The following is a 57,671-nucleotide window of genomic DNA, read 5'->3' as shown; positions in this document are numbered from 1 at the left end:
TTCATGCTGGAATACGAGGACGTCGCCGAGCGACAGGCCGCGCTGTCGCGGCTGCGCGGCGTCGAACACCGGGTGTGGCTGGACGTCGAGGGCCACGCACGCGTGTTCGGCATCGCCGACGAGGATCTCGAGCGCGCCGACGAAGACAAGACCTCGGCGGTGCATTTCCTGAGGTTCCAGCTCGACGCCGCGACGATTGCCGCCTTCAGGCAGGGCGGGGCGGTCAAATTCGGCATCGACCATCCCGCCTACCAGTCGGAAGTGCTGCTGACAGCCGAGGTGCGCGCGACGCTGGCCGCCGATTTCGACTGACGGCCGGCCGGCGTTTCCCCGCGGCGTGGGGCTTTGGCATAATCGCGCCGGTTTTTCCTACGCCAACGTACGCGCCCCCGGCGCGATGGAATCCAGCTTTGAGCTCACGCTACGACGCCGCGGACATCGAAGTCCTGACCGGTCTTGAACCGGTACGCAAACGGCCGGGGATGTACACCGACACCTCGCGCCCCAATCACCTGGTCCAGGAAGTGGTCGACAACAGTGTCGACGAGGCGATTGCCGGCCACTGTTCGCAGATCGACGTCACCCTGCATGCAGACGGCGCGGTGACCATCACCGACAACGGTCGCGGCATGCCGGTCGACGAACACCCCGGTGAGAAGATCAGCGGCGTCGAAGTGGTGCTGACACGCCTGCATGCCGGCGGCAAGTTCTCGCGCAAGAACTACAAGTATTCCGGCGGCCTGCACGGCGTGGGCGTGTCGGTGGTGAACGCCTTGTCGAAAGAGCTCGAGGTCAGGGTGCGACGCGGCGGCCGCGAGTACATGATGTCGTTCCGCGGCGGTGAAACCCACTCCTCGCTGAAGGAGATCGGCACCGTCGGCGCGCGCAATACCGGCACCAGCATCCGCTTTCTGCCCGACGAAAAGTATTTCGACACGGTCAAGATTGCGCTGCCGCGCCTGAAGCACCTGCTGCGGGCCAAGGCCGTGCTGTGCCCCGGGCTGACCATCAAGTTCCACGATGAGGCGAGCAGCGAAAAGGTCGAATGGCATTTCGAACATGGCCTGACCAGCTACCTCGCCGAAGCGCTGCAGGGCGCCGACCTCGTGCCCAGCGAACCCTTCACCGGCGACATCGAAGGCCCGCACGAGCACGCGACCTGGGCCCTGCATTGGGTGGCCGATGAATTCGAACTCGTGACCGAGTCCTACGTGAACCTGGTGCCGACGGTGCAGGGCGGCACCCACGTCGCAGGCCTGCGCCAGGGCTTGCTCGAGGCGATGCGCGAATTCTGCGACAACCGCAACCTGCTGCCGCGCGGCGTCAAGCTGGCGCCCGAAGACGTGTTTGAACGCTGTACCTACATCCTGTCGGTCAAGCTCGAGGAGCCGCAGTTCTCCGGCCAGACCAAGGAGCGGCTGTCGTCGCGTGGTTGCGCGGCCTTCGTCACCGGCGTGGTACGCGACGCCTTCAGTCTATGGCTGCATCAGCACGTGGAAAGCGGTGAGCGCATCGCCGAGATTGCCATCAGCCGCGCACAGCGCCGCTTGAAGGCGGCCAAGGTGGTGCGCAAGCGCGTCACCGGCAACGGCCCGGCCTTGCCCGGCAAGCTCGCCGATTGCTCGGGGCAGGAGTTCGAGCGCACCGAGTTGTTCCTGGTCGAAGGCGATTCCGCCGGCGGCTCGGCCAAGCAGGCGCGCGATCGCGAGTTCCAGGCCATCCTGCCGCTGCGCGGCAAGATCCTGAACACCTGGGAAGTCGAGTCGGCGCAGGTCTTGGCCTCCAACGAAGTGCATGACATCGCCGTCGCGCTCGGCATCGATCCGGGCGCACCGGACCTGACCAACCTGCGTTACGGCAAGGTGTGCATCCTCGCCGACGCCGATTCCGACGGCCTGCATATCGCGACGCTCCTGTGCGCCTTGTTCGTCAGGCATTTCCGCGCGCTGGTCGAAGCGGGGCGGGTGTACGTGGCCATGCCGCCGCTGTTCCGCATCGATGTCGGCAAGGAAGTGTTCTATGCGCTCGACGAAGACGAGAAGGCCGCCGTGCTCGATCGCATCGTCGCGCAGAAGATCAAGGGCCGGGTCAACGTGCAGCGCTTCAAGGGCCTGGGCGAGATGAACCCCTTGCAGCTGCGCGAAACCACCATGGCCACCGCCACGCGGCGCCTGGTGCGCCTGAATATCGACAATCCCGAGGAATGCGTGGCCTTGATGGACATGCTGCTGGCCAAGAAGCGCTCCGGCGATCGCCGCGCGTGGCTGGAACGCAAGGGCAATCTTGCGAGCGTCAATTGAGGACCTGAAAGACCATGGCCAGCGGCGACGATTCATTCGATCTGGAGCAGATCCCCTTAAGCGAGTTCACCGAGCGCGCCTACCTCGATTATTCGATGTACGTGATCCTCGACCGCGCCCTGCCGCATATCGGCGACGGCCTGAAACCGGTGCAGCGGCGCATCATCTACGCGATGTCGGAACTCGGTCTCGATGCCACCGCCAAGTTCAAGAAATCGGCGCGCACCGTCGGCGACGTGATCGGCAAGTTCCATCCGCATGGCGATTCGGCCTGTTACGAAGCGATGGTGCTGATGGCGCAGCCCTTCAGTTATCGCTATCCCCTGGTCGACGGCCAGGGCAACTGGGGATCGACCGACGATCCGAAATCCTTCGCCGCCATGCGTTACACCGAGGCCAAGCTCACGCCCTATGCCGACGTGCTGCTCGGCGAACTGGCGCAGGGCACCGCCGACTGGGTGCCGAATTTCGACGGCACGCTGGAAGAGCCGGCGCTGCTGCCGGCGCGTCTGCCCAACGTGCTGCTGAACGGCACCACCGGTATCGCGGTCGGCATGGCGACCGACATTCCGCCGCACAACCTGCGCGAGGTGGCCGCCGCCTGCATCCATCTGCTCGATGAGCCCAAGGCCACGCTCGAGGACCTGTGCAACATCATTCCGGCGCCGGATTTCCCCGGCGGCGGCGAGATCATCACCTCCAAGGCGGATCTGCATGCGCTTTACGCGAGCGGCAACGGCACGGTGCGCCTGCGCGCCAAGTACACGGTGGAGGACGGCAACATTGTCGTCACGGCGCTGCCTTACCAGAGTTCCGGCTCCAAGATCCTCGAGCAGATTGCCGCGCAGATGCAGGCCAAGAAGCTGCCGCTCCTCGAGGACCTGCGCGACGAGTCGTCGCACGAGACGCCGGTGCGCCTGGTGCTGGTGCCGCGCTCGAACCGCGTCGATGTCGAGCCCTTGATGCAGCACCTGTTCGCGACCACCGATCTGGAACGCAATTACCGCGTCAATCTCAACGTGATCGGCGCCGACGGACTTCCCGCCGTCTACAACCTGCGCGACCTGCTCAATCATTGGCTGGAGTTCCGCATCGGCACGGTGCGGCGGCGCCTCGAGTTCCGCCTCGACAAGGTGATGGCGCGGCTGCACGTGTTGGAAGGCTACCTCGTCGCCTTTCTCAACATCGACGAAGTCATCCACATCATCCGCACCGAGGAGCATCCCAAGGCGGTGTTGATGGCGCGCTTCGGGCTGACCGACATCCAGGCCGACGCCATTCTCGACCTGCGCTTGCGCCATCTCGCGCGTCTCGAGGAGATGCGCATCCGCGGTGAGCAGGCGGAACTGGAAAAGGAGCGCAAGGGGCTCGAGCAGACTCTCGGCTCCAACAAGCGTCTGCGCAACCTGGTGCGTGACGAGATCCGCGCCGACATGGACAAGTTCGGCGACGCGCGACGCTGCGAAGTGGTCGAGCGCGAAGCGGCGCAGGCGCTGGCCGAGACCGATCTGGTCGCCGCCGAAGCGGTGACCGTGGTGCTGTCGACCAAGGGCTGGGTGCGCGCCGCCAAGGGCCATGATCTCAATCCGCGTGAATTGAATTTCCGCAGCGGCGACGAGTACCAGGCCGCGGCGCGCGGCAAGAGCAACCAGAACGCGGTGTTCTTCGATTCGACCGGGCGCGCCTACACCTTGCCGGCCCATGGTCTGCCGTCGGCGCGCGGGCTGGGCGAGCCCTTGTCGGGGCGCCTCACGCCACCCGAGGGCGCGACCTTTGCCGGCGTGGTGATGGCCGGCACGCGGCCGTGGGTGCTGATGGCGTCGGATCACGGCTACGGCTTCATTGCCGAGGTCGAAGAACTCACCACCAAGAACCGCGCCGGCAAGGCGGTGTTGAGCCTCGCGCCGGGCGCGCGCGTGCTGTCGCCGGTGGCCTTCGACAATCCCGATGAAGAGTGGGTGGCGTGCGCGACCAACAGCGGTCACCTGCTGGTGTTCCCGGTCGCCGAAATGCCGCGCATGGCGCGCGGCAAGGGTCAGAAGATCATGCAGATCCCGTCCAACAAGCTGCGCTCGCGCGAAGAGATCATGCAGGCCATCACAGTCTTGAAGCCGGGTCAGGAACTGCGCATCTACTCAGGCAATCGCCATCTCACGTTGAAGGACGCCGACCAGCAGCATTACGTCGCGGACCGGGCGCGACGCGGGCTCAAGCTGCCGCGCGGCTTTCAGCGTGTCGATCGTATCGAGGCGGTGGAATAGAGCAGAAAAAAAAAGCGGGCCGGCGCTTGCGCCGGCCCGCGAGGTTGAACGGACCAGGGAGGGTAGGGATGTTCCGTTCAGAACCCTGTATCGTCCCTGACGGCCCCGTGCTTTAGATTTTTTTTGCGACCTGTTGCGCTTTGCGCGCCACGCAGCGAATGCAGCGAGTCGAGCGCTTTTTCGCGTATTACAGCTCGGAAAGCGGCAGCTTGTTGTCGGCGCCCGGCACTTCGCGCACGAAGCGCGGCACCAGGTAGCCCGGCAGGCGCGCGCGCAGCGCCTGTTCGAGCGCCGCGGCGCGTTCGTCACCGGCATCGAAATGCGCCGTGCCGCGCACACGGTCCAGCACGTGCACGTAGTAGGGCAGCACGCCCGCGTCGAACAGGGCCTCGCTCAAGTGCGCGAGCGTCGTCACATCGTCATTCACGCCGCGCAACAGCACCGCCTGGTTGAGCACGCTGATGCCGGCGCGCTTCAGCGCCGCCAGCGCGTCACGCACTTGGTCGTCGAGTTCCTGGGCATGGTTGGCATGGATCACCAGCACCGGTGTGACGCGCGCCGCGGCCAGCATGTCGACCAGGCGCGGCGTGATGCGCGCCGGCAGCACCACCGGCAGGCGCGAATGGATGCGCAGGCGGCGCACATGGGGCAGGGCGTCGAGCCGCGCCACCACGGCGCCGAGCTGCGCGTCGTCGAGGACCAGCGGATCGCCGCCGCTCAAGATCACTTCGTGCAGCGACGTATCGTCGGCGAGCGCGGCAAGCGCGGCCGTGAGCGCTGCGTTGCCGACGCTCTCGCCGTAGGGAAATTCGCGGCGGAAACAGTAACGGCAGTGGATGGCGCAGGCGCCCGTCACCATCAGGAGGGCGCGGCCCTGGTATTTGCGCACCAGGGCGCCGTCGGCGTAGTGGCTGGTTTCGTGCAGCGGGTCGGCGCTGTAGCCGGCGACATCGCGGCCTTCCAGCGCCAGCGGCAAGACCTGGCGCAGCAGGGCATCGTCGATATCGCCAGGGCGCATGCGCGCGGCGAAGGCGCGGGTCACGCGGAACGGGAACGGGCTGTCGGGCGCGAGTTCGACGGCGGCGGGGTCGATGCCGAGGTCGGCCAACAGCCGCGCCGGCGAGCGATAGGCGTCGCGCAGTTGCGCGCGCCAGTCCGCCGTCTCCACCACCTGCTGGCTTCGCGCTATCATACCGGCCGCCGAAATTCTGGAAACACCAAGGTCTATGGCCACTTACAGCACGAACCAGTTCAAGCCCGGGCTCAAGCTCATGTTTGATGGGGATCCCTACACCATCATCGACAACGAATTCGTCAAACCCGGCAAGGGACAGGCGTTCAATCGTATCAAAATCCGCAATCTCAAGACCGGCCGCACCATCGAGAAGACCATGAAGTCCGGCGATACGGCCGAGGGCGCCGACGTGGTGGACCTGGAACTGCAGTTCCTCTACACCGACGGCGAGGAATACGTGTTCATGAATCCGCAGACCTTCGACCAGCTCATCGCGCCGGCCTCGGCCATGGCGGACGCGGCGAAGTGGCTGAAGGGCCAGGAGATGTGCCAGGTCACGCTGTGGAACGATGCGCCGCTCAGCGTGGCGCCGCCCAACTTCGTGGTGCTGAAAATCATCGAGACCGATCCGGGCCTGCGCGGCGACACCGCCACCGGCGGTACCAAGCCGGCCAAGATGGAGACCGGTGCGGTGGTCAAGGTGCCGCTGTTCATCGAACAGGGCGACCTGCTGCGCATCGACACCCGCACCGGCGAATACGTGTCGCGCGCCAAGGAATAGGCCACTGCCGTCCCCCGACACGCCCTGGCGGCCCAGCGCATCGTTGTCGACGATGCGCCGGCGCGCGACGGTGGTGACGGCGCTGCGCGCCTACTTCGACGCCGAGGGCGTGTGCGAGGTGGCGACGCCCCTGTTGTCACCGCAAGCCACCACCGAACCTACCCTGCGTAATCTCGCCGTCGCGCAGCCGTTCGCGGCAGGCCGCGAGTGGTACCTGCGCACTTCGCCCGAGGCAGCCATGAAGCGCCTGTTGGCGGCCGGCAGCGGCGACATCTACCAGCTCGGGCCGGTGTTCCGCGCCGACGAACGCGGCCGTCATCACCTCACCGAGTTCACGCTCCTTGAGTGGTACCGGGTCGGTTTCAGCCTCGATGCGCTGATGGACGACGTGGCGGCCGCGCTGGCAGCCGCCGGCTTCACTCGCACCATCGCGCGCGTCACCTATGACGAGCTCTTCGCCGCGCAATTCGGCGCCGCGCCCCACGTCCTCGACGCCGCGCAGCTGGCGGCGCTGGCTGCCGAGCGCGGTCTCCGCCTGGCGCCCGCCGACCGCCGGGATCGCTCGCTGCTGCTCGACGGCCTGTATGCCTGCGTGCTGGAACCGGCGCTCGCGACCATGGGCGCGGTGTTCGTGTACGCCTATCCGCCCGAGCTGCGCGCCTATGCGCGCCTGACGGGCAGTGCGCCGCCGCACGCGGCACGCTTCGAACTGGTGGTCGACGGACTCGAACTCGGCAATGGCTATCACGAGATCATCGATGCGGACGAGCAGGGTCGTTGCTTCGCCGCGGAGAACGCCACCCGCGCCGCGCGCGGCCTGCCGCAAGTAGTGCCGGACGAGGCGTGGCTCGCGGCGCTGGCCCATGGCATGCCCGCCGCGTCCGGCGTGGCGCTCGGCGTCGAACGCCTGTTGATGGTGCTGGGCTTGGGCGCCCGCATCGACGAGGTCAGCCTGTTTGCCCATGAACTGGACGAGCAGGGCGGCGGCGACTGTTCGAGTCTTACATGAGCTTGTCGATTCTGATTTTTTTGAATCAGTAACTTAAGTAAACTAGCTGAACCTGTACCTGATTGACGGACTGCACGCGGGACGATGGGCGTCTACCAGATCGACAAATTGATGGGCGAAGCGCGCCGACTCGCGGCCGAGTATCGCCGCGCGACCGGCAAGACGCTGGCCATCAGTGGCGAGATCGCCATCAGCGATGCCATCACCTTGCTCGGCCTCGAGCCGGCGCCCGCCGAGGCCGAAGGCTACGACGCGCTGCGCAGGGTCGAGGGCGCGACCGACAAGCTGCAGATCAAGGCGCGCGCCGTGTTCGACGACACGCGTCGGCCCCATCGCCTGGGGCAGCTCAAGCTCGACAAGGATTGGGACGCCGTGCTGCTGGTTTTGATGGATGAAAACTACGAGCCGGTCGAGATCCACGAGGCCCGCCGCGCGCCGCTGGAAGCAGCGCTGGCCGAGGCCACACCGAACAAGCGCGGCACCGTGTCGGTCGGCCGCTTCAAGATGATCGGTCGCTGCCTGTGGAGCCGGGAAGGCGCGCCCGATCCATTCAACCGTTGACTTCCTCACACCGCGCTGACGACCGCGCGCCGGCCACCAGCGCCGCCATGCTGCTCGGCGTCGGCGGGCCGTTCGAGCGCGAGCTCACCGGCTTCCAGCCGCGCGAGGTCCAGCAGGAAATGGCGAGCGTGGTCGCCACCACTCTCGAGCGTCGCGAAACCCTGGTCTGCGAGGCCGGCACCGGCACCGGCAAGACCTTCGCCTACCTGGTGCCGGTGCTGGTGTCGGGCCGGAAGACCATCATCTCGACCGCCACCAAGACCTTGCAGGACCAGCTCTTTCATCGCGACCTGCCGATCGTGAGCCGCGCGCTCGGCGCCGACAGCGACATCGCGCTTTTAAAGGGCCGTCAGAACTACGTGTGCCTGTATCGCCTGGAGCGCGCCGCGGTCAGCGCCGAGGTCGATGCGCGGCGGCTGCCGCTGCTGGCGACCATGCAACGCTGGGCCGAGAGCAGCGCCAGCGGCGACCTCGAGGAGCTGCGCGTGCTGGACGACGATCCGGCCCTGCGCGGCGTGGTGACCTCGACCACCGACAACTGCCTCGGCCAGGATTGTCCGCGTTACGACGACTGCTTCGTGGTACAGGCGCGGCGCGCGGCGGCGGCGGCCGACGTGGTGGTGGTCAATCATCACCTCCTGTTCGCCGACCTGATGCTGCGCGAAACCGGCTTCGCCGAACTGCTGCCCAACGCCGACGCCATCATTCTCGACGAGGCGCACAAGGTGCCGGAGATCGCCTCGACCTTCTTCAGCCACAGCCTGTCGGCGCAGCAGCTCGCGAGTCTCGCCCGTGACATACGCGTCGGCGCCGAGGACGAAGCGCCGGACATGCCGGCGCTCAAGGCGGCCTTGGCCACACTCGAACTGGCGCTGGCGATGGTGCGCCAGGCGTTGGGTACGCTGCCGCGGCGCGCGGACTGGTCGACGCTGCGCGAGTCGCGCGCGGTCAACGAGGCCACGCAAGGTCTGGGCGAGGCCCTGCTGGAACTCGACGCGACGCTGGAACTGGCGGCTGGGCGCGGCAATCTGCTCGCCAACTGCGCTGAGCGCCTGTCTGCGCTGCGCCAGCGCTGGGAAGGCTTCAGCGCCACGGCCGACGACGAACGGGTGCGCTGGGTCGACGTCAGCCAACGCAATTTCACGTTCTACGACACGCCGGTGTCGGTGGCTTCGGAGTTTGCCGGCCACCTCGCCAGCTCCGACGCCGCCTGGGTCATGACCTCGGCGACGCTGGCGGTCGAAGGACGCTTCGATCATTTCCTCAACGCACTCGGCATCCGCGAGGCACGTCAGGAACTGTGGGCGAGCCCCTTCGATTACGCCCGCCAGTCGCTGCTCTACGTTCCGCCGCTGAAGCGCGAGCCGCGCGACGCCGACTTCGAGCGCGAACTGGTCGATGCCGCGCTGCCGGTGTTGCGCGCCAGCGGCGGGCGCGCGTTCTTCCTGTTCACCAGCTACCGCTCGCTGGATCTGTGCGCGGCCATGCTGCGCGAGGAACTCGACTACCCCTTGCTCATCCAGGGCGAGGCGCCGCGCAGCGAACTGTTGCGTCGCTTCCAGAGCACGGACACCGGCGTGCTGCTCGGCACGGCGACGTTCTGGGAAGGGGTGGACGTGCGCGGCGAACGCCTGTCGCTGGTCATCATCGACAAGCTGCCTTTCGGCGTGCCGGACGATCCGGTGGCGCGCGCGCGCAGTGCGGCCGTCGCCGCCGCCGGCGACAATCCCTTCAAGCGCCTGACCTTGCCCGACGCCATCACGGCCTTGAAGCAGGGCGCCGGGCGGTTGATCCGCGACATCAGCGATCACGGCGTGCTGATGATTGGCGACGTGCGCCTGCGGCGCAAATCCTATGGCCGCGCCTTCCTCAATTCCCTGCCGCCCATGCCGCTCACCCAGCAGCTGGCCGACGTCGAGGCGTTTTTCGAAGGCCGCTGAGCGGTGCCGCCGCCGCCCGCTGCGGCTATACTCGGCGGCCAGTCCGGCCGCGAGTATTTCGCATGCAACAACGCGAAGCCATGATCGAGAAGACGCGCGTCATGCTCGCCATGCAGAACGACATGAACAGCCACGTCGATGCCGACTGGCTGCAGCGCGGGCGCGAGTGGCACCGCGCCATCTGGATCGAATGCGCCGAATTGATGGAGCACTACGGCGGCTGGAAGTGGTGGAAGCATTCGACGCCGGATTTCCCGCAGGTGGTGCTGGAAATCGTCGACATCTGGCATTTCGGCCTGAGCCTGCGCATCGACGACAGCGGCGACTATCACCGCATCGCCAGCGCCATCATCGACGACTGGTGCGACGCACCGACGCCGCTGCCGTTCCTGGAGGAAGTCGAACGCCTGGCTTTCGCCGCCGTCGGCGAGCAGCGCTTCGCGGTCGGCTCGGTGCGCAACCTGCTGGCCGCCTGCGAACGCGACTTCGATGACCTGTACCGCAGCTACGTGGCCAAGAACGTGTTGAACATGTTCCGCCAGGACCACGGCTACAAGCGCGGTGACTACATCAAGGTGTGGGACGGCCAGGAAGACAACGAAGTGCTGGCCGAGTTGATTACCAGCCTCGACAGCTCCAAGCCCGGTTTTCGCGACGCGGTCTACCAGGCCTTGAGCGAGCGCTATGGCGCGCTGGCGGGGCAAAGGGCCTGACCGGCGCCAGGTTTGTGGGTCAGACTTCAGTCTGACACTCAACGAAATGCGTGAGTTTCGCCTCGCCAATGTCAGACTGAAGTCTGACCCACAATAACCGCCGTTCGACCTTACTGCGCTTCCAGCCAGCGCTCGGCGTCGAGCGCCGCCTGGCAGCCCGCGCCGGCCGACGTGATGGCCTGGCGATAGACCGGGTCGGCGACGTCGCCGGCCGCGAACACCCCGGGCACGCTGGTCTGGGTCGCGAAGCCGTGGCCAGAACCGCCGCCCACCTTGATATAACCGCCGTCCATGTCGAGCTGGCCGCTGAAGATGCCGGTGTTGGGCTGGTGACCGATGGCGATGAAGGTGCCATGCACGGCCACGTCCTGCGTGGCGTTGCTGTTGACGTCGCGCACGCGCACGCCGGTCACGCCGCCGGCATCGCCCAACACTTCGTCGAGCACGCTGTTCCACAGGATCGACACGTTGCCGCCCTGGGTCTTGGCCTCGAGGCGGTTGCTCATGATCTTCTCGGCGCGGAAGCGATCGCGCCGGTGCACCACGGTCACATGGGACGCGATGTTCGACAGGTACAGCGCTTCCTCGACCGCGGTATTGCCGCCACCGATCACGGCCACCGGCTTGTTGCGATAGAAAAAGCCGTCGCAGGTTGCGCAGGCCGACACGCCCTTGCCCTTGAAGGCCTCTTCCGACGGCAGGCCGAGGTACTTGGCCGACGCGCCGGTGGCGATGATCAAGGCATCGCAGGTATAGGTGCCGCTGTCGCCGACGAGCGTGAAGGGGCGCGCGTCGAGCCTGGCGGTATGGATGTGATCGTGCACGAACCGCGTGCCGAAGCGCTCGGCATGCTTCTTCATGCGCTCCATGAGTTCCGGGCCGAGCACGCCCTGGTCGTCGCCCGGCCAGTTGTCGACGTCGGTGGTGGTCATCATCTGGCCGCCCACTTCGACGCCGGTGATGAGTACCGGTTCGAGCGCGGCGCGCGCGGCGTACACGGCGGCGGTGTAGCCGGCCGGGCCCGAACCGATGATGAGCAAGCGATGGTGTGTGGTGGTAGTCATGGCGCGCATGCTAGCACCGGCGCGCGCAGGCTGTGACCTCTCGCGCGGCGGAAATTTTTCATGGCGACGCGGCCCGCGATTTATACTCGCGCGTCCCGAACACCCGTGAAGAGAATTCGCCATGAGCCAAGCCCACGCCCTTCCTTCCGACATGCAGGCCGTGAGCGTCGCGCAGCCCGGCGGGCCCGAGGTATTGACGCCGGTGCGCATGGCGTTACCGACCCTGCGCGCGGGCGAAGTGCTGATCGAAGTGCATGCGGCCGGCGTCAATCGTCCGGACTGCCTGCAGCGCGCCGGCCATTACCCGGTGCCGCCGGATGCCAGCCCCTTGCCGGGTCTCGAAGTGGCGGGCGTGGTCGTGCAATGCGGCGCCGACGTGACGCGCTGGCAACGCGGCGATCGCGTGGTGGCCCTGACCCACGGCGGCGGCTATGCCGAGTACTGTGCGGCCAACGCCGCCCACTGCCTGCCGTGGCCGGCCGGACTCGACGCCGCCGCGGCCGCGACCCTGCCCGAGACGCTCTTCACGGTGCACCACAATCTCATCGAACGGGCGCGCCTCGCGCGCGGCGAGACGGTGCTCATCCACGGCGGCAGCAGCGGCATCGGCACCACCGCCATCCAGGTCGCCAAGGCCTGGGGCGCGACCGTCATCACCACCGCCGGCTCGGCCGAGAAGGTCGAATACTGCCAGCGCATGGGCGCCGATCACGCCATCAATTACCGCGACGGCGATTGGGAGGCGACGGTCAAGGACATCACCAAGCCGCGCGGCGTCGACGTGGTGCTGGACATGGTGGCCGGCCCCTATGTCATGAAGAACCTGCGCCTGCTCGGCAACGACGGCCGCTACGCCATGATCGCGTTCCTGATGGGCGCCACCACCGAGGTCAATTTCGCCTACCTGTTGCCGAAGCGCCTGACCATCACCGGCTCGACCCTGCGCCCGCAACCAGTCGAGCGCAAGGCCGCCATCGCGCGTGCCGTCGAACAGGACTTCTGGCCGCTGCTCGCCAGCGGCAAGCTCGGCACGCACATTCACGCCCATTTCCCGCTGACCGCCGCCGCCGACGCGCATCGCATGATGGAAGCGAGCGATCACATGGGTAAGTTGGTGCTGGATGTGCGCGGCTGAAAATTCCCTTCGGATGTTGTGGGTCCGACTTCAGTCGGACATTCGAGCTCCGCGATGGCTACCAGCAGCAAAGTCCGACTGAAGTCGGACCCACAATGAGGGGCATCGGTCCGTCATCCGCAACTTTCGCGGGTATGTTTAAGCGCCGTTGGCTCATATCATAGGGCGACCTTGTTTCTAGTCCGGATCACCCCGATGCCGCTATTCCTGCGCCGCGTGACCGTCGCGGCCCCGCTGCTGTGTGCGCTGCTGCTGACTGCCTGCCAACCGCCCGCACCGCCCAAGGCCGCCGCCGGGCCGGGCGGTGCACCGCCGGTCAGCGTGGCCGCCGCCTTGACCCAGGAGGTCAAGGACGCCGACGAATTCCCCGGCCGCATCGAAGCGATGCAGGCGGTCAAGGTGCGTGCGCGGGTCAACGGCTACCTGGAGAAAGTACTGTTCACGCCCGGCGCCGAGGTCAAGCAGGGCGAGGTCCTGTTCGAGATCGATCAACGTCCGTTCCGCGCCAAGGTCGCCGAGGCGGAGGCGGCGCTGGCGGCCACCGTCGCGCAGCTCGATCTCGCCCGACTCGAAGCCAAGCGCCAGCAGCAGATGCTCGAGACCCATGCCACCAGCCGCCGCGAATTCGATGCGGCGACGGCGCTGGTCAAAAGCCTGGAGGCCTCACGCGCCGCCAACCGCGCGACCTTGAGCAACGCCAGGCTCAACCTCGAATACACGCGCGTCACGGCGCCCATCAGCGGCCGCGCCGGCAAGGACGAAGTGACCGTTGGCAATCTCGTGCAGGGCGAGAACCCGGACTCGCCGGTGCTCACCACGCTGGCCTCGGTCGATCCGGTCTACGTGTCCTTCGAAGCCGACGAGCGCGCGTTCCTGAAGTACATCGCGCCCAACCGCGGTCAAGCGCTGCCGGTGGGCGTCGGTCTCATCGACGAGAGCGGCTTTCCGCACCAGGCGCGGCTCGAGTTCGTCGACAACAACGTCGATGCCAGCAGCGGCACGGTGCGCATGCGCGCCGTGCTCGACAACGCCGAGCGTCGATTCACGCCGGGCCTGTTCGCGCGCGTGCGCCTCGAATCGACTTCCGGTGCGCGCCAGGTGGTGCTGGTCGCGGACCGCGCCATCGGCACCGACCAGAGCAAGCGCTTCGTACTGGTGGTGGGCGAGGACAAGATTGCCGCATATCGCGAGGTGCACATCGGGCGCAAGGTCGGCGCGCTGCGCATCGTCGAGAGCGGGCTCGCCGCCGGCGAGACGGTCGTGGTCAACGGCCTGCAACGTGTGCGTCCCGGCACGCCGGTGACACCGACCACGGTGTCGATGGAGGAGACGGCCGACACGCCGGCTTCGCCGCCCTCGGGGTCTTGAGCGCATGAATGTCTCGCGCGCGTTCATCGACCGCCCGATCTTCGCGGGCGTGCTGTCGGTGCTGGTGTTTCTCGCCGGCCTGATTTCGATCTTCTTCCTGCCGGTGTCGGAATACCCGAACGTCGTGCCGCCGTCCATCATGGTCAGCGCGACCTATCCGGGCGCCAACCCGCGGGTCATCGCCGAGACCGTCGCCGCGCCGCTCGAGGAGCAGATCAACGGCGTCGAGAACATGCTCTACATGTCGTCGATGGCGACCGCCGACGGCGCGCTGCAGGTGCGCGTGACGTTCAAGGTCGGCACCGATCCGGACCTGGCGGAAAACCAGGTGCAGAATCGCGTGCAGCGCGCCTTGCCGCGCCTGCCCAACGAAGTGCGACAGATCGGCGTCACCACCCAGAAGCAGTCGCCGAACCTGACCATGGTCGTCAACCTGGTGTCGACCGACGGCAAGTACGACGAACTGTACCTGCGCAACTACGGCGTGCTGAATCTCAAGGACGACTTCCGGCGCCTGCCGGGCATGGGCGAGGTATTCGTGTTCGGCGCCGGCGACTACGCGATGCGCATCTGGCTGGACCCGGCCAAGCTCGCCGCGCGCAACCTGACCGCCGCCGACGTGGTGAGCGCCATCCGCGAACAGAACCAGCAGGTCGCGGCCGGCGTGGTCGGCGCGCCGCCGATTACCGAGCACACCGAGTTCCAGCTCTCGGTCAATACCCAGGGGCGCCTGACCACGGTGCAGGAATTCGGCGACATCATCGTCGCCACCGCCGCCGACGGCGGCCTGCTGCGCCTGCGCGACGTGGCGCGGGTCGAACTCGGCGCCGGCGAGTATTCGCTGCGCAGCCGCGCCAATAACCAGCCGTCGGTCGCCATCGCGGTGTTCCAGGCGCCGGGCTCCAATGCCATCGCCTTGTCGAACTCGGTGCGCGAGCTCATGCACAAGGCCAAGGCCAGTTTTCCGAGTGGCGTCGATTACCAAATCGTCTACGACCCGACGCGCTTCGTGCAGCAGTCCATCGAGGCGGTGGTCAAGACCCTGCTCGAAGCGGTGTTGATGGTGCTGATCGTCGTCATCCTGTTCCTCAAGACCTGGCGCGCGTCGATCATTCCGCTGATCGCGGTGCCGGTCTCGATCATCGGCACCTTCGGCGTGATGCTGGCGGCGGGCTTCTCGATCAACACCCTCACGCTGTTCGGCCTGGTGCTGTCCATCGGCATCGTGGTCGACGACGCCATCGTGGTGGTGGAGAACGTCGAGCGCAACATCGAGCTCGGCCTCGACGCCAAGGCCGCCACCCACCGCGCCATGGACGAAGTCAGCGGGCCCATCGTCACCATCGCCCTGACCCTGTGCGCGGTGTTCGTACCGATCGCCTTCATCAGCGGCCTGACCGGCCAGTTCTACCGCCAGTTCGCCCTCACCATCGCCATCTCGACGGTGATCTCGGCGTTCAATTCCCTGACCCTGTCGCCGGCGCTGGCGGCCACCCTGCTGCGCGGCCACAACGCGCCGCGCGATGGCCTGACGCGGGTGCTGGACGCCACGTTCGGCTGGCTGTTCCGGGGTTTCGACCGCCTGTTCCACCTCGCGGCGCGCGGCTACGTGCGCGGCGTGCGCGGCGTCGTCAAGGTCAAGTTCCTGGTGTTGCTGGTGTATGTCGGCCTGCTGGGCGTGACCTGGTATGGCTTCCACCTGATCCCGACCGGCTTCATCCCGACCTCCGACAAGCAGTACCTCATCGGCATGGTGCAACTGCCCGATGGCGCGTCGCTGGACCGCACCGACAAGGTGCTGGCGCGCGTCACCGAGATGTCGATGAAGAACGAAGGCCTGAACGCCAATAACGCGTTCCCGGGGCTGTCGATCAACGGCTTCACCAATGCCCCCAATGCCGGCCTGGTGTTCTTCAACCTCGCGCCCTTCCACGAGCGCCAACGGCCGGACTTGAGCGCCGGCGCCATCGCGCAGAAGCTCAACCAGCAGCTGGCCGTGATCGAGGATGCCTTCATCGCGGTGTTTCCGGCGCCGCCGGTCGACGGTCTCGGCGCCATCGGTGGCTTCAAGCTCGAACTCGAGGACCGCGCCGGCCTCGGCGACGAGCAGCTCTACCAGGCGACCCAGGCGGTGCTGATGAAAGCCTGGCAGGCGCCGGAACTGGCCGGCGTGTTTTCCAGCTTCCAGATCAACGTGCCGCAGCTCTACATCGACATCGATCGCGCCAAGGCCAAGCGCATGGGGGTCGATCTCAACGACGTGTTCGCGACCCTGCAGATCTATCTCGGCTCCTACTACGTCAACGACTTCAACCAGTTCGGCAAGACCTACCGGGTGGTGGTGCAGGCCGATGCGCCTTACCGCGCCAACGCCGAGAACATCGCCGCCCTGAAAACCCGCAACAAGGCCGGCGAAATGGTGCCGCTCGGCGCCTTGCTCGACATCAAGAACAGCTACGGGCCCGACCGTGCCATGCGCTACAACGCGTTTCCCGCGGCCGACATCAACGGCGCGGCGGCGCCGGGTTACAGCTCGGGCCAGGCGCAGGCGGCCATGGAACGCATCATTCGCGAGACCGTGCCGCGCGGCATCGACTTCGAGTGGACCGACTTGACCTACCAGGAGATCCTCGCCGGCAACACCGCCGCGATCGTGTTCCCGCTGTGCGCGCTGCTGGTGTTCCTGGTGCTGGCCGCGCAGTACGAGAGTTTCAAGCTGCCGCTGGCCATCATCCTGATCGTGCCGATGTGCCTGCTGTTCGCCATCGGCGGCGTGTGGTTCACCGGCGGCGACCGCAACATCTTCACCCAGATAGCGCTGTTCGTGCTGATGGGGCTGGCCTGCAAGAACGCCATCCTGCTGGTTGAGTTCGCGCGCGAACACGAATTGAAGCGGCCCACCGACGGTCCGCTGAAAGCGGTGCTGGAGGCGTGCCGCATGCGTCTGCGCCCGATCCTGATGACCTCCATCGCCTTCATCGCCGGCGTCACGCCGCTGGTGCTGTCGACCGGCGCCGGCGCCGAAATGCGTCGTGCCATGGGCACCGCGGTGGCTTCGGGCATGTTCGGCGTGACGCTGTTCGGCCTGTTCCTGACGCCGGTGTTCTACGTGTTGCTGCATCGTCACCCGCCCGCGCAGCCGGACGCGGTGACGGCCGCATCGGAGAGCGAGTGATGCGGCGCGCGTGGCTGGTGATGATGGTTGTCGGCCTGTCGGCCTGCTCGCTGGCGCCGGAATTTTCCACGCCCGAAGTGTCGGTGCCGGCCGCCTACAAGCAGGCGCCGTCGGCGCTGGCCGATCCCGGCAACGCCGAGTGGAAGCCGGCCGAGCCGCGCGACGGGGAAGCGCGCGGCGAATGGTGGACGCGCTTCGGCGACCCGCTGCTCGACGAGTACCAGCGGCGCGCGGCCGGCGCCAACCAGGATCTCGCCGCCGCCCTCGCGCGCCTCGAAGGCAGCCGGGCACTGGTGCGCCTCGCGCGCGCCGATCAGCTGCCGCGGCTCGACGCCGGCGCGGCCGCCGCGCGCACGCGTCCGAGCGCGAATCAACCGGGCAATCCGGTGCCGGGCAGCGATTCGTACAACAGTCTGCGCTTCGGCGTCAGCGCGCAATACGAACTGGATCTCTTCGGTCGCGTGCGTGACAGCGTGCGCGCGGCGCGTGCCGATGCGGCGGCCGACGAGTCGCTCTACCAGTCCTTGCTGTTGACGGTCGAAACCGACGTCGCCCAGCGCTACTTCGCGCTGCGCGCGCTGGACGCCGAACTCGCGGTGTTGAACGACACCGTCACCACCCGCGAGGCGGAAGTGGCCATCTTCGAGCAACGCTTCAAGGCCGGTGACATCGGCGAGTTCGATGTCGAACGGGCGCGCACCGAACTCGACACCGCGCGCGGCGAGGTACAGGCGGTGACGCGCCAGCGCGCGCAATACGAGCACGCGCTGGCCTTGTTGCTGGGCGAAGCGCCGGCCAATCTCGACGTCGCGCCGGCCGCGCTCGCGACCCATGTGCCGAGCATTCCGGCCGGAGTGCCGTCGGCCCTGCTCGAGCGGCGTCCCGATATCGCCGCCGCGCAACGGCGCATGATCGCTTCCAATGCCCGCATCGGCGTGGCGCGCGCGGCCTTCTACCCGATCCTCAATCTCAGCGCCGACGCCGGCTTCGCGGCCGATACACCCGGCGACCTGTTCAAATGGGCGAGCCGCACCTGGGCGCTCGGGCCCTTGGCGGGCGCCCTGATCGCGGCGCCGTTATTCGACGGTGGCCGCAACCAGGCCAACCTGGCCGGCGCCGAGGCCAGCCTCGATGCTGAAATCGCGACCTATCGCCAGACCGTGTTGAACGCCTTCCGCGAAGTCGAGGACGGTCTCGTGGCCTTGCGTACCCTGGAGGCGCAAAGCACCTCGACCAGCGCCGCCGCGCGCTCGGCCGCCCACGCCCTCGAGCTCGCCAACGCCCGTTTCCAGGCCGGCGCCACCGGCTATATCGATGTCCTCGACGCGCGCCGCACGCTCATCAGCGTGCGCCGTCAGCAGAAGCAGCTCGATGGCGCGCGCGCCACGGCGGCGGTAGGCCTGGTCAAAGCCCTGGGCGGCGGCTGGTGACGATGCCGCCATGAGGATGGCGCTACGTGCGGCGCCGCCTTTCTGGCATCCTGACAGCGCGTCCCACGGGGGCGCGCTTCATCCCCGGCGAGTCGTGCATGCTGCCATTCGACGCTGATCTTTCCCCGCGCCGCGCCGTACTTTGGGTGGCGGCGCTGATGCTGGGGTGGGCGGCCGCGGCCGGCGCCGCGCCCTTCGGCGCCACGCCGCTCGAGCGGCTCGACCATCGACGCATCAGCCACGCCGCCGAAATCGACGGCGACCTCGACGCGTTGGTGGCGGGCAGTCCGCTCGCGCGCAAGGTGGCGCTCGGCATGTCGGTCGAGCAGCGGCCCGTGTCGGCGCTGTTGCTGTCGACCGCCAAGGCCGGTCACGCGCATCCGCGTGTGCTGCTGGTCGGCTCGCAGCACGGCGCGGCCGAGCCGGCCGGCGGCGAGGCCATGTTGAGCCTCGCGCGACAGCTGCTGGGCGGCGATCTGCGGCCGCTCCTCGACGACCTCGACGTGGTGCTGATCCCCGACGCCAATCCCGATGGGCGCGACAGCGGCCATCGCTCCAACGCCGCTCGCGTCAACCTCAATACCGATTTCATCGGTCTAACCCAGCCCGAGAGCCAGGCGCTGGTGGCGGCGCTGGCGCGCTTCGCGCCGGTCGCGGTGCTGGACGTACACGAGTCGGCCGTGCTGAAGCGCAAGACCCTCGCGCGCGAAGGCTATCTGACCGATTTCGACGCGCAGTTCGAAGCCGCCAATCACCCGGCCATGCCGGCCGTGCTGCGCGAGTTCGGGCAACAGCGCCTGCTGCCGGCGCTGATCCGCGACGCGCGCGCCGAGGGCCTGCCGGCGCAGCGCTACATCGGCGAGATCACCAGCATCCACCAGGCGGTGACGAACGGCGGCCTCAGCCTGCGCAACTTTCGCAACCTCGCCGGCATGAGCGGCGCGCTGGCCATCCTGGTCGAGACCAAGCTCGACTCGCGCGACGACCCGTGGCCGACCTTTCGCAACATCGAGGCGCGCGTGGCGCGTTCGTTGACCTGCCAGCGCGTGTTCCTGCGCCGGGTGCATGCCGAGCGCGCGGCGCTCGGCACCGCGCTGGCAAGCGCCAAGGCGGCGGCGCAGAAGGAAGCGGTGACGCTGCGCGCGGTCTACGCGCTCGATCACGCGCATCCGCGCGTCGAACTCGCGTTACGCCGCATCGAGGATCGCAAGCTCGAAACGCTGAGCTTTGTCGATCACCGGCGCGTCAAGACCTCGGACGAGATCCCGATGCCGGCCACCTATGTCATCAGCCAGCCGAGCGACGCGCTGCGCGCGGCGCTGGAACGCCACGGCATCCATTACGAACGGCAATCGCAGGGCTACGAGCTGCCGGTGGTGGCGGAAAGTTTCACGCCGCCGAGGCGCGCCTACGGCCGCGCCAGGCTGGTGGCGAGCAGCGACAAGCTCATCACCACCGCGCCCGGCGCCTTGCTCATCGACCTCGTGCAGGCGCGTGGCCGACTGGTGCCGGTGCTGCTCGACCCGCGCTCGACCAGCAGTCTCATGCGCCTGCCGCAATTCTCCTCGATGCTCGAAGCCGGCAAGGAGTTCGGCATCTACCGGGTGCGCAAGGGCGTGGTGCGCGCGGCGGCGCCGTAACCTCAGGCAGGCCGCGCGATGCTGGCGACGCCGCTCGAAACCAACCAGTACGCACGACTGTCGCGGCCCGAGGAAATCGCGGCCTTTGTCGCCAGGCTCGCGCGTCGCACCCCGGTGCGTCGCTGTGGCCGCTGGGCCATTCGGCCGGCGGTCGTCCGCTCACCGCCCTGCACCTGCCGGCGCGCGCCGCCAGCGCCGCGCCGCTGCGCGTGCTGCTGGTCGGCTCGCAGCATGGCGCCTCGGAGGCGGCCGGCGGCGAGGCGCTGTTGGCGCTTGCGCGCGAACTGGCGGCGCTGCCGGCGCACGACAGCCGTGCCGCGCTCGAATTCGTCATCCATGCCGACGCCAATCCGGACGGTCGCGCGCTCGACTCCTCGCGCAATGCCGACGAGTTCAACATCAACCGCGACTTCGTGTTGCTGACCCAGCCCGAGAGCCGCGCGCTCGATGTCCTGCTGCGCGAGTTCCGCCCGGACGTGGTGCTGGACGCCCACGAGTCGGCCAGCCACAAGCCGGGCTCGCTCGGCCGCGAAGGCTACATGACGGCCTTCGAGACCCAGTTCGATTGCGCCAACAACCCCGGCATCCCGGCGGCCCTGCGCCGCTATGCCGAGCAGGACCTGTTGCCCGAACTGCTGGCGCGGGTGGCGGCGCAGGGCGGGCGCGCGCAGCGCTACATCCGCGAAATCCTGTCGCTGTCGCAGGCCGCCACCCATGGTGGGCTCACGGCGCGCAAGTTTCGCAACCGCGCGGGCCTGTCGGGCGCCTTGTCCTTCCTGCTCGAGACGCCCATGGATCCCAAGCACGGCCACTACCCGAGCTTTCGCAACATCGCGGTGCGAGTGGCGCGGCAGACTCTCGCGCAGCGCGCGTTCGTGGCGACCGTGGCGGCACGGCGCGCGGCGCTCACGGCCGTGCTCGCCGCGCATCGCCTGAGCGTCGAGCCGCTGGTGCTGGTCGCGCGCTATGCCGAGGCCGCGCCGGGCGCACGGCTGGCGCTGGCCATGCGCCGCATCGCCGACGGCGAAGTGCACGATGTCGCGTTCGCCGATCACCGCCAGGTGCGGGACGGCGCCGCCGTCGCACTGCCGGCCGCCTACTGGGTGACCGCGCACGAGGCGGGCATGGCGCGATTGCTCGACACCCATGGCTTCGACTACGAGGTGCTGGGCGCGGCGACCTCGCGCCAGCTGCGGGTGACGGGCGTGGGCGGCGAGTCCGCGCCGCGGCCGGTCGCGCTCGCGGCGGGCAACCTGCGCGTGCCGCTGCGCGGGCCACGCGCGCGCCTGTTGGCGCTGCTGCTGGAGTCCGAATCCAGCAGCAGCGTGTTCCGCTACCAGGCCTTCGCGCGCCTGCTCAAGGATGCGCGGGCGCCGTTCGTGGCGGCCGAGGCGGGCGGCGCGCATGAGCCGGCCTAGGCCGGCCGCCACGCCACGGCGCGATTTCACTTAAATGCCAAGCGCATGGGGCGGTTGCCGCCGGCTTGAGGCATAATGCGGCGGTTTTAACGAGCCGGCTGCAGCCGGGTCCTTCCAACATCCATCCGAAATGCTGAACGCAAGGAGACAGTGCGTGCGGTCTAGCTACCTTTTTACCAGTGAATCCGTGTCCGAAGGACACCCCGACAAGGTCTGCGATCGCATCTCCGATGCGGTGGTCGACGCCTATCTCGCCGCCGAGCCCCAGGCGCGCGTGGCCTGCGAAACCCTGTGCACCACCAACCGTATCGTCATCGCCGGTGAAGTGCGTGGACCGGCCAGCATCACCTCGGAATCGATCGAGTCCCTGGCGCGCGATGCGGTCAAGGCGATTGGTTACGAGCAGGACGGTTTTCATTGGAAGAACGCCGACGTCAGCGTCTACCTGCACAAGCAGTCGTCCGACATCGCGCAGGGCGTCGACAGCGCCGAGAGCAAGGACGAAGGCGCGGGCGACCAGGGCATCATGTTCGGCTACGCGTGCCGCGAAACCGACGTCTTGATGCCGGCGCCGCTGTACTACGCGCATCGCATTCTGCAGGACATGGCGACCGCCCGCCATGCCGACAAGAATTCCGGCTTGGGCCCCGACGCCAAGAGCCAGATCACGCTGCAATACGAAAACGGCAAGCCGGTGCGCGCCACCTCGGTGGTGGTCTCGACCCAGCATGCCGAGAAGCTCTCCCAGGCCGACGTGCGTGAAATCGTGCGTCCGTTCGTGCTGAAGGCGCTGCCGCAAGGCTGGATGTGCCCCGAGGCCGAGTTCTACGTCAACCCGACCGGCCGTTTCGTGATCGGCGGTCCCGATGGCGACGCCGGTCTCACCGGTCGCAAGATCATCGTCGACACCTACGGCGGCGCCGCGCCGCATGGCGGCGGTGCGTTCTCCGGCAAGGATCCGACCAAGGTCGACCGCTCCGCCGCCTATGCCGCGCGCTACCTCGCCAAGAACGTGGTGGCCGCCGGCTGCGCCGAGCGTTGCACCATCCAGCTGTCCTATGCCATCGGCGTGGCCAAGCCCCTGTCGCTGTATGTCGACCTGCATGGCACCGGCCAGGTCGACGAGGCGCGTCTCGAGAAGGCGCTGGCGGAAGTGATGGATCTTTCGCCGCGCGGCATACGCCAGCACCTGCAATTGAACCGTCCGATCTACGAGCGCACCGCGGCCTACGGCCATTTCGGTCGCGCTCCGGAAGCCGACGGCGGCTTCTCGTGGGAGAAGACCGATTTGATCGACGCGCTGAAGAAGGCGCTGGGCTAAGGGTGAGGAGGAGCGCGGCGTGACTGGTCTTGAACGTGCGAATGAATTCGCACCTGCAACAGACCGCCCGCCCATTTGGCGCCCTGTAGGTGCGAATTCATTCGCACACCCAGATCCGATTGCGCAATGGCGTCGTAGCAACAGACACATCTGATAGGCGGAGTATTTATGGCTCGAGGAAGCAGTAACGGCAGCGCGAGTAAAGGCGCCGCCAAGGGCAAGACGCGTGCTGGCGCGCAGGACTTTGTCGTCAAGGACCTGTCCCTGGCCGAATTCGGCCGCAAGGAAATCGAACTGGCCGAGCAGGAAATGCCGGGCCTGATGGCGATGCGCAGCGAGTTCGGCAAGTCCAAGCCGCTGAAGGGCGCGCGCATCACCGGCTCGCTGCACATGACCATCCAGACCGCGGTGCTGATCGAGACCCTGCAGCACCTCGGCGCGCAGGTGCGCTGGGCGAGCTGCAACATCTTCTCGACCCAGGACCACGCCGCCGCCGCGATCGCCAAGCAGGGCACGCCGGTGTTCGCGGTCAAGGGCGAGTCGATTGCCGACTACTGGGACTACACCGATCGCATTCTCGACTGGGGCAACGGCACCGGTCCGAACATGATCCTCGACGACGGCGGCGACGCGACGCTGTTCGTGCTGCTCGGTCACCAGGCCGAGGTCAATCCCAAGGTGCTGGACGTCAAGCCGTCCAGTGAAGAAGAAGCGATGCTGTACGCGGCCATCAAGCGCTCCATCAAGCGCGACCCGCAGCGCTTCCACCGCATGGTGCCGGGCATCCGTGGCGTGACCGAAGAGACCACCACCGGCGTGCACCGTCTCTACCAGTTGATGGAGAGGGGCCAGCTCCTGTTCCCGGCCATGAACGTCAACGACTCGGTGACCAAGTCCAAGTTCGACAACCTCTACGGTTGCCGCCATTCGCTGGTCGACGCCATCAACCGCGCGACCGACGTGATGCTGTCCGGCAAGGTCGCGGTGGTGGCGGGCTACGGCGACGTCGGCAAGGGTTCCTGCCAGTCGCTGCGCGGCCAGGGCGCGCGCGTCATCGTCACCGAGATCGACCCGATCTGCGCGCTGCAGGCGGCGATGGAAGGCTACGAAGTGATGCGCATGGATGACGCCTGCAAGATTGGCGACATCTTCGTCACCACCACCGGCTGCTGCGACGTCATCACCGAAGCGCACATGAAGCAGATGAAGGATCTCGCCATCGTCTGCAACATCGGCCACTTCGACAGCGAGATCCAGGTCGACAAGCTGCGCAAGTACAAGTGGACCGAGATCAAGCCGCAGGTGCACAAGATAGCGATGTCTTCCAAGAAGCACATCCTGCTGCTGGCCGAAGGCCGCCTGGTCAACCTCGGTTGCGCCACCGGCCATCCGAGCTTCGTGATGTCGAACAGCTTCACCAACCAGACCATCGCCCAGATCGAGATGTTCAACCATCGAGACAGCTACCCGGTCGGGGTCTACACCCTGCCCAAGGCGCTCGACGAGAAGGTCGCGCGCCTGCATCTGGGCAAGATCGGCGTGAAGCTCGACGTGCTGTCTAAGAAGCAGGCGGACTACCTCGGTCTGCCGGTGAGCGGGCCGTTCAAGCCCGATCATTACCGCTACTGAGCGCCTGTCGGCGCCGGCCCCGGGTCGGCGCCGATCGTTTCCGCATCGGCATCATCGGCTTCGGCGAGGGAGGGCGACCATCATGCGCATGACCAACAGCGACGAATCCTTCGGACTCGTCACCAAGCTCCTGCACTGGGTCACCGCGCTCCTCATCATCGGCCTCATCGGGCTCGGCTACTACATGGTCGGGCTCACCTATTACGACCCTTGGTATCACGACTCGCTCGAGGCCCATAAGGCCTTGGGCATGGCGGTGTTCGTGCTCGGGGTGCTGACGCTCGCGTGGCGTAAGGTCTCGCCGTCGCCGCCCTTGCACGACAGTCTCAAGCGCTGGGAGCGGATTGCCGCGACCGCCATGCATCACACCCTGTTCCTGCTGGTGTTCCTGATCCCGGTGACGGGCTTCGTGGTCTCGACCTCGGAAGGCCAGGCGGTGGCGTTCTTCTCGTGGTTCGAAGTGCCGGCGCTGGTGGTGGTGGGCGAGGGCATGCGCGATGCCGCCATCGCCGTGCATTTCTATTGCGCCTACGGCACGGCGGTGCTGGTGGCGCTGCACGCGGCGGCCGCCGTCAAGCACCAGCTGTTCGATCGCGACGGCACGCTGGCGCGCATGATCTGGCGCTGAGCGGGCGCCGCGCGAGGGGATTTATGCGGCCGCCTTGGGTATACTGCGCCGCTCTTTTTTGACCCCGCGGGGCCGCGACCTTGGCTCTCGAAATCTACAATTCGCTGACACGCCGCAAGGAACAATTCGTGCCCGCCGATCCGGCGCGGGTCACCATGTACGCCTGCGGACCGACCGTCTACAACCCGCCGCATATCGGCAATGCCCGCGCGGCGGTGGTCTACGACCTCCTGTACCGCGTGCTGAAGCGCCACTATCCGAACGTGGTCTACGCGCGCAACATCACCGACGTCGACGACAAGATCAACGCCGCGGCCGCCGACGAAGGCGTCGAGATCGGCGTCATCACCGACCGTTACACCGCTGTCTACCACGCCGACGTCGAGGCCCTGGGCACGCTGCCGCCGCCCATCGAGCCGCGCGCGACCGCGCACATCGGCGACATCATCGCCATGATCGAGGCCTTGATCGCGGCCGGCCATGCCTATGCCGCCGAAGGCCACGTGCTGTTCAACGTGCCGAGCTACGCCGCCTACGGCGCGCTGTCGGGCCGCTCGCAGGACGAGATGATCGCCGGCGCCCGCGTCGAAGTGGCGCCCTACAAGCGCGACCCCGCCGACTTCGTGCTGTGGAAGCCGTCGTCGCCGGAACTGCCGGGCTGGGACAGCCCCTGGGGACGCGGTCGCCCGGGCTGGCACATGGAGTGCTCGGCCATGATCGAGCATCACCTCGGCCGCACCATCGACATCCACGGCGGTGGCAACGATCTGAAATTTCCCCACCACGAGAACGAGATCGCGCAGAGCACCTGCGCCCACGGCGGCGCGCCGCTGGCGCGTTACTGGGTGCACAACGGTTTCGTGCAGATTGATTCGACCAAGATGTCGAAATCCATAGGCAACGTGCTGCTGGTGCGCGAGCTGCTGAAGCAGCACAACGGTGAAACGCTGCGCATGGCGCTGATCCGCGCCAAGTATCGCGAACCCTTGAACTGGAACGACGAGCTGGTCGAGCAGGCCAAGTCGCAGCTCGACCGCATGTACGGCACCCTGGAACGGCTCGCCGACATCCAGTTGACGGAAGACGAGCTGCGGTCATCGGCGGCTTTCAACGCGGCGATGGACGACGACCTCAATACGCCCAAGGCGGTGGCGGTGCTGATGGAAACGGTGACGCTCGCCAATCGCAGCGAGGATGCCGCGGAGCGGCGGCGCTGCAAGGCCGAACTCTTGGCCGGCGGACGCGAACTCGGCATCCTGCAGCACGACCCGGTGGCCTGGGCCAAGGGCCAAGCCCGCGTCGAGGGCGCCGATGATGCGGCCATCGACGCGCTGGTCGCCGAACGCGTCGCCGCGCGCGCGGCCAAGGACTGGAAGCGCGCCGACGAGGTGCGCGACCAGCTGCAGGCGCTCGGCATCCAGATCATGGACGGCGCCAACGGCACCCAGTGGCGGCGCGGATGAGCGCCTCCAACGCGCCCGGCGCGCTGGCCCCGGCCGACGAAATCGTCGCCGCCCAGCGCGACATCGTCGACACCTTCAAGCTGTTCGAAGACTGGACGGAACGCTACCAGTACATCATCGACCTCGGTCGCCAGGCGCCGCCCTTTCCCGAGGAATGGAAGACCGACAAGTACAAGCTGCACGGCTGCCAGTCGCAGGTGTGGATAGTCACGGAGAAACGCGGCGAGCGCCTGCATTACGCGGCGACCAGCGATTCGGCCATCGTCGCCGGGCTCATCGCGCTGCTGCTGCAGGTCTATTCCGATCGCCGTCCGGCCGACATCCTTGCCACGCCGCCGGACTTCCTCAAGGAAGTTGAGCTCGCCGAGCATCTCTCGCCGACCCGCAGCAACGGTCTGCACGCCATGGTCCAGCAAATTCGTCAGCACGCGGTGCAGGCGATGGTGGAGGCGGGGGCTGAGTGTCTTGGCTCGGTCGCAGCGTCCTTGTGGGTCAGACTTCAGTCTGACATTCATGGGCGGTGAGCACGGCAGCGCAATGTCAGACTGAAGTCTGACCCACAGAAGAAAGAGCAGCCGGCTTACTAGTCCTGCAACGACGTCCAGATCTGATCGAATTCCTGGTGGTAGTCGCTGAACAGGTGGATGAGCTTCGGATCGAAATGACCATGCGGGTCGATGCGCTCGTCGCCCTTGGTCAGGATGCGGACCGCCTGTTCGTGGGAGAACGACGGCTTGTAGGGGCGCTCGGAGCGTAGCGCGTCGTAGATGTCGGCGAGCTGCACGATGCGCGCCGACATCGGGATGTTCTCGCCGGCGACCTTGTTCGGATAGCCGGTGCCGTCCCACTTCTCGTGGTGGTAGAGCGCGATCTCGGCGCCGAGCTTCAAACGCGGCGAGGCGGTCAGGATCTGGTAGCCGTACTCGGTATGGCGGTTCATCTCCTCGCGCTCGTCCGCCGTCAACGGGCCCTTCTTCTTCAGCACCGCCGCATCGACGCTCATCTTGCCGACGTCATGCAGCTGCGCGCTGTAGCGCAGCTCTTCGCACCAGTCGTCGTCCAGTCCGAGCCGCTTGGCGATGGCGTAGCTGTATTCGTTGACGCGGATGATGTGGTTGCCGGTTTCCTCGTCGTGGATCTCGGCGGCGCGCGCGAGCAAGGTCACCGACACCTTGAAGGCCGCCTCGGTCTCTTCCTGCAGGGCGGCGATGCGCGCGCGCTGCTCGGCGAGCTGGCGGTTGCGGGTCGAGAGGGTTTTGTTCTTGGCGCGGATCTGGTCGAGCATCTCGGCGCGCTCGATGGAGTGACCGACCACGCGCGCGATGGGCGCCACCAGCTGTTCGACATCGCGGGGAAAGGCCGTCACCTTGCGACTCTTGCCGGCGCGGCGGTTGATGAGCTGTACCACGCCGATCACGTCGTTCTGCAGGTTGCGCAGCGGAAAGCAGAACATCGAATGGGTCTTGTAATTGCGCCGTTCGAATTTCGGATCGAACTGGTAGGGACTGCGCGGCGGAATGTTGTAGACGTCGTCGATGAGCACCGTGCGGCCCTTGTGGGCGACATAGCCGGCGATGGTGCCGGGCCCGATGGGCACGATGAAGTCCGCGCTTTTGACCTTGACGGCATCGTTCTGGATGCTGGCCGGTTCCAGCCAGCGAACGCGACCGCGTGAGCGGGCGATGAAGATGGTGCCGGCCTCGGCGCCGGTCATGAGCCGGCTCTTCTTCAGCACCTTGTCCAGCAGCTGGCTCGCCGACTGGTTCTTCTGACCCTCGACGAACTGCAGAAATTCGAGCACCTGGTCTGAACTCACGCGCAATCCTCGAGGTGAAGTTTGATCGGGCCTGGCCCTCGTCGCGGGGCGCACAAGACGATAGCACAAAGTGCACGGCGCCAAGAGCCACAAACGACCGCGCGCGAGGCGGCTTCGGCTATAATCCCGGCCGCCGGAATACCCCCATCATCATCACGAAGCCGACGCGGTTCATGACCACTTCCTTTCTCGAAATCAAGGCGCTCGACCTGCCACAGATGGAGCAGGCGATGCTCGACACCTGGGCCGTCGAGGACACCTTCGCCGCCAGCATCTCGTCACGTGCCGACGCCCCGTCCTTCACCTTCTACGAAGGACCGCCGACCGCCAACGGCCGGCCCGGCATACACCACGTGCTGGGGCGCACCATCAAGGACGTGTTCTGTCGCTACAAGACCCTGAAGGGCTACCGTGTCGAGCGCAAGGGCGGCTGGGACACCCACGGTCTGCCGGTCGAGATCGAAGTGGAGAAGGAACTCGGCCTGGACGGCCGAGCCGAAGTCGAGAAATACGGCATCGAGGCCTTCAATGCCGCCTGCCGCGCCAGCGTGCTGCGCTACAAGAAGGATTGGGACGAACTGACCCGCCGCATCGGCTACTGGGTCGACCTGGAAACGCCCTACGTCACCTTCCACAACGAGTACATCGAGTCGGTGTGGTGGTTGTTGAAGCAGATGTACGAGCGTGATCTCCTGTTCAAGGGCTACAAGATCCAGTGGTACAGCCCCGGCAGCGGCACGGTGCTGTCCTCGCACGAGGTGAGCCTCGGCTACGAGGAGGTGACCGACCCCAGCGTCTACGTGCGCTTCCGTGACGCAGAGGACCAGGGCTTGAGCTATCTCGCCTGGACCACCACGCCCTGGACCTTGCCGTCCAACGTCGCGCTGGTGGTGGGCGAGGAACTCGATTACGTGACGGTGCGGCAGGGCGACGAGCGCCTGGTGCTGGCGACCGCGCGCCTCGCGGCGCTGGAAGGGGAGTACACCATCCTCGAACATCATCGCGGCCGCGATCTGATGGGGCGCCGCTACCAGCCGCTGTACCGCGTCGAGGGCGTCGACTATCCGGCCGACTGCTGGCGTATCGCCAGCGCCGATTACGTGACGGTCGAGGACGGCACCGGCATGGTGCACATCGCGCCAGCCTTCGGCGCCGAGGATTACGAGGTCGGCCGCCGCGAGAACCTGCCGATGGTCAACCCGGTCGCGCCGGACGGCAAGTTCACCGCCGCCATGCCGCTGGTCGCGAACCTGTGGTTCAAGGACGCCGACAAACCGATCATGCGCGACCTGAAAGATCGCGGCCTGCTCTACAAGCGCGTCGACTACCTGCACAACTATCCCCATGACTGGCGCAAGGGCACGCCGCTCATGAGCTACCCGGTCGAGTCCTGGTTCGTGCGCACCACCGCCGAGAAGGAGCGCCTGGTCAATCTCAATCAGACCATCCACTGGCATCCGCCGGCCATTCGCGACGGGCGCTTCGGCAACTGGCTGGAGAACAACGTCGACTGGGCGCTGTCACGCAAGCGCTACTGGGGCACGCCGCTGCCGATCTGGGTGTCCGACGCGCCGGGCTCCGCGTATTTCGAAGTGATCGGCTCGATCGCCGAACTGCGCGAGAAGTGCGGCAAGGAGCTGCCGGAAGGCGACGCGCTCGATCTGCATCGGCCCTTCGTCGATGCCTATACCTGGCCGGCGCCGGATGGCGGCACCATGCGCCGCGTGCCTGACGTGCTCGACGTGTGGTTCGATTCGGGCGCCATGCCGTTCGCGCAATGGCATTACCCGTTCGAGAACAAGGACGCCTTCGAGCGCAATTTCCCGGCGGATTTCATCTGCGAGGGCGTCGACCAGACGCGCGGCTGGTTCTACACCCTGCACGCCATCGCCACGCTCGTGAAGCACGACGTCGCGTTCAAGAACGTGGTGGTGAACGGACTCATTCTCGACGAGAAAGGCGAGAAGATGTCCAAGTCCAAGGGCAACACCGTCAACCCCATGGAGGTCGTGGCCCGCTACGGCGCCGATGTCGTGCGCTGGTACATGATGAGCAACTCGCCGCCGTGGGACAACATGAAGTTCGCCGAGCGTGGGCTCATCGAAACCCGTGGCAAGTTCTTCGGCACGCTCGAGAACGTCTACCGGTTCATGGCGAGCTACGCCAACATCGACGGCTTCGTCGGCAGCGAGGCGCCGCTTCCCGCCGCTGAGCGCAGCGAGCTCGACCAGTGGATCTTGAGCCGCTTGAATTCCACCATCGCGCTCGCCGACCAGTCGCTCGAAAGCTACGACTGCACGCGTGCCGCGCGCGCCATGGAGCAGTTCGTCGAGGAGCTTTCCAACTGGTACATCCGCCGCTCGCGGCCGCGCTTCTGGGCGGCCAAGAAGGCCAGCGCCAGCACCGAGACGGTGTCCGCCCACGACAAGCTCTGCGCCTACCAGACCACCTTCGACTGCCTGTTCGGCCTGGCGGTGATGATGAGCCCGGTGGCGCCGTTCTTCGCCGACTGGCTGTATCGGCGCCTCAACGAAGTGACGAAGCGCGACGCCGCGCCGTCGGTGCATCTGGCGCGCTTCCCGCTCGCCGACCCGTCCGTCATCCAGCCCGGACTCGAAGCGCGCATGGAACTCGCGCGCACCGTCGTGCAACTGGTGCTGCTGCTGCGCAATCGCAGCCACATCAACGTGCGCCAGCCGCTGTCGCGCATGCTGCTGGTGATCGGCCACGCCGTCGACCAGGCCGAGGTCGAGCGCGTGCGCGACATCATCCTCGACGAGGTGAACGTGCGCGCCATCGAGTACATCGCCGATTCCAGCGGCGTGGTGAAGTGTTCGGCCAAGGCCGACTTCAAGAAGCTCGGCCCGCGCCTCGGCAAGCAGATGAAGGCGGTGGCGGCGCAGATTGCCGCGCTCGGCGACGCCGAGATCCGCGAGTTCCAGGCCGCCGGCAAGATAGACGTGACGGTCGATGGCACGCTCATCGAAGTGCGCGCCGACGAGGTCGATATCCTGTCCGAGGAGATCGGCGCCTGGACCGTGGCCCAGGACGGCGGCATCACCGTCGCGCTGGACGTGCACATCGACGACGAACTGCGCGCCCAGGGCCATGCCCGCGAAGTGGTGAACCGCATCCAGGGCATGCGCAAGAGCGCCGACCTGGATCTCACCGACCGCATCCTCGTTGAGTACCAGGCGTCGGCGGCCCTGGCGGCGTCGATCGCGGCCAACCGCGAATTCATCTGCCGCGAGACGCTGGCGGTGGAACTCGCGGAAGTCGCCGAACCAAAGGGCGAGTGGACGGAACGATTCGAGATTGGCGACGAATGGATCGTGGTCGCCATCAAGCGTTCTGCGGTATAAGTCGGTGACACAAGCGAGGATGCGCGACATGTGGCAGTCAATTGGAACCGTGCGCGCCGCGACCCGTGGGGTCGCAGCGGTCCTGCTGGTGCTGCTGATGGCGCCCGCCATGGCGGCCAGCACACCCACCGATACCGTCAAGGACGCCATCAACCAGGTCATCGCCGAGCTCAAGGGCCACAGCCTCGAGCGCGAACAGCGCTGGGCCAGCATCGGCCGCATCATCAACGACCGCTTCGATTTCCGCAGCATGTCGCAGAGCGTGCTGGCCACCAACTGGCAGGATGCGACAAGCGAAGAAAAGCGCCAGTTCGTCGAGTATTTCTCGCAGTACCTGGAAGACACCTACCGCACCAGGATCGAGTCCTACTCCGACCAGCGCGTCGAGTACCTGGCCGAGCAGGTGCGCAAGGACCGCGCCACCGTCGACACCGCCGTCGTCACCAGCGACAAGCGCATTCCCATCACCTACCGCCTCAAGCTCACCAAGGGTGAGTGGGTGGCCTACGACGTCGTCATCGAAGGCGTGAGCCTGGTCAACAACTACCGCAGCACCTTCAGCGCGATCGTGAAAGCCGGCGGCATGGACGGCCTTTTGACCGATCTCGAAAGTCGCATCTCGGATTACAAGGCCAAGCATGGCGGGTTGCCGCCCTGAAATCCGACGGCCGCGCGACGATTCCTTCATTTTGAATGTCAGGCTGAAGCCTGACCCACAGAGAGAGCGCTGCTTCTTATTGTGGGTCAGACTTCAGTCTGACATTCAGAGCGCAGCAACCACGCCTTCGGAACAAGTCAAATGAGCCGCAGCGAAGTAGACATCATCGAACAGGGCCGGCGCTGGCTGGCTGACGGCGAGCGCGTGGTGCTGGCGACGGTCGCGCATACCTGGGGCTCGTCGCCGCGCCAACCCGGCGCCGTGATGGTGATGAGCGCGAACGGGCGCATCGCGGGCTCGGTGTCCGGCGGCTGCATCGAGGAAGAATTGCTGACGCGCGTGCGCGAACGCTTTCCCGAGGGCTTCGAAACCATCGAGTACCAATCCGACACCACCCGCAGCCTGCCCTGCGGCGGGCGCCTGCTGTTGACGCTGGAACCACTGGCCGGTGTGCCGGATCTCGCGCCCATGCTCGACACCCTGCGTGACGGTGCGGCGGTGGTGAGGCAGCTCGATCTCGAGCAGCGCAGCGTGAGCTGGGCGCCGGCCGACGACGCGGCGCGCACCCAGCTCGAAGGTCAACTTCTGCGCGTGGTCTACGAGCCGGCCTGGCGGTTGCTGGTGGTGGGCGCGGGCGAACTGGCGGGCTGGGTATGCCGCTACGCGCAACTGCTCGACTATGCCATCGAGGTCTGCGAGCCGCGCATCGAATACCGCGACGGCTGGACACTCCACGATTTCGCCGTCAGCGGCGACTACCCGGATGACTTCATTGCAAGCCGGCAGTGCGACGCCCACACCGCCATCGTCGCGCTCACGCACGACCCCAAGGTCGACGACCTCGCGATGCTGGAGGGTTTGCGCAGCCAGGCCTTCTATCTCGGCGCCCTGGGCTCGAGCCGCACCACCGCCAATCGCGCGGCGCGCCTGGTGGAACACTTCGGCATGGGCGAGACGGACGTCAAACGCATACGCGGGCCCATCGGCATCGATCTCAAGACGCGCAAGCCGGCCGAGATCGCACTGGCGGTGATGACCGACATCACCGCCGCGCGCAACGGCGTGCGCATCACCACCGAGCGGCTCGCGCCCTGAACGAGCCGGCCTTTCCGCCCCTGACGGGCGTGCTGCTGGCGGGCGGCGCGGCGCGTCGTTTCGGTGGCAACAAGCTCCTGGCAAGACTCGCCGACGGCGAAGCGGTGGGCTTGCGCGCGGCGGCGCATCTCGCTGGCGCGGTCGAACGCATGGTGGTGGTGGTGCGCGCCGGCGATGTAGCCAACACCGCCGCCTTCACCGACGCCGGTTACGAGGTCGTGCCCTGCGTCGATGCCGAGCAGGGCATGGGCCACAGCCTCGCCTGCGGCGTGGCGGCGACCCGCGACAGCGCGGCGTGGATGGTGGCGCTGGCCGACATGCCGTCCATCGAGCCCGCCACCTTGCGCCTGCTCGCCGCCTGCTGGCGTCGGGAAGACAACATCATCGTGCCGCGTTGTGGCGCATCCGCCGGCCACCCGGTGATCTTCCCGGCGCGCTTTGGCGAGGAGCTGATGGCCTTGCACGGCGATCGCGGCGCACGGCGCGTGCTCGATGCGCACGAAAGCGAGATCTACGAATTCATCACCGAGGACCGGGGCGTGTTGTTCGACGTCGATACCCCGGCGGACCTTCGATCCTGAGAGGCAGGTGCGGTTATTGTGGGTCAGACTTCAGTCTGACTGGGACTGTGGGCTGTCTATCAAATGTCAGACTGAAGTCTGACCCACGAAGTCCGGGCCGGTCGAAGTGTGCAGCATCGCTATCGGCTCCGGCCGGCCCACCGCGTAGCCCTGCACGTAGTCCACGCCCAGCGTGCGCAGCAGGTCCATGGTCGCGCCGCTTTCCACGAACTCGGCGACGGTCTGCTTGCCGAGCAGGTGTCCGATGTCGTTGATGGAGCGCACCATCGCGTAGTCGATGGAGTCGCTGTCCATGTCGCGCACGAAGGCGCCGTCAATCTTCAGGTAATCGACCGGCAGCTGCTTGAGGTAGGCGAGCGACGAGAAGCCGCTGCCGAAATCGTCCAGCGCGAAGCGACAGCCGCATTGTTTCAGGCGTTCGATGAAGCGGATCGCGCCAACCATGTCGGCGATGGCGGCCGTTTCGGTGATCTCGAAGCAGATCTTCTCGGCCGGCACCGCGCCGCCGTGGAAGGCGGCGAGAATGAAGTCGAGCATGTCGCCATTGCCGATGGAGCGGCCCGACAGGTTGATGCTCACCTGGCCGACCGCGCGCAGCGCGGCGGGACGCGCCGTCAGCCAGTTGAAGACACTGTCGATCACCCAGCGGTCGATGCGGCACGAAAGGTTGTAGCGCTCGGCCGCCGGCAGGAATTCACCGGGCAGGATCAACGCGCCCTGTTCATCGCGCATGCGCAGCAGGATCTCGAAATGCGCGCCGTCCTGCGCGCCGGCTAGCGGCGCGATGCGCTGGCACACCAGCTCCAGGCGATTGTCGTTCATGGCCTGGTTGATGCGCGCCGCCCAGCGCATTTCGCCGTGACGCAGCTGCACCGGCAGGTTGTCCAGCTCGTAGGTGTGAACGCAGTTGCGCCCGGAATCCTTGGCCGCGTAGCAGGCGGTATCGGCCAGGCTCAGCACCTCGCCCGGCGTGTCGCTGGCGTCGTTCACCGGCACGATGCCGATGCTCGCCGACACCGAGTAGCTGCGGCCGTTCCAGCGGAATACGTGATGTTCGATGATGCGGCGCAGGTTCTCGGCGGAGTGCTGCGCAAGCCCGATGGCACAGTCCTCGAGGAGGATGGCGAATTCGTCGCTGCCGATGCGGGCGATGGTGTCGCGCTTGCGCGCGGCGTCCTTGATGAGATGCGCCACCTGGCGTAGCAGCTCGTCGCCGGCCGCCGAGCCGCAGCTGTCGTTGATGAGCTTGAACTGGTCCAAGTCGAGGATCGCGAGCGCGTGTTCGGTGTGCTCGCTGTGGGCGCTCTCGATGACCTGCAGCAGGCGCTGCTCGAGGGTTTTGCGATTGGCGAGGTGGGTGAGCTCGTCGTGACGGGTCTGGAAGCTCAGCATCTCGCTCAGGCGATAGGCGTCGTCGATGTCCTCGCAGGTCAGCAGCACGAGATCCAGGCCGCCGTCGCGCACCGCGCGCGCATTGTTGCGCATCCAGATCACGTCGCCGTTCTTCTTCACCTGGCGGATGTCCCAGCGGTGCACGCGGCCCGGCATGTCGCGCGCGGCGGCGAGATTCTCCGCGGCGACGGCGCGATCCTCGGGCACGTATAAATCCAGCATCGAGCGGCCGAGCAGGGCGCGCGCGTCGTAACCGAGATAGCGCGCGCCGAAATGGTTGGTATGCAGCACCACGCCATTCGGCGACAGCGCGAAGCAGGTCATGGGCGTGTGGTCGTGCAGCACGTTGAACGGCACGCCGCGCGGGCCGCCGACGGCGGCGCCCGGCAGGTGACTGCCGCGCTGGTTCAAGGCCTGGGTTTCGCGCAGCAGCGCGCTCTGGGTACGCAATTGCGCCACCGTGTCGCGCAGCGTCAGCTGGGTGTTGATGCGCGCCAGCAGGATCGGCAGGTCGCCGGGCTTGACGATGTAATCGTTGGCGCCGAGTTCCAGTGTGCGTTCGATGTCGGTGCGATCGTTGCTGGCCGCCAGCACGATGACCGGCAACTGCGTGGGGCTGTAGCGCTCGCGCAGGCGGCGCAGCACTTCCTCGCCGCGCATCTCGGGCATTTGCAGGTCGAGGATGATGAGATCGAACGGACGCCGCGCCACCATCGCCAGCGCCGAGGCGCCATCGGCGGCCGTGACCACGTCAAAGCCCTGCGCGCCGAGGCGCATGGAAATGGCCTTGCGTATGGTGGCGTTGTCATCAACGGCCAGGACGGCCGCGGCGGCGTTCATCCGACTTGTTCTCCCCGCGAGGCTGCCCGTGCGTGGCGGACTTGGCGATTTGCTGGTGCAGCGCGCGAGACGGCGGACCGCGAACCAAAGCAGTGGTTGGCCAGAGTGTAACGCCTGGGCGCGCGCGGGCGAGCAGAAATTGACCAGCTCTCACCCACTCGTTGGAGAGAGTGAGACGCGGTGGACGCAAAACATTGTGAAATTTTGTGGCGCGACCGCGGCTCGGTGGCGCTCAGCCGGCGCCGAGCTTGAACAAGCGGGGCAGGGCCGGCGCCGTGGCGGGCGCCGCCTTGGCTTGATGTGGATGGTCATGAAAAGCCTGCCACAGCGCCTGGCCTCGCCACGGTGTCTTGTCGACGCCGTAGAGATATTTTTCCAGCGCGCGGATGGCTGTCGCCAATTCGCCGCCGGTCTGATCCGCGAGTGCACGCAATGAGGTGGGCGCGGGCGCGGCGCCGGCCTGCGTACGCGCCCAGGCGAGCAGGGCATCGCGCGCGCCGCGCGCGTCGTCCGCCGCGCACGCGGCCTTGAGTTCATGATTGCCGCCCGTGCCGTGCGGCGCGGGCGCCGCGGCGTGATGCGAGGCCGGCGCCTGTGCGGCGTCGGCGCGGCCACGGCTGCGCCACCACAGCAGCACGGTCGTCAACCACGCCAGCGCCATCAGCAAGGCCACGCGCCGCCAGGTCTCGGCATCGTTGCCCACCGTCGGCGCCGCGTTCACCACCGGTGCCGCTGCCTCGGACGTGCTGGGCAGGGCCGCGACCGGCGCTGGCGGCGCCGCGCCCGCCGCCGGCGTGGCCGTCAGCTTGCGCGCCGGCAGCCGCGCGATTTCGAGCTGGTCGGTTTCGATGTTCCACCACGGCAGCGCCACTTCCTCGAACTCGGCGTCACCGGCCTGGTTGGCGACGATCGCGAACTTCTGTTGCGACACCGAGGTGTAGCCGTTGGCGGTGTCCTGGTCGTTGGTCTGGGCCTGGTCCGGGTAGAGCTTGATGCCGGCCGGCGTCGTGAATTTCACGCTCGGCAGTTGCCCGGACAACAGGCCATCGCTCCACAGGAACACCGTGCGCGTGAGCGGCGTGCCGACTTCCACGCTGCCGACATCCGGTTCCCATTCTTCATGCAGGCGCAGCCGCTTGGCCGGCAGCCAGGTGGCGCCCGGCGGGTAACTGGCCGGCACCGGCTTGACCTCGAGTTCGATGGCTTCCGACTCGATGCGCTTGGTGCTCAAGGACTGCGCGAACGGATCGAACACCGAGCGGCGGCCCACCACCACCTCGGTGGTGAGACTGAGCGGCGCGATACGCAGCGTGCCGCTCTTCTGCGGAAACACCACGTACTTCAGTTCGTAGCCGTCATAGGTGCGGCCGTTCAACTGTTCGGTGAACTGGCGGCCATTGGTCAGCGGCCTCACCACCGCGTCGTTGCTGGTGCTCGGTTCGGAAAAGCGCGGGTTGCTGAGATCCGACAGGTGCAGGAGCTTGATGGTGTACACCACCTGCTCCTGCACGTAGGGCGTGGTGGTGGAGGCCGAGACCTTGAGCAGGATGTCGGCATTGTCATCGCCGGCGGTGGACGGCGCCGGCACGTCCACCACTTCGAGGTCGCGCGCGGTGCTGGACTGGCGCCCGAAGCTGATGGCGGGAATGCTGATGCGCCCGACCGCGCGCGGCATGCAGTTGAGTTCCCAGGTGGTCGACTGCTCGCTGTTGCCGTTGATCCAACTCATGGTGGTCTGGCGGTTGCGAGAAAGGATCTCGAAGGATTTCTCCAGCGGCGAGAAATCCGGATCGGCATCCACGCCGCCGGTCACGCGAAAATTCAAGCGCACCGACTGGTTGGCGACCGCCGGCTCGGGATTGATGTCGAGCGTGACAGCGGCGTGCGCCGCCAGTTGCCACAGCAGGGCCAGGAGCCCGCCCGCGCGTGCCAGGAGTTTCACCATGGGTTGGTCTCGCTGCTCTTGCCGCCGTAGATCTGTTCGTACTGGTACTTGAACTTGCGCTTCAACAGCGTCGCCGGTTCATCGCGGATCTGGCCCAGCCATTGTTCCGTGGCCTGCTTGCGCTCGGCGTCATCGCCGGCCGGCTTGTCATCGGGCTTGGCGTGCGCGGCCTGGTCGTCGCCGTCTTTCTTGTCTTCGTCGTTCTGCATCTGCGCTCGGTCGGCCTGCTTGCGCGCCGAGCCGTTGGCGTTGGCGTCTTCGCTGCCCTGCTCGTTGTGGGTCTTGTCCTTGGAACGCTCGCCGCCGCCGGCGTTGGTGGCGGCGCTGCTGTCGGCCTCGGATTGACCGTCCTTCTCGCCGCCCGACTGCTGTTGCTCGCTCTTGTCGCCCTCGGACTGTTTGCTCTGCTTGTTCTGCTGGCCGTCCTGCTGTTGCTGCTGCTCTTGGTTCTGCTGTTCCAGGGCCTTGGCCACCAGCGCGCGATTGAACTTCGCGTCCTCGTCCTTGGGGGCGATTTTCAAGGCTGCGTCGTAGGCCGCCAGCGCGTCGGGCAATTGTCCCTGGCGGGCGAGCGCGTTGCCGCGATTGTAGTGGCCGAGCGCGGTGTCGCTGGTCTTGAGATCCTCGCTGGCGCCGGCGAAGTCGCCGGCGCGATAGCGCGCGGCGGCGCGCCACGTCGGGTCCTGGAAGGTGCGGGCGGCGTCGGCGTAGTCCTTGTGTTCGAAGGCGCGTTGGCCGGCCTGGTCGGGCGTGCGCCACCAGTCGGCGCGCGCCTCGCGCGGCACGGCGCCATTGGCGAGCACCGCCACCAGCAGCACCAGCACACCGCGTCGGAACGCCAGCGCCGCGAGCGGCAGCAAGGGCAACAGCAGCCACGGGCCGCGTTCGTTCCACTGGCTGGTGGCGAGTTTCTCCAGGCGCTCGGCATGGGCCGCGCGATCGTCGTCGAGGTAGCGTGACAGCGTGGTGACGTCGCCGTCATCGGCGCGCGAATCGAGGTAGATGCCGTTGCCGTCGCGCGCCAGCGTCTGCAAGGCCGGCGCATCGAGATGGCTCATGACCAGCGCGCCGTTGGCGCCCTTGATGAAATCGCCGTTGGCATCGGGCACCGGCGCGCCATCGGTGGTGCCCACGCCCAGCACGCTGACGTTGAAAGTGCCGGCGCGCGCGAGTTCGCGGGCGCGCGCCATGCCGGCTTCATCGGCGCCATCGGTCACCAGCAGCACGTGGCCATTGGGCAGGCCGCCTTGATTGAGCAGCTTGGCGGCGAGTTCGAGCGCGGCGGCCGGTTCGCTGCCCTGGCTCGGCATGATCGATGGCTCGAGCACCGACAGGTGCGCGAGCAGGGTCTGCACGTCATTGGTCAGCGGCGTGACCACGAAGGCCTGCGCGGCGAACACCAGCAGGGCGGTCTGGCCGGTCTTGCGCGCCTGCAGGATGTCGGCAATCTTGAAGCGCGCGCGCTCGAGGCGCGTGGGCTTGATGTCGGCGCTGTTCATCGAGGCCGACAGGTCGAGGGCGATGACCAGCGCGCCCTCGGTGCGAAACACCGGCACCGGTTGCCGGTCCCACACCGGCCCGGCGAGGGCAATCACCGCCAGCGCGCCGGCGCCGGCCAGCACGCCGCCGGCGCGGCTTTTCAAGTCGACCGCGCCGCCTTCGACGATGAACGGCAGCAGGGCCGCATCCACCACTCGCGACCACACGCCGCCGCGCCCGAGTGCGCATCGCACACCACACCAGCACCAACAGCAGCGGCAACACCAGGAACCATGCCGGTCGCAGGAAATGGAAGTCGGCCATCATGCGAGCTCCGCCGCGCTTTGACGCGGCACCCACGCCAGGAGGCCCAGGTAGATGGCGAGCGCGGCGCCGAGCGGCCAGTAGAACAGGGCGGAGGTCGGGCGGAAATGCGAGCCGCCGTGTTCGACCGGCTCGAGCTTGTCGATTTCGGCGTAGATCTTCTCGAACGCCTGGGCGTCGCGCGCACGGAAATAGCGGCCGCCGGTTTTCTTGGCGATGGCGCGCAAGCTGTCTTCGTCCAGATCGTTCGAGGGGTTGACGCGTATCGTGCCGAAGAAGCCGCGCTGCAGCGCTTCGTCGGCGCCGATGCCGATGGTGTGCACGGTCAGGCCCGCTTCAGCGGCGAGTTCCGCCGCGCGCAGCGGATCGACATCCCCCGCGGTGTTGCGGCCATCGGTCATGAGGATCATGACCTTGTGCGGCGTGTTCTGTTCGCGCAGGCGTTTGACGCCGAGGCCCAGCGCATCGCCGATGGCGGTCTGGCGCCCGGCGATGCCGATCACCGCTTCGTCCAGCAACTGCTGCACGGTCTGGCGATCGAAGGTGAGCGGCACCTGCAGGTAGGCCTGCTGCCCGAACAAGATGAGGCCCAGGCGATCGCCGACCCGCCGCGTGATGAATTCGCGTGCCACCGCCTTGCACGCGGTGAGCCTGTCGACGGGTTGGTTGTTCAGCACGAAATCGCTCTCGTGCATGCTTTCCGACAGGTCGACCGCGAGCATGAGATCGCGGCCGTTGATGGGCAGTTCGACCGCATCGCCCAGCCATACCGGGCGCGCGGCGCCGGTCACGAGCAAGGCCCACGCCAGCGCCGCCAGCAACACGTTGGCGCGTCGCGCCTGGGCGCTGCCGCCGCCCGCCATCAGCACTTCGAAGTCATGCAGGGTCGGCACGCGCAGCGCCGCGCCCTGCGCCGGCGTGGCCGGCGGCAGGTAGCGTCGCAGCAGCCACGGCAGCGGCAGCAGCACGAATAGCCACGGCCACTCAAACTGCAGCATGGCGGGCCGTCGTCAATCGTTGGCGCGGCACGCGCAGTTGCGCGAGCCAGGTGCGCAGACCGAGCGTCGCCGCGCGGTAATGCGCCGGCTCGATGGCGGCGGCCGCGCTCGGCGAGTAGGGCGCGGCGCCCGTCAGCGCGATGACCTCGGCCGGCAGAGGCATCTTGCCGAGGCGCGTCAGCAGCGCCTGCATGTCGGCGCCATGGCTGTGGGCGGCCTCGGCGTCGCCGGCCAGCAAGGCCACGCGTCGCAGCAGGCGCGACACCGCCTGCGCGCAGGCATGGCCGTCGCCATCGCGGGCGTAGGCGGCCTCGATGAGGGTCAACTCGGCCAGCGCCGCGCGGCGCAGGCGACGCATGGGCGCGCCGCGCCACCACCACAGCGCGGCCGCCGTCAACATCACCAGCAGCGCAAGACACAGCCACCAGCCGGGCGCCAGCGGCCACCACGACACCGGCTCCGGCAGATGGATGTCGCGCAACGGCAGCTCGGGCGTTTTCGCGGTGGGCATCGCTCAGCCGCCGAACAGCTTGACCAGCGCCGCGATGGGATCGGCGGTGGTATCCATGCTGGTGAACAGCATGCGCCGCTCGCGACACACCTGTCGTACCGCGGCGATGCGCGCGCCGAACTGTGCGGCGTAGGAATCGCGTTGCGCGCGGCCGATGCCGGCCAGACGCAGGCTGCGTTCACCGTCGGCGATGCTGGCGCTTTCGTTGAATTCGGGAAAGCTCGCTTCGAGCGGGTCGTGGATGGCGATGAGTCCGACGTCGACGTGCAGGCCGAGCTGCACCAGCGCGGCCTTGGCCTCGGCATCGAAGCCGCGAAAATCACTCACCATCAACCCCAGCGTGCCGGGCTTGGCGACGCGCGCCACGCGCTTCAAGGAATCGGCCAGCGGCCGCGCCGGGCCGGCGGGCGCGCGGCTCGCGGCGCGTTGCAGCGCGCCCTGCGCGACGAGCAGCTTCAGGCACTGCATGGTGGCGGTGCGACCGCGGCGCGGCGGCAGCTCGTGATGTTCCTGATCGGCGAACACCAGCGCGCCGACCCGATCGCCATTCTGCTGTGCGTGCCAGGCGAGCAGGCTGGCGGCGCGCGCAGCCTGCACCGCCTTGAACACGCCGCGCGTGGCGAAGAACATCGCGCGCCGGTAGTCCACCGAGATCAGCACCGGCCGCTCGCGCTCCTCGCGGAACATCTTGGTGTGCGGCTTGCCGGTGCGCGCCGTCACGCGCCAGTCGAGCTGGCGGATGTCGTCGCCCGGCAGGTAAGGACGCGATTCGTCGTATTCCATGCCGCGACCGCGCAGGCGCGACAGGAAGGGGCCACTGGCACGGGCCCGGATGACGCGCGTCCACGGCGGCAGCGAGCCGGCCGCGCCGGCCAGCGCCAGCAGCTCACGCATCTGCGGCTCGACCCGCTCGAGGCCGGTGGCGGGCGCGCTCGCGACTTGGGTGGGCAGGGCGCTCATGGCGCGTCAGGCTGGGCCGTGCTCAGGGCACGGCGATGCGCTTCAGGAGTTCATCGACGAAGCGATCCGGCGTCACGCCGTCGGCGGCGGCTTCGTAGTTCAGGATCACGCGATGACGCAGCGCGTCCTTGGCGATGTCCTGCACGTCGGCCGGCGACACGAAATCCTGGCCGCGCAGCCAGGCGTGGGCGCGCGCCGCGCGATCGATGGCGATGGTCGCGCGCGGGCTGCCGCCATAGGCCAGCCAACCGGCGAGATCGCTGCCGTAGGCGCCGGGCGCGCGGCTCGCGAACACGATCTCCATCAGGTAGTTCTCGACGTCGTCGCTCATGTACACGCCCAGCACTTCGCGCCGCGCGGCGAAGATCTGCGCCTGGTCCACCACCGGTTCGCCGTGCGCGGTATGCGGTGCGTTGCTCGCCGCCTCGCGCCGCGACAAGTGCAGGATGCGCTTCTCGTCCTCGTGTTTCGGATAGTCGATGTTGATGTGCAGCAGGAAGCGGTCGAGCTGCGCCTCGGGCAGGGGATAGGTGCCTTCGTGCTCGAGCGGGTTCTGGGTGGCCATCACCATGAACAACTCGGGCAGCGGATAGGACACGCGGCCGATGGTGATCTGGCGTTCACCCATCGCTTCGAGCAAGGCCGACTGGACCTTGGCGGGCGCGCGGTTGACCTCGTCGGCCAGCACCAGGTTGTGGAACAACGGGCCTTGCTGGAAGGTGAAGGAGCCGTCCTGCGGACGGTAGATCTCGGTGCCGGTGAGATCCGCCGGCAGCAGGTCGGGCGTGAACTGGATGCGATGGAACTCGCCCTCGATGCCTTCGCTCAGGACCTTGATGGCGCGGGTCTTGGCCAGGCCCGGCGCGCCTTCCACCAGCAGGTGTCCATCGGCGAGCAGCGCCACCAGCATGCGTTCGACCAGGTGGTCCTGGCCGAGGATGCGCTGATTGACGTAGTCACGCAGTCGCAGAATCGATTCGCGCGTTGAGGTTGCGGTGTCCACGTTGCCTTCTTTCCGGACCGACGCCCGTGTCGGATTTGGCCTGGATTCTAATGGTTTGCATGACTCGGGTGAAAGCGTCGAGTTCCGCCCCGCGAGGGCTGCGCGCGGACTGTCGCCGAATGTGTCATTTGCCATTTACGCGCGGCGCGCGCGTGAAGATCATGGCCACGCAGCAGCGTTGGTCTTTCGCCAATCCTGTCATGACGCGGTCTGGGCACATGGTTACACTTAGCCACAAGCACATTGTTCAAAGGAAGCGGCCCTTGGTCACCATGCAATACGCGCGCAGTCGAACCCACGCACAAAGCGGTTTCACGCTCATCGAAGTGATGGTGGTGGTGGTGATCCTCGGCATCCTCGCCGCCATCGTCGTGCCGCGCGTGATGAGCCGCCCCGACGAAGCGCGGGTGGTGCGCGCCCAGCAGGACTTGCGCGCGGTATCGGCGGCGCTGGACTTGTACAAGCTCGACAACCTCACCTATCCCACCACCGAGCAAGGCCTGGATGCCTTGGTGCACAAGCCCACCGGTCTGCCGGCCGGCGCCCATTACAAGGACGATGGTTACATCGAATCGGTGCCCAAGGATCCGTGGGGCGGCGACTACCAGTATCTCTATCCCGGCCAGCACAACACTTTCGACCTCTACTCCAATGGCGCCGATGGCATTCCCGGTGGTGAGGGCTTCAATGCCGACATCGGTAACTGGACCGTCAAATAGCACGCGCGCGCCGGCCGCCTTTCACCCTGCTGGAGGTGATGGTGGTGGTGGCCATCATCAGCGTGATGCTGGTGGTGGTGCGCATCAGCCTGCCGGACCGCGCCGCCGATGCCTTGAAGCTCGAGGCGCAGCGTTTCGTGTTGACGCTCAACGACTGTCGCGACAGCGCGGTGCTGTCGGGCACTCCCGCCGGCATTCGCATCGTCGCCGGCCGCTATGCGCTCGAGCGTTACCAGCGCGGCTGGCGCGCGGTGGCGCGCGGCGGCAACGACGCGCCGCGCGTGCTGGCCGACGAAGTGGAACTCACGGTGCCGCCGCCGCGCGGCGGCAAGGTCGCGCCGGGGCCGGCGGTGGTGTGCCTGCCTAGCGGCGAAACGCGCATGGCGAACATCATGCTGAGCCACCGCCGCGAACGCGGCTATTACCGCTTCCATGACAACGTGGACGGCGAGTTCATCGCCACCTGGATGGCGCCCGCCACATGAACACCCGCAGCGCGCGCGGCTTCACGCTGATAGAAGTGCTGGTGGCGCTGGCGCTGGTGGCAGTGGTGCTCGGCGGTACGCTCGGCGTGGTGCGCGAATCGATCGCCAACCAGGGGCATCTCGAGCGACGGCTGCTGGCGGAATGGGAGGCCAGCAACGTGCTCGATCAATACCTGCTCGAACACGAACAACTCAACGTCGATGAGCGCAAGGGGCGCGAGGCGCTCTACGGCCGCAATTTCGAATACACCCTGACGGTACGCAAGTTGGACCCGCCGCGCGCGCGCGGCATGAACAGCGAAGACACCACGGGCGGCGCCACGCCGCCCACCGAATATGCCATCGTGGTGGAAGTGCGCGACGGCGGGCGCCGCGCTGCGCCGGTGGCGCGCATCGAACGCCAACGCACGGCCGCGGCCGCGGCGGTCAACCCGTGACGATGCGCGCGGCCAGGGGCTTCACGCTGCTCGAGTTGCTGGTCGCCATCAGCATCTTCGCGGTGCTGAGCACCTTGAGCTACGGCAGCGTGCGCCACCTGTTGTCTTTCAATGACGGCCTCGAGCACGCCACGCGTCGTTACGAAGCGCTGCGCTTCGCCATCGCCATCATGGAACAGGACTTCGCGGCCCTGGCGCCGCGCAGCGTGCGTGATGCGCTGGGCGCGCCCGAGCCGGCGCTGCGCGCGGGCTTGAAAGGCGAACTGTTGACCTTCACGCGGCGCATGCCCGACCTCGGCCCGTTCGACGTCGGGCCGGCTTTGCGACGTGTGCGTTACCGCGTGCAGGATGGCGACTTGTATCGCGACGTGTGGGACGTGCTCGATCGCACGCCCGACAGCGGCTTTCACAGTCAGCGCCTGCTGCGCGACGTGAAGTCGCTCAAGCTGCGCTTTTTCGAAAGCGGCGCGTGGGTGGAATTCTGGCCGCGCGACGACAACGCCGTGAGCCAGGCCGAACTGCCGCGCGGCGTCGAGTTCACCGTCGAAATGCGCGATGCCCGCCGCCTGCGGCGCGTGCTGGCGCGGCCGGGTTGAGCATGCCGCGGTCGAGAGCACGGCAAGAGGGCATGGCGATCCTCGGCGCGCTGGTCGTGATCGTGATCGTGGTGTCGCTCGCCAGCAGTGTCGCCATGCGCGGCTCGCACAGCATCGCCGCCACCGCCAGGACCTTCGAGGCGCGCAACGCCGACGGCGTGTTCGAGGCGCTGGAACGCGATGCACGCCGCGTGCTGGCGCTGGACGGGCGCAAGGAGCCTTACGACGCCAGCAACGAGGCCTGGGCCAACACGGTGTTGAAGACCGCGCGCGACGACGGCCGCGGCGAGGCGTCGCTGCGCGATGCGCAGGGCCTGTTCAACCTGCGTGACATCGCCTTCGATGCGGACGTCATCGCCCAGTCCGGCAACCAGCAGCCCGCCGATGAGCCGAGCCCGGATGCTGAAGCCGAGGCCGCGGCCGCGAGTGAAGAGGCGGCGCTGGGCGGCGGCGTCGGTGGCGCCCTCGCGCCGCGTCGGCCGCTGACGGCCGGCGCCGCGCCGATGGTGGTGCCGAGCGCCGGGTCGGCGTGAAAGGCGGCAACAGCCCCGTGCAACGTGAAAGCGACGCCATGGGCATGGTGGCATTGGCGGCGGTGCCGGGCGTGGCCTCGGCCGGCGCGGTCGGCGCCGGCCCGTCACCGAGCGGCGAAGGCCTGCAATTGAGCCCCCAGCAGATCGCCGTGGCGCGCTTCTCGCTGCTGCTGCGCACTCTCGATATTGATGAATCGGTGTTGCCGGCCATCCTCGACTGGCTGGACACCGACAGCGACGAACGCTTTCCCAACGGTGCCGAAGACGACTACTACAGCCGCATGAAGCCGCCGTACCGCAGCGCCAACCGCGGCCTCACCGACGTCAGTGAACTCAAGCTCATTCGCGGCATCGACGACGAGGTGTACGCCAAGCTGCGACCGTTCGTCACGGTGCTGCCGAGCGCAACGGCCATCAACGTCAACACCGCGCCGGCCGAGATCCTCATGAGCCTGTCGCCGGCCATGGACCGCGCCACCGCCAACCTGGTCATCGAGACGCGCAAGGTGCGGCCGTTTCGCAGCATCGCCGAGTTCCGCGCGCTGCCCATGCTGCTGGGCCGTTCGCTGGTGTCGCAGGGCCTGACCGTCGGCAGCGAGTACTTCAAGCTCGACATGGCCGTCACCAGCGGCCAGACCGTCCTGGCGGCGCGTGCGCTGCTTGCGCGGCGCGATGGTGATAACGTCACGCTGGTGAGCCGCGACAAAGGATTCTTCGATGAGTGACACGCTACTGGCCACGCTGCGCGCGACCGAGCCGGCCACGCTGCGTTGGCGGGGCGACGACGGCGCGACGCGCGAGGGCGGCTACGCGGACTTCGCCGCCGCGCTCGGCGGGCGTGATTGCGTGCTGTTGCTCGATGCGACGCTGGTCAGCCTGCTGCGCGTGGAGTTGCCGGTCAGCGACCTGCGCACGGCGCGCCAGGCCGCGCCCTATGCCATCGAAGAACAGTTGGCCGAGCCGCTGGACAGCCTGCATTTCGCCTTGGCCGCCGAGGGCCAAGGCCGTTACGTGCTGGCCACGCTCGCCAAAAGCGTGCGCGATGCGCTGCGCGAGGCGTTGGTAAGCCACGGTCTCGAGCCGCGCCTGGTGATTGCCGAGCAATGCGCCTTGCCCTGTGCGCCGCATACCTGGACGGTGGTCGTCGACGGCGACGAAGTGTTGCTGCGCATCGAGCGCGGCGTCGCCTTCAAGACCACGCTGTCCGATCTCGGCTCGCTCATTCCGCTGCTGCGCCAACAGTTTCCCGACACCGCGCGGGTGGTGGTGCATGCCAGCACGCCGCCTGAGGATTTCCCGCGCGTTGCCCTGCAGGGCCTCGACGTGCAATGGCAGGCCGCGCTCAGCGATGGCCAACGCCTGGCGTGGCTGGAACACGAGGCCGCGCTGGCCGTGCTGGACGCGAGCACCGACACCGCGCTCGCCGCCAAGGCGCGGCGCCTGTGGCGCATGGCGGCGGTGGTGGCGGCCGTGGCGCTGGTCGCCTGGCCGGCCATGCTGGCGTGGCGACACGCGGTGCTCGAACGCAGCGAACAATCCGTCAGTGCGCGCAACGACGCCTTGTTCCGCGCCACGTTTCCCGACATCCAGCGCATCGTCAATCCGCGAGTGCAGGCCGACCAGGCGCTCGCCGCCCTGCGTGCCGGCGCGACCACCACGCCGCGACTGCTGGACGTGCTGGCGCGGGTCGATGCGCTGCGTGCCGCGAGTTTCCCGCCCGACACCCGTGTCACGCAGGCCGCGTTTTCCAGCGGCGCGCTGGAACTCGGCGTGGAAGTGGCGGGCATGGACGCGGTCGAAAGCCTGCGCAGCGCGCTCAACGATGCCGGCTTGAATGCCGACACCCTGAGCGCCGAGGCGAGCGATGGCAAAGTGGTGGCGCGTCTGCGCGTACAGGTGGGTTCGTGATGCGCGCCTGGTTCGACAGCCGCAACGATTCGGAGAAGCGCCTGCTGGTGCTCGGCGCCTTGGTGGTGATGGGTGCGCTGTACTTCCTGCTCATCATCGATCCCATGAGCCAGGCCAACGCGCGCCTCGCCACGCGCCTCGGCGCGGCGCGTGAACTCGAAGCGCATCTCGTCGAGGTGGCGAACGAGATGAAGTCTCTCGGCGGCGGCGCCAAGCAACGCGCCACGCTGCCGCCCGGCGCATCCCTGCTGAACGTGGTCACCACCAGCGCCCACGCCGCCGGCGTGCAGGAACACACCAAGAAAATGGCGCCGGCCGGCGCCAATGCTCTGTCGCTCTATCTCGACGACATGCCCTTCCCCAAGCTCGCCGCGTGGCTGGTGAACCTCGATGAAAAGCAGGGCATAGAAGTGGAACGGGCCACCATCGAAGCCCTGCCCGTGGCCGGCCTGGTGCGCGCTGATTTGACCTTGAAAGCGCGGATGTAGGTGCGAATTCATTCGCACATTCACGCCGCCGTGAAGCCGATTCCAATGTGCGAATAAATTCGCACCTACAGGGGTGCGACAAGACGAATTGAACGACGGCCCTACCGTAGATGCGAATTCTTCGAATCGCACATCATGCCGCCGTGAAGCCGATTCCCCGAATGTGCGAATAAACCTTTCTGAACCTACCAGGGTGCGACAAGACGAATTGAAACTGAAGGCCCTACCGTAGGTGCGAATTCATTCGCACTGATATGTGCCGCTGGCGCGACCCGACGAATTGACCGGCGATCCTGCTAGTAGGCTGCCGAATTCATTCACACATTCATGCCGCCGTGAAGCCGATTCCAATGTGCGAATAAATTCGCACCTACAGGGGGGGCGACAAGACGAATTGAACGACGGCCCTACCGTAGGTGCGAATTCATTCGCACATTCAAGCCGCTGGCGCGACGGGACGAATTGACCGACGATCCTGCTGTAGGTGCGAGTTCATTCGCACATTCACGCCGCCGTGAAGCCGATTCCAATGTGCGAATAAACTCGCGCCTACACCAGGCGATTCATATCGAAGATCGGCAGCAGGATGGCGAGCACGATCACCAGCACCACGGCGCCCATCAGCAGGATCAACAGCGGCTCGGCGAGACCCATCAGCACTGCTATCTTCAATTGCATGCTGCGTTCATGGGCGTCGGCGGCGGAGTCGAGCATCTTGGGCAGTTCGCCGGAATTCTCGCCATTGGCGACGAGGTGGGCGAGCAACGGCGGGAAGCCGCTGACGCGGGCAAGGCCCTGGCTCAGGGCCGCGCCTTCGCGTACGCGCTCTATCGCCGCTTCGAGTTCGATGAGGGTGCTGCTGTTGCCTACCGATTTCGCGGCGATATGCAGTGCTTCGAGCATCGACAGGCCGCTGCCGAGCAGGATGGCAAGCGTGCGTGCGAAGCGCCCGGCATCGGCTTCGCGGATGAGGGTGCCGAGCAGGGCAAGGCGCAACATCAGGCGATGCAGGGCGAGGCGCGGCGCCGGCCGCGCGAAGAACGCGCGCACCACGAAGCCTGAAGCAATGAGCGCCGCGAACATCAGCACGCCCCATTGGCGCATGAAACCGCTGACCGCGATGAGCCCGCGCGTCAGGGCCGGCAGTTCACGGTTCATCTGGCTGAAGACCTTCACCACCTCGGGCACCACGTAACCGAGCAGGCCGCTGACCACCGCGATGGCCACCACCGTCAGCACGGTGGGGTAGATCATCGCGACCTTCAACCGCTGCGCGACGCGTTGCCGCTCTTCCATGAAGTCGGCGAGCCGCGCCAGCACCGTCGGCAGGTGGCGGGTCTGCGCGCCGGCGGCGATGGTGGCGCGATATACCGGCGGAAAGATCTTGGGGAACTGGTCGAGACCGGCGGCGAGGCCATGGCCTTCCAGCACGCGCGCCCGCACGTCGAGCGCCACGCGCTTGAAGTCGCTGCTTTCCGATTGCTTGGACAAGGCCGTCAAGGCGTCGTCGAGCGGCAGGCCGGAATTCAACAGCGTGCCGAGCAGGCGTGTGAACAGCACCACCTGGTCGCCGCCCAGGCGCGCGCTGCGCCGAAATCCATGCGCGCCGCTGCCGGCGCCGGCCGAGCGGCGACTGCTCTCGACGCTGAGCGGCACCAGGCCTTGATCGCGCAAACGCTGGCGCGCCTGCTGCTCGGTGTCGGCTTCCGTCACGCCGCGTTGGCGCGCGCCGCTCGCGGTCAGGGCCAGGTAGTCGTAGGCGGGCATGCGGGGGCGGCACTCAGCTCGCGGTGGTAACGCGGATCAATTCCTCGGCGGTGGTCTCGCCGGCCAGCACCTTGTCGCGACCATTGTCGAACAGGCTGGGCGAATGGCGCCGCACATAGGCTTCGATGGTCTGCTCGCCGGCGTTGTCGTGGATGAGGCGCCGCACTTCCTTGTCGATGGACACGAATTCGTAGATGGCGGTGCGGCCGCGAAAGCCGATTTGCATGCACTTCGCGCAGCCGGCGGCCTCGTACACGGTGTTCTGCGCGAGCGCTTGTTCGCTCATGGCGAGACGCGCGGCCAGCGCCGCATCGGGCAACAGGGGCTGACGGCAATGGAAGCACAGCCTGCGCACCAGGCGCTGGGCCAGCACGCCCACCAGGCTCGACGCCAGCAGGAAAGGCTCGGTGCCCATGTCATGCAGACGCGTCAGCGCGCCGACCGCCGAATTGGTATGCAGGGTCGACAGCACCAGGTGGCCGGTCAAGCTCGCCTGGATGGCAATCTGCGCGGTCTCGATGTCGCGGATTTCACCGACCATCACCACGTCCGGGTCTTGCCGCAGGATGGCGCGCAGGCCGCGCGCGAAAGTCATATCGACCTTGGTGTTGACCTGGGTCTGGGCGATACCGTCGATGTAATACTCAATCGGATCTTCGACCGTCATGATGTTGCGGCTGCGGTCGTTGATGCGCGCCAGCGCCGCGTACAGCGTGGTGGTCTTGCCCGAGCCGGTGGGCCCCGTGACGAGAAAGATGCCGTGGGGCAGGTGGATGATCTGATCGATGCTGGCGGTGGTCGGCTCATCCATGCCGATCTGTTCGAGCTGCAGGCGCCCGGCCTGCTTGTCGAGCAGGCGCAGCACCACGCGCTCGCCGCTGCCGGAAGGAATGGTCGACACGCGCACGTCCACCGGCCGGTTGGCGATGCGGAGGCTTATGCGGCCGTCCTGCGGCACGCGTTTCTCGGCGATGTCGAGCTTGGCCATGATCTTGATGCGCGACACCAGCAGCGGGCCGATGGCGGCCGGCGGCTCCATGATCTGGCGCAGCACGCCGTCCACGCGCAGGCGTATCGACAGGCGCGATTCGAACGGTTCGATGTGGATGTCCGAGGCGTTCTCGCGGATGGCCTCGCTGATCACGCCGTTGATGAGGCGGATGATCGGCGCATCGTCGGCGCTTTCGAGCAAGTCGGTCGGCTCGCGCAGTTCATCGGCGAGATCGGCCAGGTTGAATTCCTCGCCGAGATCCGCCATCGACTGGCCGTTGCCCTGCGCGCTGCCTTCGTAGGCGCGCTGCAGTTCGGTTTCGAACTGGTCGTCGGACAGCGGCACCAGCGGCAGCGCGCCGCCCGCCACGCGCTGGGTCTCGGCCAGCGCCGCCAGGGGCGCGCTGACGCGGTACACCATCACGCGCTCCGCGCCGCCCGCGTCACGCACGAACACGCCGTGGCGACGCGCGAAGGCGAACGGCACGTTCATTCCAACAGGCCGTCGGCCGCCGGCAGGCGAGGCGCCTCTTCACGCAGCAGGCTGCCCTTGCGGCGCGGCTCCTCGGCTTCCTGGCGCCGGCGCAGCTCCTCGTAGCGGCTGGTGGCGGTGGCGAGATTGCCCTCGCGATCGTTGATGATGGTCGGGCGCAGGAACACCATGAGGTTGGTCTTGCTGTGATCGTTGCGCGCGTTCTTGAACAGGTGACCCAGCACCGGGATGTCGCCGACCCACGGCACTTTCTGATCGTTCTCCGTGAGGTTGTTCTGGATGAGCCCGCCCAGCACCACGATGTCGCTGTCATCGACCAGCACGGTGGTCTTGATCGAGCGCTTGTTGGTGATGAGGTCGGCGCCGCGCGTCGAGGAATCGACGCTCGACACTTCCTGTTCCAGTTCCAGCGTGACCGTGCCGCCTTCGTTGATCTGCGGTTTGACCTTGAGCAGGATGCCGACGTCCTTGCGTTCGATGGTCTGGAAGGGGTTGTCGGGCGTGATCGAGCTGTTGTTGAACGAGCCGGTGACGAAGGGCACGTTCTGGCCGACCACGATCTCGGCCTCGGCGTTGTCCAGGGTCATGAGGCTCGGCGTCGACAGCACGTTGGTGTAGCGGTCGCCGCTGAAGGCATTCAGAAGCGCGCGGATGTCACCGCCACGCAGGTAGCCGAGCGCGAGGCCGTCGGCAAAGCCGAACACGCCCTTGCTGACCGCGCCGGTGATATTGGGCGACACGCTGCCGCCGCTGAAGGTGCTGCCGGTGACGATGCCGTTGTTGGTCTGGCTGGTCTTCCATTGAATGCCGAGTTCGGCCTCGCTGGTGGTACTGAGCTCGGCGATGATGCCTTCCACCAGCACCTGGTTGCGGCGCACGTCGAGGCGCGCGATCACTTCACGCAGCATCTTCAACTGGCGCGTTGGCGCCTGGATGATGAGGGTGTTGGTGGCTTCGTCGGCCTGGATGTTCGACGAGCCGGGCGTCTGCTGGGCGCCGGGCGCGACCGTCGCCATGCCTTCGCCGCGCGGCGCGCCGCTGGCGCCGCCGCTGTTGCCTTGGGGCGGCATGCTCTCGCCGGTCAACACGCCCTGCAGCACCGGCATCAGGTCGGCGGCGGTGGCGAAGCGTAAGGGGATGACTTCCACGCCGTCGGGGCCGCGATCGGGTACGTCCAGCGCGTTGATGAGCCGCCGGTAGCGTTCGATTTCATTCGGCGCGGCCTGCATGAGCACGGTGTTGGTACGACCGTAGGCAATGAACTGCGGGCCACTGACGCCGGGCGACTGCTGCTTGCCCGGGTCACCGGACAGGGAATTCATGACCCGCACCACTTCCTCGGCGTCGGCGTGCTTGAGTTCGATGAGCTGGATGGACTTGTCCGAGGCGGTGTCGAGCTGCGCGACGATGCGCATCATGCGCCGCACGTTGACGCCGGAGTCGGCCACCACCAGCACGTTGCTGGCGGCGAAGCCGGCGAGGTGCGCTTCCTGCGGCAGCAGCGGGCGCAACACCGCCACCAGTTCCGGCGCGCTCACGTGCCGCACCGGCACGACCGCCGTCACCAGCGCATCGTTGTCGCGCGCCACGTAGGAGGCGGCGGTGTCCTGGCCTTCCTGCTTGGCGGTTGCGTCCGGCACGATCTTCACCATGTCGCCGCTCGGAATGGCGGCGAAGCCATGCACCTTCAAGATAGAAAGGAACACGTCGTAGAGCGCCTTGGCGTCGGTCGGCGCGGATGAAATCACCGTGACATTGCCTTTCACGCGCGGGTCGACCACGAAGTTCTGGCCGGTGTTCTCGCCGATGGCGGTGATGAAGGCGCGAATGTCGGTGTCGCGCATGTTGATGGTGAACTGGCCCTTGTCGTCCTTGATGACGCCGGTGGGCTCGGGCTCGGCCAGCGCGAGCAGCGGCACACACAGCAGCAGCGCGAGCAGCGCGCTGCGGCAATCGAGGCGCAGGCCTTGCGCGAGGCGTGGGATCATTCGGATCACGATGTTGGGATTCTCCCTCGAGGGACGGCTGAGGCCGTCGCGATGGTAGCAGAAAGCCCTTGCAGCGCCGTGGCAAGGCGCTGCCGGCTGCCCGGCGCTTGCGACGTGGCGCGTGGCATCATTCCATCGGCTCGGCGGCGGTGTCGCCGCTGTCGTCCGGCACCACTTGTTCCTCGGGCACGGGCTCGCTGGTTTCGAAGTCCTCCGGCGGTGCTTCGTATTGCGGCTCCATCGGCTCTTCGACATAAGGCTCGGGCGCGCTGCCCGGCATCGGCGGCGCACTCATCTGCGAGAACGACGCCGCGCCGTTGGCCATGGGCGCTTCGGGCAGACGCAGGGCTTTCAGTTCGCCCTGCTGTTCCACCACCACGCGTCGTTGCTCGATGTAGCGGATGATGACGCCGCCGAACTCGTCGCCCACTTTACGCACTTCGGCATTGGGCCCGTCGCCGGCGATGATGGCGCGGCGTCGCGCCGGGTCGCGCTTGAAGATGATGCCCTGCAGGCGCAGCGCCACCGTCGCATCGGGCAGGCTGTCGGGCGCCTTGTCGCCGAGCACGGGGGCGGTGGGCGAGGGCGCCTTGGCGGTGCTTGCTGCCGCCGCCTGCGCGGGGTCGTATCGACCGAACAGATCGCTGGCCGCCAAGGGGGTCAGCGAGACAGCCGGCGAAGTCGCGGGCAAGGGCGCATCGTCGCCCTGGCCCACTCCATGCGCGGCACGCGGCGCGAGACTCACCGCGCTGTCGCGCAACGCGCGTCCCTGCACCCACAGCGTCGTCACCAGCAGCGCACAGGCAAGCGCCAGGACGGTGGCCGGCAACATCAGGGGTGCAGGGGGCAGCTTGGCAGCGAGATTCATTGCGCGAGTTTGGTTCTTGTCAGTTGTGTGCGGCGTATTTAAACAGTTTGTTTCGTCACAGTTGATGGCAATTCTCACGGAAAGCAGTGATTGGATTCAAACAATGGATGATGAAGGGCTGTGGGGCCGAATTCATTCGGACATGCATGGGCCACGATCCTTGTGGGTCCGAATTCATTCGGACACTCCCTAGGCCAGGCACCAAGGACCATGCTCGAAGCCACCGCCTCAATGTCCGGTTGAAACCGGACCCACAAAATCTCCCTGGGAATCCCACTGGCCCCTTCCTTGTGGGTCCGAATTCATTCGGACATTCAAAGGCCCTGTATCGAACCTACGACTTTCCGATGTCCGGTTGAAACCGGACCCACACCGAGAAGACATTCTCCCGAATGCGCCGCTCTGAGGCACAGAGGTCAGGAAACTCCGGTGAGGCGAAATGAGCGTGCTCGCGCGCAAGGAGCGACGTGGAGAGCGGGGAGTCAGACCACGCTGGCGAGGTGGCCTCGAATTGCGTAGCGCGGAGGTGCGCGTTCTATTGGCTGTTAACGCGGAACGCGCCTTGGCACTACGCCACCAATTCAATGTATTCGACTTTGCTCGTGGGTTCAGGCACTGCGAGGCCATCTTCTCGCAGCCCCTCGATATGAAAGGCGATGGCCTCGCGGATCTCGGATTCGACTTCTTGCACGGTGAAGCCTGTTGCTACGCAACCCGGGAGATCAGGCACATAGGCCGAATAGTTGCCCTCGGCTTTCTCGATTACCACGGCGTATTTCATCTAGACCTTCCTACCTGAGACCGGCCTGTTTGAGGATACTGTTTTGCGTGCCGGGAGCCAAATCATCGCCCGGCTTGCCAGGAACTGTTACCCGCCCAGCCTTGGACGCATGCTTTAACTGGCGATGGCTGCCTTTCTGCGCGACCTGGAACCAGCCATCCTGCTGCAGGAGTTTAAGGATCTCGGCGACTTTCATTCTTTCAGCATACACGGACCGAAGTCACGACTATCACGCGTGTTCATGCCGCGACACCGAACTCCCCGACACCTTCCTCGTGGGTCCGAATTCATTCGGACATTCATGGGCCAGGCACCAAGGCCACCATGCCTCGAAGCCACCGCCTCAATGTCCGGTTGAAACCGGACCCACAAAATCTCCATCCCCGCGAACTCCACTGGCCCCTTCCTTGTGGGTCGGGTTGCGTCCCGCCGAGTGGTGTAAGAACTGAAAGGTGGCCGCACCGGTTGGCCCAGCCCGCCCGCCCAGGGTGGGCTGGGCCAGGTTCGGCGGCCATCGTGGGTCTGGAGTTAAGGTTGAGTTACAAGCTAAACCATGACCTGGAGAACACCACGATGACCAAGACAAGCATTACACTGACCGAGCTGGTCGAGAAGGGGCCGACCAAGATTTCCTTCGCGACCCGGTCTCCCCGTCGTCGAGCGCCTGATGGCGATGGACGTCGACAACCTGTGCGGGGCGGCCTACGGCGGCGCAGTGGCGATCGGCAGAACAGCCGCAACGGCTACCGCGAGCGTCTGTGGGAGACGCGCGGCTGGCGGCATTCCGCTCAAGATCGAAGCTGCGCGGCGGCGGCTACTTCCCGCCGTTCCTGGGCCGCCGCACGTGAGAAGGCTTTGGCGGCGGTCATCCAGGAAGCCTACGTACAAGGCGTCTCGACCCGTTCAGTGGACGAGTTGGTCAAGGCGATGGGCATGAGCAGGATCTCCAAGAGCCGGGTGTCGCGGCTGTGCGCCGGGGATCGACGAGCGGGTCAGGGCGCGTTCCTCGACCGGCCGTTGAAGCAACTGGCCGTACCTGTGGATCGACGCCACCTACGTCAAAGCGCGGGAGGCCGGTCGCATCGTGTCAGGCGGTAATAATCGCCGTGGCGGTCAGTTCGACGGCATGCGCGAGGTGCTCGGCATGGCGGTCGGGCCGAGCGAGGCCGAGCCGTTCTGGACGGACTTCCTGCGCAGCCCCTCACGCGGCGCGGGATTACGCGGCGTGAAGCTCGTGATCTCCGATGCCCATCAAGGAGCTTGAAGGCAGCGGCGTCGAAGGTGCTGAGTGCGACCGGCGGCGCTGCAAAGGCGCTGCTTCCTGCGCAACGCGCTCGCCCACGCCGGCAAGGGCCAACGGCAGATGGTGTGCTCCGCCATCAGCACCGCCGTTTACCCAGGAGACCACGAGGCGGCGGTCGCGCAATGGCGCATCGTCGCTGACCAGCTACGCGTCAAGTTCCCCAAGCTCAGCGCGTTGATGGACCAGAGGCGAGACCGAGGTGCTGAGCTATCTCGCCTTCCCCAAGGCTCATCGAACTCAGATCCACTCGACCATTCCGCTCGAACGTCTCAACGCCGAGGTCAAACGACGCACCGGCGTGGTGGGCATCTTCCCCAACGACGCGGCGGTGACCAGGCTCGTCGGCGCGATACTTCTGGAGCAGAACGACGAGTGGGCGCTACAGCGACGCTACATGCAACTTGAGACTTGCACGGTCCTGATCGACAATCCGCTGCACGGCTCTCCGTCGTGATCAACTGACGCAGGTAAGCACCTGCCCAGGCCCAGGCTCTTACACC

General features: G+C 66.9%; 47 protein-coding genes and 1 pseudogene (1 of these 48 running past the window's edge). 32 read left to right on the top strand and 16 right to left on the bottom strand.

Annotated elements, in window-relative coordinates; all coding sequences use genetic code 11:
* From IPM80_20910 to parC, 3 genes are all read left to right on the top strand, one after another.
* Positions 1-312, top strand: the 3' portion of a protein-coding gene (locus IPM80_20910; GenBank protein MBK8960807.1) for a DUF3501 family protein. It extends 270 nt beyond the left edge of the window; the window shows 312 of its 582 coding nt (coding positions 271-582); its start codon lies beyond the left edge, outside the window; the stop codon is at positions 310-312.
* 98 nt (positions 313-410) lie between these two features.
* Positions 411-2,300, top strand: a complete 1,890-nt coding sequence (parE, locus tag IPM80_20905; GenBank protein MBK8960806.1) for a DNA topoisomerase IV subunit B — start codon at positions 411-413, stop codon at positions 2,298-2,300.
* A gap of 14 nt (positions 2,301-2,314) precedes the next feature.
* Entirely contained in the window at positions 2,315-4,561 is a 2,247-nt protein-coding gene (gene parC / locus IPM80_20900; GenBank protein ID MBK8960805.1) for a DNA topoisomerase IV subunit A, read from the top strand.
* Positions 4,562-4,748: 187 nt separating this feature from the next.
* Here parC and epmB read toward each other — a convergent pair whose 3' ends face one another.
* Positions 4,749-5,753: an EF-P beta-lysylation protein EpmB gene (epmB, locus tag IPM80_20895; protein ID MBK8960804.1), complete on the bottom strand. Its 1,005-nt coding sequence runs from the start codon at positions 5,751-5,753 to the stop codon at positions 4,749-4,751.
* A 34-nt stretch (positions 5,754-5,787) separates the two neighbouring features.
* Here epmB and efp point away from each other — a divergent pair, with 34 nt between their 5' ends.
* From efp to IPM80_20870, 5 genes are all read left to right on the top strand, one after another.
* Positions 5,788-6,357 carry an elongation factor P gene (gene efp / locus IPM80_20890; GenBank protein ID MBK8960803.1) on the top strand — a complete coding sequence of 190 codons (570 nt, stop codon included), beginning with the start codon at positions 5,788-5,790 and terminating at the stop codon, positions 6,355-6,357.
* 52 nt (positions 6,358-6,409) lie between these two features.
* Positions 6,410-7,366 (top strand): EF-P lysine aminoacylase GenX, encoded by a 957-nt coding sequence (gene genX, locus IPM80_20885; GenBank protein MBK8960802.1) that lies wholly within the window; start codon positions 6,410-6,412, stop codon positions 7,364-7,366.
* A gap of 84 nt (positions 7,367-7,450) precedes the next feature.
* On the top strand, positions 7,451-7,927 hold the full coding sequence (locus IPM80_20880; GenBank protein MBK8960801.1) for a hypothetical protein: 477 nt from the start codon (positions 7,451-7,453) through the stop codon (positions 7,925-7,927).
* A 47-nt stretch (positions 7,928-7,974) separates the two neighbouring features.
* Positions 7,975-9,867, top strand: coding sequence for an ATP-dependent DNA helicase (locus tag IPM80_20875; GenBank protein MBK8960800.1), 1,893 nt, complete (start codon positions 7,975-7,977; stop codon positions 9,865-9,867).
* 80 nt (positions 9,868-9,947) lie between these two features.
* Positions 9,948-10,580 (top strand): dUTP diphosphatase, encoded by a 633-nt coding sequence (locus IPM80_20870; GenBank protein ID MBK8960799.1) that lies wholly within the window; start codon positions 9,948-9,950, stop codon positions 10,578-10,580.
* 110 nt (positions 10,581-10,690) lie between these two features.
* Here the strand turns inward: IPM80_20870 and trxB are convergent, their stop codons facing one another.
* Positions 10,691-11,644 carry a thioredoxin-disulfide reductase gene (gene trxB, locus IPM80_20865; protein MBK8960798.1) on the bottom strand — a complete coding sequence of 318 codons (954 nt, stop codon included), beginning with the start codon at positions 11,642-11,644 and terminating at the stop codon, positions 10,691-10,693.
* A gap of 151 nt (positions 11,645-11,795) precedes the next feature.
* Between trxB and IPM80_20860 the strand changes: the two genes are divergently transcribed.
* From IPM80_20860 to IPM80_20810, 11 genes are all read left to right on the top strand, one after another.
* Positions 11,796-12,779: an NAD(P)H-quinone oxidoreductase gene (locus IPM80_20860; protein ID MBK8960797.1), complete on the top strand. Its 984-nt coding sequence runs from the start codon at positions 11,796-11,798 to the stop codon at positions 12,777-12,779.
* Between the two features lie 195 nt (positions 12,780-12,974).
* Positions 12,975-14,147 carry an efflux RND transporter periplasmic adaptor subunit gene (locus IPM80_20855; GenBank protein MBK8960796.1) on the top strand — a complete coding sequence of 391 codons (1,173 nt, stop codon included), beginning with the start codon at positions 12,975-12,977 and terminating at the stop codon, positions 14,145-14,147.
* 4 nt (positions 14,148-14,151) lie between these two features.
* Complete coding sequence (locus tag IPM80_20850; GenBank protein ID MBK8960795.1) at positions 14,152-17,322, top strand: efflux RND transporter permease subunit; 3,171 nt, start codon at positions 14,152-14,154, stop codon at positions 17,320-17,322.
* Positions 17,322-18,752 (top strand): efflux transporter outer membrane subunit, encoded by a 1,431-nt coding sequence (locus IPM80_20845; GenBank protein MBK8960794.1) that lies wholly within the window; start codon positions 17,322-17,324, stop codon positions 18,750-18,752. The genes IPM80_20850 and IPM80_20845 overlap by 1 nt, the downstream gene beginning before the upstream one ends.
* Before the next feature lie 98 nt (positions 18,753-18,850).
* The gene (locus tag IPM80_20840) at positions 18,851-20,392 is read left to right on the top strand and encodes a hypothetical protein (protein ID MBK8960793.1); all 1,542 of its coding nucleotides are present in this window, start codon (positions 18,851-18,853) and stop codon (positions 20,390-20,392) included.
* Between the two features lie 209 nt (positions 20,393-20,601).
* The gene (locus tag IPM80_20835) at positions 20,602-21,810 is read left to right on the top strand and encodes a hypothetical protein (protein MBK8960792.1); all 1,209 of its coding nucleotides are present in this window, start codon (positions 20,602-20,604) and stop codon (positions 21,808-21,810) included.
* A gap of 130 nt (positions 21,811-21,940) precedes the next feature.
* Positions 21,941-23,131, top strand: a complete 1,191-nt coding sequence (locus IPM80_20830; GenBank protein MBK8960791.1) for a methionine adenosyltransferase — start codon at positions 21,941-21,943, stop codon at positions 23,129-23,131.
* 168 nt (positions 23,132-23,299) lie between these two features.
* Positions 23,300-24,760 carry an adenosylhomocysteinase gene (locus IPM80_20825; protein ID MBK8960790.1) on the top strand — a complete coding sequence of 487 codons (1,461 nt, stop codon included), beginning with the start codon at positions 23,300-23,302 and terminating at the stop codon, positions 24,758-24,760.
* Between the two features lie 82 nt (positions 24,761-24,842).
* Positions 24,843-25,388, top strand: a complete 546-nt coding sequence (locus IPM80_20820) for a cytochrome b (GenBank protein ID MBK8960789.1) — start codon at positions 24,843-24,845, stop codon at positions 25,386-25,388.
* Positions 25,389-25,468: 80 nt separating this feature from the next.
* Positions 25,469-26,851 carry a cysteine--tRNA ligase gene (locus IPM80_20815; protein MBK8960788.1) on the top strand — a complete coding sequence of 461 codons (1,383 nt, stop codon included), beginning with the start codon at positions 25,469-25,471 and terminating at the stop codon, positions 26,849-26,851.
* Positions 26,848-27,375 (top strand): SufE family protein, encoded by a 528-nt coding sequence (locus tag IPM80_20810; protein MBK8960787.1) that lies wholly within the window; start codon positions 26,848-26,850, stop codon positions 27,373-27,375. Before IPM80_20815 ends, IPM80_20810 begins: the two co-directional genes overlap by 4 nt.
* Positions 27,376-27,434: 59 nt before the next feature.
* On the opposite strand, the gene IPM80_20805 is transcribed toward IPM80_20810, so the two are convergent.
* A complete protein-coding gene (locus tag IPM80_20805) occupies positions 27,435-28,652 on the bottom strand; it encodes an HD domain-containing protein (protein ID MBK8960786.1) in 1,218 nt (405 codons plus the stop codon).
* Positions 28,653-28,840: 188 nt separating this feature from the next.
* Between IPM80_20805 and IPM80_20800 the strand changes: the two genes are divergently transcribed.
* The 4 genes from IPM80_20800 to IPM80_20785 all read left to right on the top strand — a co-directional run bounded on the left by IPM80_20800 (position 28,841) and on the right by IPM80_20785 (position 34,363).
* The gene (locus IPM80_20800; protein MBK8960785.1) at positions 28,841-32,029 is read left to right on the top strand and encodes an isoleucine--tRNA ligase; all 3,189 of its coding nucleotides are present in this window, start codon (positions 28,841-28,843) and stop codon (positions 32,027-32,029) included.
* A 28-nt stretch (positions 32,030-32,057) separates the two neighbouring features.
* Entirely contained in the window at positions 32,058-32,687 is a 630-nt protein-coding gene (locus IPM80_20795) for an ABC transporter substrate-binding protein (protein MBK8960784.1), read from the top strand.
* 141 nt (positions 32,688-32,828) lie between these two features.
* Positions 32,829-33,782 (top strand): XdhC family protein, encoded by a 954-nt coding sequence (locus IPM80_20790; protein MBK8960783.1) that lies wholly within the window; start codon positions 32,829-32,831, stop codon positions 33,780-33,782.
* A gap of 29 nt (positions 33,783-33,811) precedes the next feature.
* Complete coding sequence (locus IPM80_20785; GenBank protein ID MBK8960782.1) at positions 33,812-34,363, top strand: nucleotidyltransferase family protein; 552 nt, start codon at positions 33,812-33,814, stop codon at positions 34,361-34,363.
* Positions 34,364-34,429: 66 nt separating this feature from the next.
* Here the strand turns inward: IPM80_20785 and IPM80_20780 are convergent, their stop codons facing one another.
* The 7 genes from IPM80_20780 to IPM80_20750 all read right to left on the bottom strand — a co-directional run bounded on the left by IPM80_20780 (position 34,430) and on the right by IPM80_20750 (position 43,950).
* A complete protein-coding gene (locus tag IPM80_20780; GenBank protein MBK8960781.1) occupies positions 34,430-36,595 on the bottom strand; it encodes an EAL domain-containing protein in 2,166 nt (721 codons plus the stop codon).
* 232 nt (positions 36,596-36,827) lie between these two features.
* On the bottom strand, positions 36,828-38,540 hold the full coding sequence (locus IPM80_20775) for a protein BatD (GenBank protein ID MBK8960780.1): 1,713 nt from the start codon (positions 38,538-38,540) through the stop codon (positions 36,828-36,830).
* A complete protein-coding gene (locus IPM80_20770; protein ID MBK8960779.1) occupies positions 38,534-40,246 on the bottom strand; it encodes a VWA domain-containing protein in 1,713 nt (570 codons plus the stop codon). Before IPM80_20770 ends, IPM80_20775 begins: the two co-directional genes overlap by 7 nt.
* A 96-nt stretch (positions 40,247-40,342) precedes the next feature.
* Complete coding sequence (locus IPM80_20765; protein ID MBK8960778.1) at positions 40,343-41,341, bottom strand: VWA domain-containing protein; 999 nt, start codon at positions 41,339-41,341, stop codon at positions 40,343-40,345.
* A complete protein-coding gene (locus IPM80_20760; protein MBK8960777.1) occupies positions 41,328-41,852 on the bottom strand; it encodes a DUF4381 domain-containing protein in 525 nt (174 codons plus the stop codon). Before IPM80_20760 ends, IPM80_20765 begins: the two co-directional genes overlap by 14 nt.
* Positions 41,853-41,855: 3 nt before the next feature.
* Entirely contained in the window at positions 41,856-42,812 is a 957-nt protein-coding gene (locus IPM80_20755; GenBank protein MBK8960776.1) for a DUF58 domain-containing protein, read from the bottom strand.
* A gap of 22 nt (positions 42,813-42,834) precedes the next feature.
* Positions 42,835-43,950: a MoxR family ATPase gene (locus IPM80_20750; GenBank protein ID MBK8960775.1), complete on the bottom strand. Its 1,116-nt coding sequence runs from the start codon at positions 43,948-43,950 to the stop codon at positions 42,835-42,837.
* Positions 43,951-44,087: 137 nt separating this feature from the next.
* Between IPM80_20750 and gspG the strand changes: the two genes are divergently transcribed.
* The 8 genes from gspG to IPM80_20710 are packed head-to-tail and all read left to right on the top strand — an operon-like array spanning position 44,088 to position 48,981.
* Positions 44,088-44,534 carry a type II secretion system major pseudopilin GspG gene (gene gspG / locus IPM80_20745; GenBank protein ID MBK8960774.1) on the top strand — a complete coding sequence of 149 codons (447 nt, stop codon included), beginning with the start codon at positions 44,088-44,090 and terminating at the stop codon, positions 44,532-44,534.
* A 44-nt stretch (positions 44,535-44,578) separates the two neighbouring features.
* Positions 44,579-45,019: a GspH/FimT family pseudopilin gene (locus tag IPM80_20740; protein MBK8960773.1), complete on the top strand. Its 441-nt coding sequence runs from the start codon at positions 44,579-44,581 to the stop codon at positions 45,017-45,019.
* Positions 45,016-45,456 carry a type II secretion system minor pseudopilin GspI gene (gspI, locus tag IPM80_20735; GenBank protein ID MBK8960772.1) on the top strand — a complete coding sequence of 147 codons (441 nt, stop codon included), beginning with the start codon at positions 45,016-45,018 and terminating at the stop codon, positions 45,454-45,456. The genes IPM80_20740 and gspI overlap by 4 nt, the downstream gene beginning before the upstream one ends.
* On the top strand, positions 45,453-46,052 hold the full coding sequence (gspJ, locus tag IPM80_20730; GenBank protein MBK8960771.1) for a type II secretion system minor pseudopilin GspJ: 600 nt from the start codon (positions 45,453-45,455) through the stop codon (positions 46,050-46,052). The genes gspI and gspJ overlap by 4 nt, the downstream gene beginning before the upstream one ends.
* Before the next feature lie 32 nt (positions 46,053-46,084).
* The gene (locus tag IPM80_20725) at positions 46,085-46,585 is read left to right on the top strand and encodes a general secretion pathway protein GspK (protein ID MBK8960770.1); all 501 of its coding nucleotides are present in this window, start codon (positions 46,085-46,087) and stop codon (positions 46,583-46,585) included.
* A gap of 17 nt (positions 46,586-46,602) precedes the next feature.
* Positions 46,603-47,310: a type II secretion system minor pseudopilin GspK gene (gene gspK, locus IPM80_20720; GenBank protein MBK8960769.1), complete on the top strand. Its 708-nt coding sequence runs from the start codon at positions 46,603-46,605 to the stop codon at positions 47,308-47,310.
* Complete coding sequence (locus IPM80_20715; protein ID MBK8960768.1) at positions 47,303-48,493, top strand: hypothetical protein; 1,191 nt, start codon at positions 47,303-47,305, stop codon at positions 48,491-48,493. Before gspK ends, IPM80_20715 begins: the two co-directional genes overlap by 8 nt.
* Positions 48,493-48,981 carry a type II secretion system protein M gene (locus IPM80_20710; GenBank protein MBK8960767.1) on the top strand — a complete coding sequence of 163 codons (489 nt, stop codon included), beginning with the start codon at positions 48,493-48,495 and terminating at the stop codon, positions 48,979-48,981. Before IPM80_20715 ends, IPM80_20710 begins: the two co-directional genes overlap by 1 nt.
* A gap of 549 nt (positions 48,982-49,530) precedes the next feature.
* Here IPM80_20710 and gspF read toward each other — a convergent pair.
* The 6 genes from gspF to IPM80_20680 form a co-directional block, all read right to left on the bottom strand.
* A complete protein-coding gene (gspF, locus tag IPM80_20705) occupies positions 49,531-50,748 on the bottom strand; it encodes a type II secretion system inner membrane protein GspF (protein ID MBK8960766.1) in 1,218 nt (405 codons plus the stop codon).
* A 13-nt stretch (positions 50,749-50,761) separates the two neighbouring features.
* Positions 50,762-52,231, bottom strand: coding sequence for a type II secretion system ATPase GspE (gene gspE, locus IPM80_20700; GenBank protein ID MBK8960765.1), 1,470 nt, complete (start codon positions 52,229-52,231; stop codon positions 50,762-50,764).
* Positions 52,228-54,228 carry a type II secretion system secretin GspD gene (gene gspD / locus IPM80_20695; GenBank protein ID MBK8960764.1) on the bottom strand — a complete coding sequence of 667 codons (2,001 nt, stop codon included), beginning with the start codon at positions 54,226-54,228 and terminating at the stop codon, positions 52,228-52,230. The genes gspE and gspD overlap by 4 nt, the downstream gene beginning before the upstream one ends.
* A 118-nt stretch (positions 54,229-54,346) precedes the next feature.
* The gene (locus IPM80_20690) at positions 54,347-55,087 is read right to left on the bottom strand and encodes a hypothetical protein (protein MBK8960763.1); all 741 of its coding nucleotides are present in this window, start codon (positions 55,085-55,087) and stop codon (positions 54,347-54,349) included.
* A 568-nt stretch (positions 55,088-55,655) separates the two neighbouring features.
* On the bottom strand, positions 55,656-55,868 hold the full coding sequence (locus IPM80_20685; GenBank protein ID MBK8960762.1) for a type II toxin-antitoxin system HicB family antitoxin: 213 nt from the start codon (positions 55,866-55,868) through the stop codon (positions 55,656-55,658).
* Positions 55,869-55,878: 10 nt separating this feature from the next.
* A complete protein-coding gene (locus tag IPM80_20680) occupies positions 55,879-56,064 on the bottom strand; it encodes a type II toxin-antitoxin system HicA family toxin (protein MBK8960761.1) in 186 nt (61 codons plus the stop codon).
* Between the two features lie 377 nt (positions 56,065-56,441).
* Between IPM80_20680 and IPM80_20675 the strand changes: the two are divergent.
* Positions 56,442-57,625: pseudogene (locus tag IPM80_20675) on the top strand (IS256 family transposase).
* The last annotated feature ends 46 nt before the right edge of the window (positions 57,626-57,671 follow it).

This window comes from Pseudomonadota bacterium (assembly GCA_016719885.1).
In the GTDB taxonomy this organism is placed as follows: domain Bacteria; phylum Pseudomonadota; class Gammaproteobacteria.
This window is presented reverse-complemented; position numbering and strand designations above follow the sequence as displayed.

Excerpts from the sequence above, each read along its gene's own strand:
- parC (MBK8960805.1), top strand. The coding sequence starts at position 2,315 with ATGGCCAGCGGCGACGATTCATTCGATCTGGAGCAGATCCCCTTAAGC.
- epmB (MBK8960804.1), bottom strand. The coding sequence starts at position 5,753 with ATGATAGCGCGAAGCCAGCAGGTGGTGGAGACGGCGGACTGGCGCGCG.
- efp (MBK8960803.1), top strand. The coding sequence starts at position 5,788 with ATGGCCACTTACAGCACGAACCAGTTCAAGCCCGGGCTCAAGCTCATG.
- genX (MBK8960802.1), top strand. The coding sequence starts at position 6,410 with ATGCGCCGGCGCGCGACGGTGGTGACGGCGCTGCGCGCCTACTTCGAC.
- IPM80_20880 (MBK8960801.1), top strand. The coding sequence starts at position 7,451 with ATGGGCGTCTACCAGATCGACAAATTGATGGGCGAAGCGCGCCGACTC.
- IPM80_20875 (MBK8960800.1), top strand. The coding sequence starts at position 7,975 with ATGCTGCTCGGCGTCGGCGGGCCGTTCGAGCGCGAGCTCACCGGCTTC.
- IPM80_20870 (MBK8960799.1), top strand. The coding sequence starts at position 9,948 with ATGATCGAGAAGACGCGCGTCATGCTCGCCATGCAGAACGACATGAAC.
- trxB (MBK8960798.1), bottom strand. The coding sequence starts at position 11,644 with ATGACTACCACCACACACCATCGCTTGCTCATCATCGGTTCGGGCCCG.
- IPM80_20860 (MBK8960797.1), top strand. The coding sequence starts at position 11,796 with ATGCAGGCCGTGAGCGTCGCGCAGCCCGGCGGGCCCGAGGTATTGACG.
- IPM80_20855 (MBK8960796.1), top strand. The coding sequence starts at position 12,975 with ATGCCGCTATTCCTGCGCCGCGTGACCGTCGCGGCCCCGCTGCTGTGT.
- IPM80_20850 (MBK8960795.1), top strand. The coding sequence starts at position 14,152 with ATGAATGTCTCGCGCGCGTTCATCGACCGCCCGATCTTCGCGGGCGTG.
- IPM80_20845 (MBK8960794.1), top strand. The coding sequence starts at position 17,322 with ATGCGGCGCGCGTGGCTGGTGATGATGGTTGTCGGCCTGTCGGCCTGC.
- IPM80_20840 (MBK8960793.1), top strand. The coding sequence starts at position 18,851 with ATGCTGCCATTCGACGCTGATCTTTCCCCGCGCCGCGCCGTACTTTGG.
- IPM80_20830 (MBK8960791.1), top strand. The coding sequence starts at position 21,941 with ATGCTGAACGCAAGGAGACAGTGCGTGCGGTCTAGCTACCTTTTTACC.
- IPM80_20825 (MBK8960790.1), top strand. The coding sequence starts at position 23,300 with ATGGCTCGAGGAAGCAGTAACGGCAGCGCGAGTAAAGGCGCCGCCAAG.
- IPM80_20820 (MBK8960789.1), top strand. The coding sequence starts at position 24,843 with ATGCGCATGACCAACAGCGACGAATCCTTCGGACTCGTCACCAAGCTC.
- IPM80_20810 (MBK8960787.1), top strand. The coding sequence starts at position 26,848 with ATGAGCGCCTCCAACGCGCCCGGCGCGCTGGCCCCGGCCGACGAAATC.
- IPM80_20800 (MBK8960785.1), top strand. The coding sequence starts at position 28,841 with ATGACCACTTCCTTTCTCGAAATCAAGGCGCTCGACCTGCCACAGATG.
- IPM80_20795 (MBK8960784.1), top strand. The coding sequence starts at position 32,058 with ATGTGGCAGTCAATTGGAACCGTGCGCGCCGCGACCCGTGGGGTCGCA.
- IPM80_20790 (MBK8960783.1), top strand. The coding sequence starts at position 32,829 with ATGAGCCGCAGCGAAGTAGACATCATCGAACAGGGCCGGCGCTGGCTG.
- IPM80_20780 (MBK8960781.1), bottom strand. The coding sequence starts at position 36,595 with ATGAACGCCGCCGCGGCCGTCCTGGCCGTTGATGACAACGCCACCATA.
- IPM80_20775 (MBK8960780.1), bottom strand. The coding sequence starts at position 38,540 with ATGGTGAAACTCCTGGCACGCGCGGGCGGGCTCCTGGCCCTGCTGTGG.
- IPM80_20765 (MBK8960778.1), bottom strand. The coding sequence starts at position 41,341 with ATGCTGCAGTTTGAGTGGCCGTGGCTATTCGTGCTGCTGCCGCTGCCG.
- IPM80_20760 (MBK8960777.1), bottom strand. The coding sequence starts at position 41,852 with ATGCCCACCGCGAAAACGCCCGAGCTGCCGTTGCGCGACATCCATCTG.
- IPM80_20755 (MBK8960776.1), bottom strand. The coding sequence starts at position 42,812 with ATGAGCGCCCTGCCCACCCAAGTCGCGAGCGCGCCCGCCACCGGCCTC.
- IPM80_20750 (MBK8960775.1), bottom strand. The coding sequence starts at position 43,950 with ATGGCAAATGACACATTCGGCGACAGTCCGCGCGCAGCCCTCGCGGGG.
- gspG (MBK8960774.1), top strand. The coding sequence starts at position 44,088 with ATGCAATACGCGCGCAGTCGAACCCACGCACAAAGCGGTTTCACGCTC.
- gspI (MBK8960772.1), top strand. The coding sequence starts at position 45,016 with ATGAACACCCGCAGCGCGCGCGGCTTCACGCTGATAGAAGTGCTGGTG.
- IPM80_20725 (MBK8960770.1), top strand. The coding sequence starts at position 46,085 with ATGGCGATCCTCGGCGCGCTGGTCGTGATCGTGATCGTGGTGTCGCTC.
- IPM80_20715 (MBK8960768.1), top strand. The coding sequence starts at position 47,303 with ATGAGTGACACGCTACTGGCCACGCTGCGCGCGACCGAGCCGGCCACG.
- IPM80_20710 (MBK8960767.1), top strand. The coding sequence starts at position 48,493 with ATGCGCGCCTGGTTCGACAGCCGCAACGATTCGGAGAAGCGCCTGCTG.
- gspF (MBK8960766.1), bottom strand. The coding sequence starts at position 50,748 with ATGCCCGCCTACGACTACCTGGCCCTGACCGCGAGCGGCGCGCGCCAA.
- gspE (MBK8960765.1), bottom strand. The coding sequence starts at position 52,231 with ATGAACGTGCCGTTCGCCTTCGCGCGTCGCCACGGCGTGTTCGTGCGT.
- IPM80_20690 (MBK8960763.1), bottom strand. The coding sequence starts at position 55,087 with ATGAATCTCGCTGCCAAGCTGCCCCCTGCACCCCTGATGTTGCCGGCC.
- IPM80_20685 (MBK8960762.1), bottom strand. The coding sequence starts at position 55,868 with ATGAAATACGCCGTGGTAATCGAGAAAGCCGAGGGCAACTATTCGGCC.
- IPM80_20680 (MBK8960761.1), bottom strand. The coding sequence starts at position 56,064 with ATGAAAGTCGCCGAGATCCTTAAACTCCTGCAGCAGGATGGCTGGTTC.